Raw genomic sequence first — 57,033 nt, 5'->3', positions numbered from 1 at the left:
GTCCACCCCGGACGTCTCCCCCAGTACGCCGCCGGCGACATCGGACCCGGCCGGATACGCGAACGGACCCAGGAAACTGAAGGCCAGTACACCCGCCAGGTAGACGGCGAAGGCGAACGGCATCCACACCGCGTACCACAGGCCCTGCTGGGCGCCGGCGATGTCGGTCACCCGCAGTGACTGGGCGCCCGTGGCGGCCGAGATCAGCGCGAACATCAGCGGTAGCTCATAGGCGAGACCCTGGGCGAGGAAGCGGTAGCCACCGATCAGGGAGAACGCGGAGTTCGGCCCCCAGCCGGCCAGCCACAGTCCGGCCCAGGTCAGCACCTCCATGGCGTTGAACCACACCACTCCGACGGACAGGTCCGCGACGACGCGGCCGCCGAACGGGATGACCAACGTGGACAGTACGGCCGCCACCGGTACGGTGATCACGCCCGCCCGCCACAGCAGCCGGTCCGACGCGGGCAACCGCCGTGGCTGCGCCAGCAACGCCCGCGGCACGGCGAGAAGCGGCCGTACGGCGGTGCCGGCGGTGATCCGACGACCCGCGTTCCGGGCGTCCAGTGCCGCGTCGGCCGCCATGGCCAGCACCGCGAAGCCGAGCAGCATCGCCGGGGCGGCCGGCAGCGCCCACCACGTCCCCGGCTCAGCCACGGATCGCCTCCGGTCGGCACGCGGCCAGTTCGTCCGGATCCGGGTCGAGGCTGGCGACGATGAGCCGTGCCGTACCCAACTCGGCTCCCACCAGCAGGCGGGGAAGCAGCCTCGCCAGGGCGAGTGACGGCGGGCGTTCGGCGTCCCACCGCCCCCGCGAGCTCTCCTGCGCCACCGGGTCGAGGGGGGCGGTTGCGTCCATCCGCTGTACGTCGTCCATGACGTCGGTGAGCCACTGACGGTAGCGGGCCGGTACGTCCTCGCCGGCCGCCCGCACTGCGGGACCGGTGACACCGGCGGCTCGGGCGTCGGCCCGGGTCAGCAGGCCGACGTCTCGCGTCAGCCAGTACAGGACCCGTGACTGCCCGACCCGCCGGGCGAAGCGCTTCACCCGGGGCAGGACCGCCGAGGCGGGCGCCTCCTCCAGCAGGTCGTCGCGCAGACGCCGCGCCGTCACCGCCTCGGCGGACCAGCCGGCCACCGACAGCAGTCGGCCCAGACTGTCCAGGTGCGCCGCCGCCCGCCGCCGTGCGGCCTCCCCCACGCCCACCGGCTCGCCCCTGGCAGCCCGGAGCCACGGCCGGCTCCAGAAAGGGTCGGCCGAACTGCCGACGGGCGGCTCGTCGAGGACGGCCGCCTGGACGACGTCTCCCTGAAGCACCACACGCAGCGTCAGGCCGGCGGGCCAGTCGGCCAGAAAAGGGCCCAGCGGCACGTGCAGGCGGTCCAGCATCAGACCATCGCGGTCCTCCCCTCGCTCGGCCATGGCCAGTCCGCCCGGCATCTCCATGTCGCCATGACCGTGACCGGCGTGGTCGTCGTCGCTGTCGCCGTCCTCGAAGTCGAGTGTGCTCTCCTCCCGATCGGCCCGCACCGGTTCACCGTGCCCGTTCGGCCCCGCGCCGCAGTCGGCCGCTCGGTGGCCGGACTCGCCGTGGTCGCCCTCTGGCGCGCCGAGCCGGGCGCGGGCCGCTTCGAGCACCGCTGCCACCTCGTCGGCCGTCACCGCCCGCGCGCACATACGCGGCCGTGGCATGTCCTGCCACAACCGGTCCAGTGCCGGATCCAGCCGCGAACAGCCAGAACCCGCTACCAGCATGACGTCGGCTCCGGCCGGGGTCGACACCGACGGCCAGTCCCGCGACCTCAGGTCCTTCTCCGCGGCCAGCCGCACCGGCGTACCGCCCGGCGTGGTCACCAGCAGGACGCGTGGCCGGACGGCCGCCGCGCGGGTCAGAAAGGCGGTCAGGCCCACCGCAGGGCTCCTTCCCGCCATGCATGGACCACACCGGCGAGCAGGACGGCGAGGAAGACGAACATCTCGATGACCGCGCTGGGCCCCATCACGGAGATCACGAGCGTCCACGGGTACATGAAGACCATCTCCATGTCGAAGGCGAGGAAGAGCATCGTCACCGTGTACCAGCGCATGTGAAAGCGGCTGACCGCGTGCCCCGTCGGTTCCAGCCCCGAACCGAACGGCTGTGCGGGCAGCGGACCTTGCGAAACGCGAAGCGCCCAAGCCGCTCCGTACGCCGCCGCCACCGTCAGCAGGGCAAGGCCCAGCAGAGACAGCGCGGCAGTGGAGCCGCTCACTGGATGCCACCACCCAGGAGATCCGTCTCACAACCAGTCATCCATGCGTCGGGTCGCCCGTTGGCGGGCACGCTCCCGCCTGCACTCCGCGTCGAACACATCTGTCGCTCCGTTCCCGCCGCGCCGGAAGCGCTGTGTACCCCCCGGAGGCGAAGGCAGTCCCGGAGGGCACGAGCCGCACCGCGGCATGGACCGCGAAACGGCAGTCGGCCCGCTCAGTCACCCGGCGCCGAGTGCTACGGCCACGGTGCCCGACGTCCGCACATCGCGCGAGGCGGCGTGGTCCATCGGTGTCCACCACCACGGCCACTGCCACCACTCCACTGGGAGACGCCCGGCCCGCCGCCCCGACCGTCAGACCTTGCCACTGGGCCGCGGATACTCGCCCTGGCACGAGTTCCGAACGCCGGCGCACGGTGCGGGAAGACGGCAGTGTTCGGCGGCCGACACTGCCCGTCAGGCACCTGCCAAGGACGCGCAAGAGACGTGTAAGGTCCGTTGCGGGGTGGCGGGAAGCCTGGTCGGCGATCAGGGAACAGCTGTCTTCTTCGCGGTGTGGACGTGCTCGGTGGCTGGGTGGCTGTGCTGCCGAGCGGCACAGTTGCTGACCGAGATGGCCGGAAGTCCCGACATGCGTCCGCAGGCCCGGTCAGGGCGGACCACGACCGGCTCGGCGTTCGCTCTTGGGGCGTTGCCGCTGGCCGGCGCCTTGTATGCCGCGGCGGAGTGGGTAAGCCACTGACCCGTCTCTCTGCGGGAGGGGCGCGGCGAGTTGGTACCTGACCGGATGCACCACGCGGCGGCTGCCCTCTGCGGTAGCCCAGGGCCGCGACTGGACGCCTCCGCGCCGCGTCACCTCGGGTCTGTGCGGTTGCCGGGTGCAGCGATCCTGGCGATGCAGGGGGAGGATCGTCCTCCAGCCCTCAGATCGGCTTCTGAGCTGCCGGGCGGTCGAGCAACCGGAAGGATCGCACTACCGCGACGGCACAGGCGACCACCAGGTTGATGGCCCATCCGGCCAGACCTCTCAGCGCATCCACGACGCTTGTCCCGCTCTCGACGCCGCGCGGAGGGACCAGCCCTTTCGGGTCGTAGACGAGTGTCAGCGCGTCCCCGGGGCGGGTGGAGTGTGTGCAGCCTCGCCAGATCCGTGCTGTGGAGGGTGCTCCGTCACGGCTTGCCACCGAGCAGAGATAACGGTCCCGGGTCTTGGACGCGTCCTCACTCTCCTGGACGGATGTCACGACCACGGATCGTTCCTGCCCTCGTGCCGTCAGGACCACGCCGACGGCCGTCTGAGGCGTGTGCAGCGCGAGGCCCATGGCCAGGACCGCGACGATGCCCACCAGTGCCCGGCCGGCGCGTACCAGAAGCAGGTAGAGGACAAGGCTCAGCGCGCACACCACACCCACGTCGCCCGCGCGGAACGCGGCACTGCCGGTCCAGGCGCCGAAGAGACCGGCGCCCACGATCAGTCCCGTGCCCAGGACACCGGCGAAGAGGCCCTCTGCGATCAGCCACCAAGGCGGCAGGCCCGTGAACTCCGCCGGCCCCCAGACCTTGGACCGTACATAAGTCGCTGCCTGCGACTCGGCCGCGGACGGGTCCCGGCGCCGTCTGCTCATTCGTGGTACTCCTCACGCCCGCAACGGGCACGAGACCCGCCTCCGATTCATTGCATTATGCAAAACACGAAACGGTCTCGTCATTCCCAGCCGAGAGGGGATCCCCCGCGCCGGTTGCCGACACCGTGCGTACCGCGGCCCTGCCTGCCTACGGCACCGAGTCCGCGTTGCCCGAGGCCGGGCGCGCGATGCCCTTCGTCCGCCTCGTGACAGGCGTCCTTCCGCAAAGTACGTCGCCTCGGGTGCTTCCTGGGAAGTGCTGCCGCCCTCGCCGTTCTTCTGGAACTCTTCTCCGGCGTTCATGTTCGTGCCCGGCACCAGCACCAGCAGCGGCATCCCGTTCCGAGGGTATCCGGCCGACAGCACGCTTGTACTGCCGGCATCGGTGGCCACCTCCCGGCGGCTGTGGGCCACCTCCCATGCGTCCAACCGGGCCTCACACCACGCTCGCACTCGCTGACGATCCATCACGCGAGCGGCCCTACATGAGACCTGAGCCCGGCAGACACCGCGAGCAGCATGACCGAGCAGAGCGAAGTGACACAAGGAGAACTCGGCCTGGTTCCCGGTCCGCTGGGTGTGGGGCAGGCTGCGTCTGAGGTCGGCGTCACCCCACCCCTGGCTCGGTGAACCGGACCCGGTACAGCTTGAAGATCAGCTCGCCCATCAGCCACCGCGTCCACAGCTGACCAGCAAGCCCCAGGTCACAAGCGATGTGATCGAGGACCGCCTGTCGAACGGCGGCCTCGCGGCCGGGACAGCAGCGCCTCAGGGCCGCGACCTGCGACCGGTCCCTGCCCTCCTCGTTGTCAGCGGGGCGGCTCCCTCGTCAGGAGCGTGCCGTACGGACGGCGACTGCGGTAACGGCGGCTGCCAACGCTGCGGTAGCCGAGATACGCAGGACGCGTTGACGCCATGGTGGAGCCGGGCGCAACAGGGCGTTCCTCTCCGGTTGGCTCGAGGCGGCACCCGCACCGTGTTCACGGGCCAGCTTCATGATCTCGGCGACGTGCAGGGCCTCGCGGCCAGTGTCGGCGTCCTTGATCTGGGTCTTGCAGGAGAACCCGTCGGCGACCACGACACAGTCGTCTCCGGCGTCGCGAACGGCGGGCAGTAGTGCCTGTTCGCCGCAGTCCATGGAGATGTCGTACTTGCCGGACTCGAAGCCCCACGAGCCGGCCAGGCCGCAGCAGCCTCCCTGCAGGTTTTCCACGTCGAGCCCCATGCCCTCGAGGAGCCGCTGGTCGGGGTTCATGCCGCCGGTGGCCCGCTGATGGCAGTGGCCCCACAGGAGAGCCTTGCCTTCCAGGGCGGGCGGCTTGATCTCGTACTTCTGGAAGAACTCGGCGAAGTGGAGGGCGTTGCGGGTCAGGCGCTTGCCGTCGTCGTCGTGCGGGAGCAGTTTCGGCAGCTCGTCCTTGAAGACGGCCAGGCAGCTGGGTTCCATTCCTACGACGGGCGTGCCGGCGCGCAGTTCGGGCCTCAGGATGTTCAGCACGCGGTGGAGGTAGCGTTCGGCGGCGTCGAGGAAGCCGTAGTCGTACAAGGGGCGGCCGCAGCAGATGTGCTGTGGGGGCATGATGACGCGCCAGCCGGCTGCCTCGATGGCTTCGACGCAGGCGACGCCGACCTGGGTGTGGAAGTGGTTGTTGAAGGTGTCGGGGAAAAGGACGACGGGCCGTCCGGTCGGGTTGGTGGTGCCGCCGCGCCGGGCGAACCACTCCTGCAGTGTCATCGGCGCGAAGCTCGGCAGGGGCCGTTTGCGGTCGATGCCCGCGACCAGTTTGGCGAGCTGTCCCAGGCCGGGGGTTTGGGTGGCGATGTTGGCGATCTCGGGGATGTGGGAGGCGAGGCGGGCGGTTCGGTCGATGAAGCCGAACGCGTATGCGTAGCGCGGGCGCCACCGCCTGGCGGACTTGAAGTGGTGGTGGAGGAATTCGGCCTTGTAGGTGGGCATGTCGACGTTGACGGGGCAGTCGTTGGTGCAGCCCTTGCAGGCCAGGCAGAGGTCGAGGGCGTCCTTGACCTCGTTGGACTGCCAGCCGTCGGTGACGACGTCGCCCTTGAGCATCTCGTACAGCATGCGGGCCCGTCCGCGGGTCGTGTGCTTCTCCTCGCGGGTCACCTGGTAGCTGGGGCACATCGTTGTCTCTGCCTGCGGGACACGGCACTTGCCGATGCCGACGCAGCGCAGCGTGGCGTGCGCGAAGTCGCCGCCGTCTTCCGGGTAGGCGAACTTGAGGGGGATGCGAGGCGGGTTGTAGTCGGTGCCGAGTTTGAGGTTCTCGTCCATCCGGTAGGGGTCGATGACCTTGCCGGGGTTCATCCTGCCCTGCGGGTCCCAGATCGCCCTGAACTTCCGCATGGCCTCCAGAAGTTCGCTTCCGTACTGCTTTTCCAGCAGTTCACCGCGCTGCTGGCCGTCACCGTGCTCGCCGGACACGGACCCGCCCAGGGAGACGACCAGATCGGCGGCTTCTTCCATGAAGGAACGGTAGGTGGCGAGGCCGTCGGCGGTGCGCAGATCAAAGCTGAGCCGGCTGTGGATGCAGCCCTGGCCGAAGTGGCCGTACATGGCGCCCTCGATGTCATGTCGGTCCATGACCTCACGCAGCTTGCGCACGTATTCGCCGATGCGGTCCGGCGGGACGGCGGAGTCCTCCCAGCCGGGCCAGTGGTCCTTGCCGTCCGGTGGGAAGGCGGTCGAGCCGAGCCCCCCTTCCCTGATCGCCCACAGGTGCTCGCTGGTGCCGCCCTCCTGCGTGCTTTTCGCCAGGCGGATGCGGTCGCGGGAGTAGCCCTTGTCGTCGGCGAGCCAGTCGATGAAACCGTGGGCCTGGCCGACGGACTCCTCCTTGGTGTCGGCGCCGAACTGGACGACGAGCCAGCCTCCACCGCCCAGGCGCGGAAGTTCCTTGATGTCCTCCACGTGCATGTTCTGTTCCTGCTGGTCCCGGATGAGCTCGTCGTCCAGGGCCTCCAGGCCGATCGGCCGCCACCGCTCGATGATCTCCTCGCAGTGCTCGGCGGCGTCGGCGAGCTCGTCGTACTCCACGACGACGGTGGTGCGCTGCAGCAGGGCTGGAGTGAGCTTGAGGACGGCCCGGAGCACCGTGGCGCAGGTGGACTCGGTGCCGACCAGGGCGCGTGCGACGTTGAAGCCGCGTTCGGGCAGGAGTTCGTCGAGGTTGTAGCCGGACACCCGGCGCGGCACCTGCTTCTCGGAGTGGAACCGTGCCCGGATGGTGTCGGCGTACTCGTCGCGCAGGTCGCGCAGTGCCGCGTAGATCTCGCCCTTGCGTCCGCCCGCGGCGATGATTGCGTCGAGCCGGTCTTCCTCGTTCACGCCGACCCAGAAGCGTTCGCCGTCATAGGTGACGATCTCCAGCGCCTCCACGTTGTCGCTGGTGCGCGGTCCGGGACCGTAGAGCTGCGACTGCACCGAGTGGATACCGCAGGAGTTGTTACCGATGTTGCCTCCGATGACACACCGGGAGTGCGTGGACGGGTCGGGGCCGAAGACGAGGTTGTGCTCGCCGGTGTGGCGGTTGAGGACCTCGTTGATGACGCCGGGCTCGCAGGTGACGAGGCGTCGGTCCGCGTCGATGTCGCCGATGGCCGTGAGGTACTTGGAGTGGTCGATGACGACGGCTTCGTTGACGGTCTCGCCGGACAGGCTGGTACCGCCGCCCCGGTTGAGGACGGGGGCGCCGAAGCGGTGGCAGATCTTGTGCACCGCGACGACGTCGTCCAGGGTTCGTGGGACGACGACTCCGATCGGCACCTGCCGGAAGTTCGAGGCGTCCTGCGCGTACAGGCCCAGCGACCCGGTGTCGAAGCGGACCTCGCCGTCTACCGCCTTGCGCAGGGCGCGTTCCAGCTTGCCGACCTCGACGGTCTGCCGGCCGCGTGGCGGGCCCGCGATGGCCGGGTGGGTCCTGATCGGTACGTCGCGCGTTGCCTTCGCCATCGGGTGCGGTTCTCCTCGCCGTGGTCAGGGGGTCCGGTCAGGACGGGCGTGTGCCGTGCACGCGGTAGGGCTCCGCGTCGGCCCATTTGACGTCCAGGCCGAGTCCCGGCCGACCCGGGTCGGGGCGCAGGGCGCCGCCGTCGGGTGACAGGGTGCCGTCGAACAGCAGCCGCTCGACGCGGACGTGGTCGTGGAAGTACTCCAGGTGACGCAGCCGGCGCACGGCGCAGAAGGCGTGGGCGGAGACGGCCGGCGCGCAGTGCGCGGACAGGTCGAGGTGCCGGACGGCCGCCAGGCCGGCGACTTCCAGTACGCCGGTGATGCCGCCGCAGCGGGTGACGTCGGCCTGCAGGCAGTCCACGGCCGGCGGCTCGACGAGGTTCGCGAAGTCCTGCGCGGTGAAGGCGTACTCCCCCGCCGCGATCTCCAGACGCGCCGGGCCACGCTCGCGCAGCATCCGCAGTCCCTCCAGGTCGGCGGAGGTGACGGGTTCCTCGAACCAGCGCACGTCCCACTCGTCCTGGAACCGGTGCGCCCAGTACAGCGCCTCCTTGCGGCCGAGCGCCCCGTTGGCGTCGGTGAACACTTCCGGTCCGTCGCCGAGCGCCTTGCGTACGGCAGTCAGACGGTCCGCGTCCCGTTCCGGGTCCCGTGAGGTCTTCAGTTTCACCCGGTCGATGCCCTGTTCGGCCCAGCCGGTGAGCTGGCCGGTGAGGCGGCCCAGGGAGTAGTTGGTGAAGCCGCAGGGCGATGTCGACGGCGGACAGGGCCATGGCGCCGACTCCGGGGCGGCCGGCGTTGCGGATCTGTTCGGCCATCCGCTGCCACAACGCGGTCCGCGACGTAGTGCTCACGCCCTCGATCAACGGGGCCAGTTTCGAGCGCACGAAGTGGGCAGTCGCCACGTCGCCGTAGCTGTAACCGAGACCGGTCCTGCCGGCGGCGTGCACCCTCACCAGTACCAGCGTGGTCGAGTCCCACTCCAGGGTGCCGTCCTGTTCCTTGCCGTCCGGCCCGTCGGTGGGGACCTGGAAGGCGTGCACGTCGACCGCGTCGACTGGGCACTCCTCCCCTGCCGTGTCACCGGCCATCAGTGGCGTCCGGGAAGATGGTCGAACGCGCCGAGCAGACCGTTGATGCCATCCCCCGGACAGCCGTACACACGCCGCACGCCCCACTCCGTCAGGCGTTGCAGGACGAAGTCGGCCATCAGCGTCATCACGTGCTCCCTCGAAGGCACCTCACCGTCATCACTGGGTGACCCGCGCACTGGTGCCGTAAACAGGGCACGTCACAGCGCCACCCGGGCGGGCTCGGAAAGCGGGCCTGCCGGGGCATTCCTCGCGTCGAGGGCACCCGCTCGACGCGCCAGGGCGCTGTTGTTCCTGGCGCGTCCTGAAGCCTTCGCGCTCGGCAGGCGGCGGGTCCGGTCACGGATCACAGGTCTGCGCACCGATACACGGACCATGCGAGTGGCGAGCTGCCCGCGGCGTCGCGGGTGGCAGCGGCGGGCAGCGCACACGGCCTTCTTCGAACGTTCGTTGCCGCAGTCCTGTCTCACATGCCACTTCGTGAGGAGGCATTCGCCGACTCGCCGACTCACTGGGGAAGTCGCCCGTCGGGCCGCAAACGCCATGCTCTGCGGGACGGAGTTCAGGGAGCTCCGGGCGTGACCAGTGTGGAACCCGAAGGAACTCGTCGGCGGCTGCAAGGACGCGGGTCGATGACCGAGCACGGCTGCACCGTTCCCCCCCTCGACAGTCAGGCTCCGGAGACTCGCTGAACGTCACGACGTGTCTCGTCGGCAGCAGCCCCACGGAGATCAAGTCAGCGAGCCACGGTGTTGCCGGACGGCCGGGAGCTGTTGGCGGGCCTCGTGGCCACGGGACCCGCCGTCGTGCTCCCGGCCGTGGTGGACCGGGTGGAACCGCGAGAGGGCAGAGCGAGGATCAGCTGATGGACCTCATGGCGTTCCAGCCGCCGTTGCCGACCTGAATGCTCGGCCCGTCGACCGGGCCGTGGACCGAGGTCCCGCCCTTGTAGAACTTCAGGGTGCCGTCCGCCGCGGTGGTCCACATGTCGGCGACGCCGTCGCGGTTGGCGTCGGCGGCTCCGGCGATCAGGGGCCGCCAGCTGACGGTGTACGAATGGCCGTACTCGGTCCGATCGCTGAACGTTCCGTTGGCCTGTCCGAGGTAGATGTACAGGATGCCGTCACGGGTGTCCCGGGCGAGCAGGTCGACCCGGCCGTCCCGGTCGGCGTCGCCGGGTGCGGTCAGGCTCATGACGCCCCAGCCCCCGTTGCCGATCTGGACGGGTGCGGCCACGGACGGAGTGGTGCCGCTGACGCCCGCGTACATGTACAGCTTGTCGTTGTACGAGACGGCGAGGTCGGGCTGTCCGTCAAGGGTGGCGTCGCCGACGCCGACGACCTGGGCGTTCGTGGGCAGTCCGGTGCCGATCCTGATCGGCCTGGCAAGCGAGCCGTCGCCGCGGTTGGGGTAGACGCGCAGTTCGCTGCCGACGCGGGCGACGATGTCCTCCATGCCGTCCCCGGTCCAGTCACCGCGGTGGGTGACGGAGGCGCCCGACCATCCGCCCGTCCCGATGAGGGTGCGCGTTCCGAGACCGCCGGTGCCCGTACCGGGGTAGAGGTACAGCCTGCCGAGGTTGTCGACCGCGACGAGGTCGGGCTTGTTGTCGCCGCTCAGGTCGCCCGGAACGAGGGACGCGGTACCGGTGATCCAGGAGCGCACGTCGTCGACGCGGGTCGCGATGGCTCCCGTCCGGGTTTCCGTGGACGGCATGCCCAGGCATCCGCCCTGCCACGACCTGCTGGTGACGGCGACCAGCTCCTGTGTCCCGCCCGCCTCTCGCAGGACGGGGCCGCCTGCGTCTCCCTGGCAGATGACCGCGTCGCCGGTGGCCGTCAGAGCGACGTCGGCCGAACCGTCGCCTGCTGCCGTGAACGAGGCGGTGTGCAGCTTGTCGGGGACCCATGTCGTCTTCGTGCGGCCGAAACCGGCTGCCTGGACGCTCTCTTCGGCCACCACCGGTGTGGCGGCCAGGGCGACCGGCTTCACGCCGGCGACACCTGTCTGCAGCTTCACCAGGACCAGGTCCCGGTCGGGATGCGGGACGAGTTCGACCGCCGCCCGAGTGGCCCCGACCGTGGTCTGGGTCAGGTCGGTGCGGCCGACGGTGACGGTGGTGCTGACGGCGGGCTTGCCGGCGGCGGGCTTACCGTCCTGGTCGAAGCAGGAGGCCGCAGTCAGCACCCACCGGGGCGAGACAAGTGTGCCGGTGCAGGCGGTCTGCTCCCCGACGTTGATCTTCGCGGTGAAGCCGAGCCCGGCGGGGGCATCGGCGCCATGGAGGGCGTTCGCCGGAGCGGTCGTCAACAGTGCGGCGAGCGCCGCGGCGGCGCTCGTGGTCCACATGAGGCGTGAACGATTGGCTATCAAGTATGTTCCCCAAAGGATTAAGGATCCGGCCGTGCGGAGCGCGTCAGAACGTGTGAGAGAAACGAGGCGGTGCGATCCACCTGCTGGTTTCAGGCGGTCACACGAATTCCGGCCAGGACAGAGCGCCTACCTCCGGGGAAAATGTCTCCTGCCCGGCCGGCGGAATACGGCCGTCGAGCTTCCTCGCAGAATTCCCTTGTCCGCGAGGACCCGTACCACATCGGAAGAGACCGGAATCCCCGAGCGCAGGCGGCGGGCATTTCCTCTGCCACCTCGGTCCCCCTGCCACCGACATGGAGGTCCGCGCGAGACCGGCATGCGACCGTCGACGAAGGCGAGATGCCACGTGAAATCCCTTTCAGGCAACGCGAGGTGACGCCAAGTCCGAAAGGTAGCTCCCCCATGAAGCCCCCTGCCCCCGCCACGCTGTTCTGACAGACGAACAGAATGCGACTGAAGCCTAACCCACCGTCAGCCCTTGAAACATGTGCCGTGGATCACAGTGTGATAATTCGAGTACTTGCACCTTCTCGTCAGGTTTTCGCGGCACTGATGTGTGTCAGCCAGGAGAACTGCCGGTGAACGAGTAGGGCGTCTCGAAGTTGTTCCGCATGAAGGTGCGGATTGTCCGATGAGGGCCGGGTAGTGGGGTCGGGTGATGCCGAGCATGGCCTGCTGCGTGCCGTTGCCCTTGAGCCGCCAGTCCCGCACTGTCTTCCAGTTCCCCCCGCTTCCTGCCGGGAGGTGAGCAGCGTCTGGCCCGCGGCTGCTCGCACGAGTGCGAGTGCGAGTGTCAGGAGATCTGCCCGCGCGTGCAACCCCCGGGCAGGCAACGGGAGTAGGAGTGAGTGGAGAGGCGCCCTCCGGTCCAATCACCCCACTTCCCGTAGGAGCAACGTGTCCAGCAGCTTGAAGAAGCTCGCGGTCGCCGTCGGCGCGGCCGCCATCGTGGTCAGTACACCGGTAACCGGTGCCTGGGCTGCCGGCGAGGTGTCTGGTGACGCCTCCGGCAAGGGGCTGCGGACGCAGTCGGCCACGCAGGGGGAGCAGCACCCGGCTCGGCACGCGCAGGGCGAGGAGCAGCGGACGGTGGCCCGTACCGTCGGCTCCGGCAGCATCGACGGCAAGGAGTGGTCGGTGACACTGCAGTTCTATCCGGCGGTTCCGGAGGACTTCCCCGCCGTCGACCGGACCTCCGGCTTCGGTGACTCCCGGCCCGAGAATCCCTCGTTGCTCTGTCAGCGGGTGTTCATCGGCGGCGTCCAGGTCGACCACCAGGCTGGGCCGTGGGCGGGTTGCTCCGTCGTGGACGGCCGGGACGACTTCGTCGAGGGTGCCGGGCTGCACGGCCTGACCGGCAAGGGCACGTCCGGGACGCGGATCTTCGTCGGCAATCCTTCCTCGGGTACGGCCACGGCCCGGTTGACGCTCGACGGCGGTACGGTCCGCACCGCTGAGGTGGTGACGCTGCCGGGGACCTCGTACCGTGCGTTCGCACTGCCCATCGCCGATGGCGAGACCATCGCGTCCGTCGACACCTTCGACGGACAGGGCAACCGGCTGACCCACGAGACGTACTGGGACTGACCCGCCTGTCCCGGTCCCCGGGTGCCGCCGGCATCCGGGGACCGGACCGTACCGCCTGCCCGCCCACACACCCGCAGGGACAGACTCTTCGTGCACACCGGACCGGCCCTCGCTGCCGAAGACGATTTCACGGCCTTCGCCTCGGCCTACTGGAGCCGCCTGGTCAGGACCGCCTACATGCTGACCGGTGATTTCCATGAAGCGGAAGACCTGGTGCAAACGACGCTGATCAAGGTGTACGCGCGGTGGGGCCGGGTTCGGCGGGAGGACGCGGACGCCTATGTGCGGCGCGCGCTGGTGAACAACAACCGCAGCCGCCACCGCCGCAGACGGGTCGCCCATCTGCTCACCCCTCTGCTTCCGGACCGCCCGCAGCGGTCCCGCGAGACCGAACGCCTGGAGGAGCGCGACGTGCTGATGGAGGCTCTGGCCGAACTGCCCGAACGGCAACGAGCCGTGGTTGTCCTCCGCTACTGGGAGGACCTCGGGGCTGACGAGGTGGCACGGACGCTGGGCTGCTCGCCCGGTACGGTCAAGAGCCAGGCTTCCCGTGCGCTGGCCAAGTTGCGGGCACACCCCGCCCTGGCAGGGTACGACCGCGCGGATCTCGGAGGCGCCGCATGACGGGCCCCCGCACACCTGGCGGGCAATCAGATGCCCGAAGGGCCTCGGGCGCCTCGGGCGCTTCCGTGCCGGACCGGCTCGGCCCCCTGCACGCCGCCGATTCCGCACCGGACGTGCGGCATGCGCTGGCCCGGGCGGCCGGGCGGACAGCGCCCGGACCAGCACCTGTGCAGGCCATCCTGGACGGTGCCCGTGCCCGGAGGTCGCGCCGCACCGTCGTGACCGCGGCGGCCGGGACGCTGGTGGCCGCGGTCACGGCAGCCGTCGTCCTGCCGCTGCTGACCGGCCCGCCACAGAAGGACGGCCCTCCCTCCGCGGCCTCGTCCCCCTCCGTCCCACCGGTTCCCGACGCCTTGGAGGCCGGAGAACGCAGCCGGGTGGTCCGCTCCGGCAGCATCGACGGCAAGGAGTGGTCGGTGACGTTGACCTTCTATCCGGACGTGCCGGACGACTTTCCCTCCACGGACACCGGCGGGGGCTCCGGCCTCGGCGGCGGTCCCCGGCCGGAGGATCTCTCGCTGCTCTGTCAGCGGGTCTTCATCGGCGGCGTCCAAGTCGACCACCAGGCGGGCCGTTGGGCGGGCTGCTCCGTAGTGGACGGCGAGGCCGACTTCGTCGAGGGTGCCGGGCTGCACAGCCTGACCGGCAAGGGCACGTCCGGGACGCGGATCTTCGTCGGCAACCCTGCCTCGGGTACGGCCACGGCCCGGTTGACGCTCGACGGCGGTACGGTCCGCACCGCTGAGGTGGTGACGCTGCCGGGGACCTCGTACCGTGCGTTCGCACTGCCCATCGCCGAAGGCGAGACCATCGCGTCCGTCGACACCTTCGACGGACAGGGCAACCGGCTGACCCACGAGACGTACTGGCACTAGCAGATGGGTCCAGAAAGCGCGGACCTCACCCGCTTGTGGAAGTCTCACGGCGTGCGTGGCAAGTAGGGGCCCGGGAGGAGCGTCATTGTTCCGGACTTCCGGGCGTAGACCTGGAGGAGCTCGGTGCCTCGACGTGCCCTGGGGATGGTTACGCTGACTTCGACGGTGACCGGTCCCGCAGACGGTGATCACCTCCGACTGCCGGAGGGAGACGTCGAGCGGGAACGCACCGACGGGCCGCGTCCGAGCATGCGTCCTGCCGGGAAACTGCCCGCCTCTGCCGTCCTTCACGTTGCGGATTGATTACATCCGTCTCGTGGATGACGTCCTCTGCGCACGTCCGGCGGGCCTGCCTCGCTCATCCCCCGGCCTCGTCGGCCATCCGTCCGTCTGCCGACGCGAGCGGCGGTCTCGCGCAGCCAGATGTGGGCCGCGTCGTGGGCGTACGGGGACGAGCGGCGCGAGGAGCCGGGCGAGGCGGGCCTGGATCAGGGCGATGCGCCGGGTACCGCTGATCAGCAGCGGCATGACCTGGAAGCTGTCGACGGAGACCTCGACGCGTGGCTCGATGCCGCCCTCGGTCCGTACCTGGTCACCGTGGACGAGCTGGAGCCGTACCGGGACACCGACGGCTTCCTGCGCCTGGCCCTGACCGCCGAGGTCAACGGCGAGAGGGTCGGCGAGGACCTGCTGTCCAACATGAGCTGGACCTTCGAGGAGATGACCGCCTACGCCTCCCGCGGCACCCGCGTCGTACCGGGTGACGTCCTCGGCTCGGGCACCTGCGGCAACGGCGGCTGCCTGGCCGAACTGCGGGGCCGGCGCGGCGAGCAGTCTCCGCCGCCGCTGAAGCCCGGCGACGCCGTCACCCTGGCCGTGGAGGCCATCGGCACCCTCCTCAACACCATCGTCCCCGGCGTCGAGCCCGTCCGGCTCCCCGCCGGCCGGCGCCGGTCCCGGGAGCGGCCGTGAGCGGCCTGCGCCCCAAGAGGCTGATCGGGAGGTCGTCGTCGCCACCGATGTGACCGAGGCGCCCGGCTGCCGAAGGGCAGGACGGCTGCGACGGCGGTTTCCTCCGGACGCGGCGGGACTGCCCCGCAGAGCCGGACCGCCCGGCACCTCAGAAGCCGAGGTCGCTCAGGCCAGGGTGGCTGTCAGGGCGACGACCCAGTGGCCAGAAGTACCTGCGGTCCGACGCGGCGATCGGCAACGTGTTGATGGAGGCGTGCCGGGTGCGCATCAGCCCGTGCTCGTCGAATTCCCAGTTCTCGTTGCCGTAAGAGCGGTACCAGTTGCCGGCGTCGTCGCGGTGCTCGTAGGCGAAGCGCACCGCGATGCGGTCGTCGCCGTACGCCCACAGCTCCTTGATCAGTCGGTAGTCGAGTTCGGTGTTCCACTTCCGGGTCAGCAACGCGACGATCGCTTCCCGGCCTGTGGCGAACTCCGTACGGTTGCGCCAGCGTGAGTCCGCCGTGTAGCCCAGCGACACCCTCTGCGGATCACGGGAGTTCCACGCGTCCTCGGCGAGGCGGACCTTCCCGATCGCAGTCTCGCGCGTGAACGGCGGTGCCGGGGGACGTACGGCTTCCGTCATGGTCGCTCCTTGTTCCGGGCTCCTCGTGAGCACGGCGAATCCCACCCAACGTGAGAACGGCCGTTCTCGCTTGGTCTGTAGACTAGAGAACGATGGTTCTCGCTGCAAGGAGGAGACATGGCGGACCGCGAAGCGGCGCGGGAACAGGCACTCAAGGCTGCCGAGGAACTCTTCTACAGCCGGGGCATCCAGGCAGTGGGAATGGACGCGGTACGCAACGCCTCGGGGGTGTCACTCAAGCGCCTCTACCAGCTGTTCCCCTCCAAGGAGGCACTCGTGCTGCAGTTCCTGCAGCGGCGCGACGAACAGTGGAGGCGGGCCCTCGCCCGCCACGTCGACACCCACACCGCCCCCGACGACCGGCTGCTCGCCGTGTTCGACTGGCTGCACACATGGTTCTCCGAACCGGACTACCGCGGGTGTGCCTTCATCAACTCCTTCGGAGAGCTCGGCGGCGTCTCCTCCGAGGTCGCCGACCAGGCCCGCCATCACAAGCAGGCCTTCCGTGACTACCTCGCCGGCCTCGTCGCGGCCTCCGGCCTGCCCACGGACATGACCGACCAGCTCGCGCTCCTGGCCGAGGGCGCCATCACGACAGCCGCGATCACAGGAACGGCTGCGCCGGCCGTACACGCGCGAACCGCCGCACGCCTGCTCCTGGAGGCCCACACGCGAAACGACCGGACCGGCTCCGCCGGCTCCCGGTAGGACGGGCCCATCCGCCCACCGTCCGTCCGCAGTGCGTTGACGAGGGCGGGGTCAAATGCGCGAGTTCCGCAGCGACTGCCACACAGCGCCGGCCAGCGCCCGCGTCGACCGCGGGACCGACAGATGCTCGTGCTCGCGGTACAGGGTCCAGTTGTACTGCACGAGCGACAGCTTGTTGGAGGACAGCGATCCTGCCTGGTGGGCCCTGTACACCGCGAGCGGCTCGGCCAGGCCTCGGGCGTCAGCGCCGTCCCGCATGATCGACAGCCACAGGGCGTAGTCCTGACGCTTGCGCATCTCCGGCATCAGCCTCGTGCCGAGAACGTTGCGGTCGTACATGGCTGTGAGTGCACCGATGTGGTCCCGGACCAGCATGGCGCGGTAGTCCACGTGCTCCCGCGCACGGATCACCCGGCCGTTGGGAGCCCAGTCGGTGCTCTCACCGTCATGGTCGGCGTCCATCTTGAAGTACGAGGTGAACGTCAACGGCGCGTGGCCTTGTGCGGCGAAGGCGAGCTGCTTCTCGGTCTTCTCCGGCAGCCACATGTCGTCCGAGTCGAGGAAGGCGATGTAGTCCCCGCGGGCCCGCTCGATGGCGAGGTTGCGGGCCCGGCCCGCACCTCCCCGCTCGGGCGCGGAACGGGGCAGGACGCGCTCGTCCTGGGCGGCGAACTCGCGCAGCAGGTCCATGGAGCCGTCGGAGGACTGGTCGTCGGTGACCAGCAGCTCCAGGTCGGTGTGGGTCTGCGTGAGTACCGATCGGACGGCCGCACCGAGGGTGGCCGCCGAGTTGTACACGGGCATCACGACAGACACCAAGGACACAGCGTTTCTCCTTCACCGGATCAGGAACGACGGTTCATTGAAGCACCGCTGCCGAAGGAGCGAAGCACCCCCCGACGTGGTCCGAGGGATCGAGGTGGACGTTGACGATACCGAGAAGCCGCCCGGCAGTGATCGTTGAGCTGGGCGGCGGGCGAGCGGCGTGACCCGCCGGCACGAAGAACACCCCGGCGACATGCTGGTCGCGCACGGCGAACAGGGGGCGGATCGCCGCGCGAGGTCCGGGAGGTCACCCGGGCGCAGGCCGGCGAGGCGCTTCGCACGGCGTAACACCAGTGGCCGACCGCCGCCCCCGGGACGAGGCTGTTCTTTACTGCCCCCGCTGTGCGTCGCTGGAGGCCCGAGCCCTCATGGATCATCTCCCCCCCGGGTGCCCGACGCACGCGCCCGTCTGGAGCGGGAGGCGATCAGAGGGTTGCTGCAGGCCCAGCGCCGGCGCATCCGGTCCTACACACGGGACTACTACACCGACCACCAGGCCGCTCCCGACAGACATCCCCCACCACAGGTTCCGCCAGTGCCGCCGGCCCCGACGGGACAGGAGGTCCTCGACGCGCTCCCCGTGCCGGCCCTGTTGGTGACCCCCGTGCCCGGTGACGACGGTGAGATCGTCGACACCCTCTACACGACCCAGAACGCGGCGGCCGTCGCCTACGTGACCGAGCGGCTCCCCGAAGGCACGCTCTCATGGTGGTCGGGGCCCGTGTCGCTGTACACACGGTTTCCCTCCCTGCGCCGGACGCCGATCGTCAGGATGATCAGCCGCGCGCACCGTGACCGTGCGGCCCAGGGCCCCGAAGCCGTCGAGTGGGTGCTCGGCAGCCCTTCCGGGCCGGTAAGGCTCATCACCGAAGTCCGTGTCAGCCCCTGCGGTGGCCAGCTGCTGCCCACCTGGGAACCCGGTCACCGCAGGCACATGGCCACCGCCGCCCAGCAGCTGGTACGCACATGCTGGGCGGAGTGGAATCTCGGGGACGACGGCGTCGAGCCTTCCCTGGGATTCCGACAGGTCCTCGGGCTGGCCGACGGCGCCGCGCTGCCCACCCTGTCCGACCTCGCGGGCACCGTCACGGAGGACAGTCTGCCCGGCCTCTACCAGATGCTGTACGACGTCATCCTGCGGAAGCGGACCGCGGACTGCACACTGCGCCTGCCCGGCAGGACCAACCGGATCACCCGCATGATCGCCGAGCCCGTACGGATCGCCCCCGGGACCATGGTCTGGGGCGTCCGCGCCGTACTCACCGACGTCACCGCCGAACGCCGCCGCCGTGAGACAGCAGACCACGCCGAACGAGAAGCACGTCGTCAGCGCCAGCACGCCAAGACGCTCGGGGAGGTCGCGGAGGCCCTGCGGGAAGCGGTACTGCCGCACTTCCACGACGAGCTGGCCGCCTACGGTCTCCAGGCCGCAGCCGTCTACCGGCCGGACGCACGCGAGGCGGGAGTGGGGGGCGACTGGTACAAGGCCCGCAAACTGCCGGACGGCCGGCTCCTGGTCGCTCTCGGTGACGCCCGGGGGCACGGACTGTCCGACGTCACCCTGATGGCGAAGCTGCGCTATGCCCTTGCCGGGCTCGCCCACACAGAGCAGCCGGTCGAGCAGCTTACGTACTGGCTCAACGAGACCGCCTGCGCCGACGGCACCGAGTCCACCGCCACCGGCGTCATCGCCAGCTACCATCCCGAGCGGCAGTTGCTGCGCTGGGTAACTGCCGGACACCCCACCCCGGTGCTGGTCCGCGACGGGCGCGCCACCTCCCTGCCCGCCCCGCCCGGCGGACCGGGACTTCCCCTCGGTGTGCTGACCGGCGCGGTCTACACCGCCGACGAGATCCCGCTCCGGATCGGCGACATCGTCCTCATCTACTCGGACGGCCTCACCGAGCGCCGGGACGGTGACCCGGACCTTGACACACTGCGCTTCCTCGACGCCGCCGAGGCCTCCTTGCGGACGGCAACCCCGGGCCCGGTCCGGGAGGGGCTGCACGCCTACGCCGAGCACCTCGTCGCACGCCTTGACGGCCCGCACCGTTCGGACGACGCCACCCTCCTGGCCCTGCGCCGGATCGCGCCGCACAGCGGGTAGCGCACCGACCGGCATCGCGGTGTCGGTCGCGGCGTACACGTCGGCGCGGAGGGCTTCCGCAAGGGCTTACCGGTCCTGTTCGCACCTGGCGTGGTGGGTGGGGTGACCGGTCGAGCAGCCCGGCCAGGGCCCCTCTCAGACCGTCGACGGCGCGAGAGAGCACCGTAGTCATCCCCGGCTCACGTGCCGCCTCGACGTTCTCCTCCCGGTCGTCGACGAGAAGACATCGGTCAGCGCGGGTACCGGCCTGCTTGCCGCCATCTCACAGATGCGGCGGTCCGGCTTGGCTCGTACTCGTCTCCCTGCCGAGCGGCGACTCGTCGACCATCAGTGGTGATCCGCCGGACAGCTCGATGCTTCCCAAGGTCGTGCTCACGATGGTCACCGAGCGGGTACAGGTGGCGCCCTTGGTCGCGTTGTTCGGGCCGCTCGGCTTCATGTGTCCGTTCGCTGTCGGACTTCGGGCAGGACTCCGGCGGATCCTTGAGCGACCGCTGATCGGCCCTCTGCACCACTCGACGGGCATCCTGGGAGGGTCCGGGTACGCGGCTCTGGTGTCACTGCTTACTCGTCGGCTCGAGCCTCGACAGGGAATGGTGATGAACGCGATCGCCACGGCACTCCTGGCCCTCGCAACCTGGATCGCGGCGGGTACTGTCGGCGCACTCAGGTGACTGCCGTCAGCCCTGGGCCCTGCGCGAGTATGGGGGTGCTGTGACCCTCATGGCTTCCGGACGCGGGCGTCCGGAGTGTTCTGGGCCAGGCGGGCGGCCAGGGTGGCTGCGAAGTCCTCGGCGCGGGCCAGCTGGACCCGCAGTTTCTCCACCTGTTCGGCGGCGGTCTGCTGGTACGTGCGGACGCGCTCCAGCAGGGCCTCGTGCTCGTCGGTGTCGAGAACGCCGTCGCCGTCCAGACGGTCGGTGGCGTCCAGCAGGTCGCGCATCTGCTCCAGGGTGAAACCGAGCGGCTTCATCCGGCGGATGACCATGAGCCGGGCGACGTCGGTCTCGGTGTAGAGGCGGAAGCCCCCCTGGGAGCGGGCGGAAGGGATGACCAGACCGGTCTCCTCGTAGTGCCGGATGGTGCGCAGGGACAGCTCCGTCCGCGCGGCGACCTCGCCGATCTGCATGTGCTTGTCGTCCAACGCCGTTCTCCTGGCTCTTCCCGTCGTGGCGGGCCGCTTCCCGTGTGACCCCGCCCGACCCCTACTCTAACGTTAGGGTAGAGTTGTCGTCGGTGAGGGCGGCCCGTCCGTCCTGCCTCTGCCGTTTCCGGGGCCGACGACGCCCCCGGCGAAGACTCGATTCTTGCAGGAGTGAGCGTGCGCGAGCCCATGACGCCCATCGCCGCCGCCTGCCCGCCGTGACCCTTCGCCCGCGGATGTGAGCCGCCCGGCTGCGCGTGTGCGCCGCCCCGCTCTCGTCCCTCCCCCTTCCGACTCACCCGCCCGCTCTGCGGGCCGTCCGCGGGGTGCCGGCCCGGCCCCTGCTCACCCTTCCCGCGCGCCCCGGCCTGCCGCCGGCGTGCGCCCGAGCACGACAGGTACGCATCTCCTTGTCTTCTGCTGCTGTGACTCCTGCGGCGCGCCTGCGTGGCCTGCGCCCCGACTGGCTGAACAACCCGAAGGTCTGGCGCACCGAGGTCCTGGCCGGCCTGGTCGTCGCCCTGGCCCTGATCCCTGAGGCGATCTCCTTCTCGATCATCGCCGGTGTCGACCCTGCGGTCGGCTTGTTCGCCTCGTTCACCATGGCCGTGACGATCTCCATCGTCGGTGGACGCCGCGCGATGATCTCCGCCGCCACCGGCGCGGTCGCGCTCGTCATCGCGCCCGTCAACCGCGAGCACGGCCTCGGCTACCTGGTCGCGACCGTCATCCTGGCAGGCGTCTTCCAGATCGTCCTGGGCGCGGTGGGCGTGGCCAAGCTCATGCGGTTCGTGCCGCGCTCGGTGATGACCGGCTTCGTCAACGCCCTCGCCATCATGATCTTCATGGCGCAGGTGCCGGAGATGCACGACGTGCCCTGGCCGGTGTACCCGCTGCTCCTCGGTGGTCTGGCGCTGATGGTGCTCTTCCCGAAGGTCACCAAGGTCGTCCCGGCGCCCCTGGTGTCCATCGTGATCCTCACCGTGATCACCGTGGCAGCCGGGATCGCGGTGCCGACCGTGGGCGACAAGGGCGAGCTGCCGTCCTCGCTGCCGGTGCCGGGCCTGCCGGACGTGCCCTTCACCCTGGACACTCTGACGACCATCGCCCCCTATGCCCTCGCCATGGCGCTGGTCGGCCTGATGGAGTCGCTGATGACCGCGAAGCTGGTCGACGACATCACCGACACCCACTCCTCCAAGACCCGCGAGTCCATCGGGCAGGGCATCGCCAACGTCGTCACCGGCTTCTTCGGCGGCATGGGCGGCTGCGCCATGATCGGCCAGACCATGATCAATGTGAAGGTCTCCGGCGCCCGTACCCGCGTCTCCACGTTCCTGGCGGGCTCGTTCCTGATGGTGCTGTGCATCGCCTTCGGGCCCATCGTCTCGGACATTCCCATGGCCGCCCTGGTCGCCGTCATGGTCATGGTCGCCTTCGGCACCTTCGACTGGCACTCCATCGCGCCCAAGACCCTCAAGCGGATGCCCACCGGTGAGATCGCCGTGATGGTCATCACCGTGATCGTCGTGGTCGCCACCGACAACCTCGCCATCGGTGTCGTGGTCGGCTCCCTCACCGCCATGGTCATCTTCGCCAGGCGCGTCGCGCATCTCGCCCAGGTCACCGCCGTAACCGACCCCGACGGCGGCACGGTCGTCTACCGGGTCACCGGCGAGCTGTTCTTCGCCTCCTCCAACGACCTCGTCGGCCAGTTCGACTACGCGGGCGACCCGGAGAAGGTCGTCATCGACCTCTCCTCCGCCCACATCTGGGACGCCTCCTCCGTCGCCGCACTCGACGCCATCGAGACCAAGTACGCCCAGCGCGGCAAGACGGTGGAGATCACCGGCCTCAACGACCCCAGCGCCGACCTCCACGGCAAGCTCACCGGAGAACTCGCCGGCAGCCACTGACCCCGGCACCGCACGAACAGAGCAGGGGCCCCGGCCCGGGCGGCGGAAGGTGTCAGTGGACCGGAAAGCCGAACGAGTATCCCTGCTCCCTGAGCCAGGGGAGGACCCTGCGCAGGGCTTCGACCGTCTGGGCGCGGTCGCCCCCGGCGTCGTGGAAGAGGATCGTCGGCCCGTTGCGCAGCTCGCGCTGGACGGTGGCGACGATGGCGTCCGTGCCGGGCCGCTCGAAGTCCTTGGTGTCCACGTTCCAGCCCAGTGGACGCATGCCCCGGGACGCGGCCAGCTTGCGGCTGTGGGGGGTGAAGGCACCGCCGGGGGCCCTGTAGTACATCGGCCGTACGCCGCCGGACGCCTCGGTGATCATGCGCTCGGCGTCGAGGATCTCCTTGGACTGGTACTCCTCGGACTTCTTGTCCATGGCGGTGTCGTGCGACACCGAGTGGTCGCACAGCCGGTGCCCGGCCGCGACGACGTCCTTCACGAGGTCCGGGTGGGCCTGGGCCTGCGTGCCCGTCACGCAGAACGTGGCCTTGACCCCGTACTCACGCAGCACGGCGAGCACTTGCGGCGTCCAGGTGGGGTCGGGCCCGTCGTCGACGGTGATGTTGACGCCCCGCGCTCCCTCGTCGGAGGCGTGCGCGATGGCCGGGTCGACCGGCTCGATGTCACTGTCCGGCGTGGCCGGCGCGGTCGCCTTCGGTGCCGCCGCGCCCACGGGTCCGGCCTGCGCGGTCCACACCGAGGCGCCGACCGCGAGGACCGTCACTCCGAGGGCCGCCCCGGCCACTTTGCCGTACCAGGCCCGTCCGCCACCGTGCCGCGCCATGTCCGTCCCGCCTTCGCGTAGTTCCTCGCCGTCCCCCGGTCCCGTCGGGACCACCTGGCAGGACGGAGGACCGCGGCCGTGGGATGCGTCCGTTACCGATCACGGACAATTCCGGGGGAGTTCACGGACAACCGAGCGGCTCAAGGGGCGATGGCGGGCGCGGCGGTGGGACAAGGAGCCGCCGCGGGTACCCCGCCGTTCGGACACCCGAGGAGCCGTGTGCCATACTCAGCGCCGCTCGTAGCAATATCGGACCGGGGGCCGCATGCACGCACTGTCACTGCAAGCCCCCTATCTGGACACGGACGCGGACCAGCTCTGTTTCTCACTGGACCTGGGCGAGCGGCCGGCGCTCGCCGAACGCGAAGCGCTCGTGGGGGGACTGACCGTACGCATGCGGTTGCTCGGCGCGTCGCACCAGGTGTTCGCCGGGCCCGTGCGGGAGACCGTGGCGTGCCTGCCGGGTGCCGCCCGGGGGCTGCCGGCCGGACTCACCCGGCAACTGGCGGGCTGGACCTACGACTTCAGCGCCTCCACGGCGCGCCTCGACCCTGACGAGTTCAGCGCGCGGGTGGCGCAGGTCCTCGGCCGGGCGGCGGACGCGGAGCACAGCCTGTGCGGGACCTTCCCGGGTTCGCCGGAGGCGGTGACGGCGGTGGTCGTCGAGGCGACCGACGAGGCGTCACCTCCCGCGCTGGCCTGGCGCACCTGGCACACGTACCCGCAGAACGGGCAGATCGTATCGACGCGCACTCGACTGGAGGCCCGATGAACAGCGCCCGACTCGTCCGCGCAGCGGTGGCGGCCGCTCTGCTCACCGTTTCGCTCGCGGCCTGCTCCAGCGACGGGGACGACGGGGTTCCCCGCTCCTGGATCCGCGACCAGTACACCTCCAACGGGTCCCGGTGGCTCGACAAGGACAGTGGCCCCACTCGGGTCGCCGACGCGATCGACGACCAGCGCGAGGCGCTCGACCGGTCTTCCGGGGGCGGCATGCAGTTCCTGCGCTACGGGGACGACATGGTGACCGTCTCGCCGTACCGGGGCGGCAGCATGATCGAGATCGAGGACTACCGCAACGGTTACCGCCGCCACCAGCAGCACCTCGTCAATTGGCCCAACCCGAACAGTCAGAGTTACCGCGGCGGCGGTCCGGGCGAAGGCAAGTGAGCCCCGTGCCGGCCGGCCAGCACCACCTCCTCGCTTCGACGACGCTCTCCAGAAAGGCATCCCAGTGACCGAGATCTTCGAGTCGGCCGGTCAGGCCCTGCTCTACGGAGTCGTGGGCCTGGTCGTGATGGCCGTCGGCTTCGTCGCCCTGGACCTTGTCACGCCCGGCAAGCTCTTCCACGTGGTGTGGCGGGACCGCAATCGCGGGGCGGCCGTGCTGCTGGGCAGCCAGTCCGTAGCGGTGGGCCTGGTCGTCATGGAGGCCATCCGGGCCAGCGAGTCGGAGGAGGGGCTGGGCCAGGGCCTGTTCAGCACGCTCCTCTACGGCTTGGCCGGCGTGCTGGTGATGACACTGGTCGGCATCGTGATCGGCAAGCTCGCGCCGGGCCAGATGGGCGCGGTCGCCCTGGAGGACATCGGGGACCGCCCGCACCCCGCCGCCTGGGTGCAGGCCGGCATGTACCTGGGCACCGCCTTCATGGTCGGCGCGGCCCTCTCCTAGAACGGCTCCCATGAGTTCCACCACCCTGGACGACCGCGGCACCACTGCCACCTCCCGCCCCCCGGGGACTCCTTCGCCCCGGGGGGCGCGGTTCCTTCTGCTGCTCGCCGTCTTCCTCTGTGCCGCCTGCGGCCTCGTCTACGAACTGGCACTGACCGCGCTGGGCAGCTATCTGGTCGGCAACTCGGTGCTCCAGACCTCCGTGGTCATCTCCGTGATGGTCTTCGCCATGGGTGTGGGCTCGCTGGCGGCCAAACCGCTGCGGCGTCGCGCGGTCGTCGCGTTCGCGGTGCTGGAAGGCGCCCTGGCACTGATCGGCGGCCTGTCCGTCCTGGGCCTGTACGCGGCCTTCGCCTGGCTGCAGCTCTACATGCCCGCGATGATCGTGGTGTCCCTGGTGATCGGCATTCTGATCGGCGCCGAGATCCCGCTCCTGATGACCCTCCTGCAGCGGATCCGCCGGCAGGACGCGAGCAGTGCCGTCGCCGACATGTTCGCCGTCGACTACATCGGTGCCCTCGTCGGCGGCCTGTGCTTCCCGCTGCTCCTGCTGCCGGCCTTCGGCCAGCTGAAGGGCGCTCTGGTGGTCGGCTCGGTCAACGCGGTCGCCGGCGTCATCGTCGTGGTGTTCATCTTCCGCCGCGAGATCCGCCGCATGGTGAAGGCCGGTCTGCTGGCGGGCGTCGCCGCGGTGCTGGCCGTGCTCTGCACGACGTACGTGTTCGCGGACGACCTGGAGATCACCGCGCGTCAGCACATGTACGCCGACCCCATCGTGCACGCCGAGACCACCCAGTACCAGGACATCGTCATCACCCGGTCCACCGCCTTCACCGGGGACCCCGACATCCGGCTGTTCCTGAACGGCGATCTCCAGTTCAGCTCCGTCGACGAGTACCGCTACCACGAGTCCCTCGTCCACCCCGCGCTGTCGGGCCGTCGCTCCAACGTGCTGATCATGGGTGGCGGTGACGGGCTCGCGCTGCGCGAGGTGCTGCGGTACGAGGACGTCCGGCACGTCACCCTCGTCGAACTCGACCCTGCCATGACCCGGTTGGCGCGGGACTACGGGCCGCTGCGCGCGCTCAACCGGGACGCGCTGGACGACCCGCGGACCGAAGTGGTGAACGCCGACGCCTTCAACTGGCTGCGCGGTGCCCGGCAGCAGTACGACGCGGTCGTCATCGACTTCCCCGACCCTGATTCAGCATCGCTGGCCAAGCTGTACTCGGTCGAGTTCTATCATCTGCTCGGCCGGGTCCTGACGCCGCAGGCCAAGGTGATGGTGCAGAGCGGATCGCCGTTCTTCGCGCCCAAGACGTACTGGTCGATCGCGAAGACGATCGAGGAGGCGGGGTACTCGACCACGGAGTTCCAGGTCGATGTGCCGAGCTTCGGCAACTGGGGCTTCGTGCTCGCCGCCCGCGACAGCGAAGCACCTGAGCTGCGGCTCGCCGCGGACGCTCCCGAGCTGCGGTACCTGGACGACGCGGTGCTCGAAGCGGCGACCGTGTTCCCCGTCGACCGCCGCCGCACCGACGTACGGCCGAGCACCCTGATGGACCCCGCGGTGCTCGAATACGTCCTGGACGAGTGGCGCAATTACTGAGTCCCGCCGACCGGCCGGGCCGGGGCCGCCAGGCGGAAGCCCACGCCGATCGCCACGAGGTCCGGCTCGTAGGCGCCGTGCCGGCGGGCGCACCGGGCCAGGTCCCGGTCGTGGCGGAACGCGCCGCCCCGGGTGATGTGCCGGTCGAAGGCCCAGTCCTCGGTGCCCGGCACATCGGCGGGGGCGCCGGGGTAGGGCGCGTAGGGGGTCGAGGTCCACTCGTCGGCGTTGCCCGCCATGTCGAGCACGCCGAAGGGGCTGGCTCCGCCGGGGAACGAGCCGACCGGCGTCGTGGTGCCGATGCCGAGGTCCACGAGATTGGCCAGACCGGTGCGGTACTCCTCGCCCCACGGGAACTCCCGGTCGTCGTCGCCCCGCGCGGCGCGCTCCCACTCGTCCTCCGTGGGCAGTCGCACGCCGAGGCCGATGCGGTTCCCGAGCCACCGGCAGTAGGCGGTCGCCGCCTCATAGGGGATCCCGATGACGGGGTGGTCCACCGGCGTCGCCGGGACCGGCCGGCCGGAGGCCGCCGCGAAGGGTGCCCACTGGCCGACGGTGACGGGCGTGCGGGCGATCCGGAAGGCCGGAACGTGGATCTCCGCACGCGGGACTTCCTTCTTGTACCAGTCCACCGGCACTCCGGTGTCCGCGTAACGGCGGGCCACCGCCGCCACTTCGTCGCCCGGCGTACCCCGACACAGCGTTCCGGCCGGGACCTCGACCCAGTCCACCTGCTCCACCCGCACGGCTCCTCCCCCGCTTGAACGGACCACTCCCATGATCGCCTCGGTGGCGGTGGCGGGCTTCGGCCGATGGTCCCGTCCCGACCGCGACCTCGGAACGAGGACCTCGTCCACCGCAGGCCGTGCGGGTCCCGGCCCAGCAGGCCTTGTGCCGCTCGCTACGTCCCTGCCGCGAAGGGGTCGCCGTGCCCCGGAAGCTGCCCTTCCGGCGGCACGTACCGCAGTCGGCCGTTCTCGTCCGCCACCAGGGCGAAACAGGCTTCCTCCAGCAGAGCGGCGGACTTGCCGGTGTAACGTCGGTTGACAGCGAATCCGATCGGAGTGAGGGCCATCAGTGCGGCCCAGGCCGCGCAGGCGATGCCGACCGCGGTGGCACCCGAGCCGAGCACGAAGCCGATGGGCACAGCCAGCGGAAGGGCGGCGACACCCGAGAGCAGAAGCAACTGCTTGTTGCCGTACATGGCGGTGATGTCGAACGTGATGCGGGCCTTGAGAAGCTCGACCGCCTCGGGCACGAGAGGTGGCAGCGTTCCCCCGTCGATCGCCTCCGGGTACAGCTCCCAGTTCCGCGCAGCTCGCGCGCGGGCTCGCGGGCTGGGGTCGGGCACGATCAGCATCACGTACCCGTTGCCCTGTGGCCCGCCGCCCTGCCGTATGTCCGCGTACGCGTATCCGAACTGCTGGGCGACGTAGGCGAGGCGGGTCAACTTCTTCGTCGTCGCGATGAAGGGGGCGACCTCGACCGGCCCCCCTGCCGCCATCTGCCGCAGCATCTTGCGCGCAAGCCGTCTGCTCACCGGCCCCCCTCCGTCACTCGCCCATCCTCCACAGTCGTCGACAACGCCGTCAAGAAACCCGAGTACTGGCTCCACGATCGGGATGCGCTGGACGACGCGGAAGGCTGCCCTCACGCCGTTCCGCAGCGCTCGCGCAGGAGCTCGACGCCGTCGCCTTCCAGGTCGTCGAGATGGGCCGCGCGTCCGGTCATGGCCATCGTCAGGGCCAGGGTGCTGCCGGACACGACTGCCCCGGATCCGGTCTCGAACGGGCCGTCGTTCGCGACGAGTCGCAGGCCGGTGATACGTCCCTTGGCAACGACGACCTGATCCGACCCCCGGTAGTACTCGGCGACCCGTGTGACCGCCCGGGTCGGGTAGTCGCGCCGCATGCCCAGGGGACGCCGGATGTCCTCCGCATGCACGATCGTCTCGCCGAGCATGGCCACGGCGGGCAGAGGCGGCTTGGTCCTGCTGGGGACGACATGCCGGAACCGGTCCAGTGTTTCGGCGGGGGTCGCACCGAGCTGTTCGGCCAGCCGCATCGCCACCTGCTTGTCGAAGTCGAACCCGCAGCTGATCACGCCCGCCAGCCAGCGCACGGCATTGAGGCTCGCCCCCGCGGTCAGGTGCGCCAGGACCTCACGCACCGTCAACCCGGCACACAGCGACGGGGTCGTCCACCGGTCGTCGGGCAAGTCGGCAAGGTCGGCTGCCAAAGCCGCTCGCTCCGTACGGATCAATGACCAGACCTCGGTTTTCGGGTCGCGGTCTGCTGCCAGTTCCGAACCAGTCATGCGAGCGAGTCTCCTGTCACCAGTCGTGCTCCGGATCACACCTGGTCCACAAGACGTGCTCGTCCGGCAGGTGTTCGGACAACAGACTTTCCCACTGGAGGAAACTCATCGCCCACCGCGCCTTGGAGCTCAGGTCAGTGCGGTGGCATGCTTCCAGGCGTGATCAAGAGAAGCGAGTCCGTCCCCCGCCGGTGAGCGAGACCGTCCGGGCCTGGACCGGGACCGGCCTCGCGCCTGTCGCCGTCGGGCTCGCCTTGCTCGCCCGCCGAGGCCGGCCGCCTGTCGAACGCCTTCGGCTCCCTGGCGGTGCGTGCCCTGGATCGCCTGCCGGACGGTGCCGAAGCGCTGATCTGGCTCGCGGAACGGGTGACCGCCTACGGCTACTTCGCCGCGGAGGTCGCGCGGGTGACCGTGCTCCACGAGGTCGTCACCCGGGACGGGAACGGCGCCGAGGTCCTGGACCACACGGGCCGGATCCTCCACACCATGACGTACTGCGAGGGCATGGGCACCTCCCTGGGCCGACGACCCCACACTCTCAAGGTACGGCTCGCGGACTCCGCGGCCTCTTCTTGGTCCGGGCGCGGATCCGGCCGCACCGCGCTCAGGGCTTCTCGCCGCGCGTGTACGGGCCGAGTATGTCCCGGAACACGGTGTCGCCCGGAGGCTCGAACTCCTTGGTGTCCGCGCCGCGTTCGACGAACGGCGTGCAGATGGCAGAGGTGCGGGCGACCATGCGGTGGGTGCCGAGCAGGCGGCCGGTGCGGGCCTCCAGGACCCGTAGCTCGTACCGGCCTTCGTAATGGGAGATCTCCCGCCGTCCCGCTCCGGCCGCGGGCGAGTCGTACCGGCACACCTTGAGGAGTTTGCCCAGCCCTTCGTACCGGGCGCAGGCGACGAGTTGCACCCGCTCCGGCAGCGGTGCGAACGGATCGGTGCGGTCGCGGCCCCGGCCCTCGAACTGGTGCAGCAGTCCGTTGACATGGACGACCACAGGGCGCGGTCCGGACGCCGACACGCGTGCTGCCCGGGGCACCGGCCGGCTCCCCTCCTCCTGGCACAGTCCGTCGAACGAGAAGAGGTTGAGGCGTGTCTCCACCGGGCGTTCCGGCACCGGAGTGACCGGCCGCCCGGAGGACCCCGGGGCGACGGAGAAGGCCGGGGTCGCGACGGGCCCCCCGGTGTCACGGTCACTGCCCGCCGGCCGTCCCAGCAACCCAATCAGGACCGCGACCCCTGCCAGGGCGACCACCCCGGCCCCGTAGCGCGCCCGTCCAGCCATCCCGCCCGCCCCTTCCGGCGTCACCGCCCGCCGATTCTCCCGCCCGGTGCGCTCCGGGCGGCGGAGGACGAGGACAGGGGGAACCACCGTAGCCCTTCGGCACCGACCGCGTGCAGGACCGGGCGGACGGCCTATGCGGTTCGTCCCGGGCGCGGACACCCCGCCGTACTCCTCGGCGAGTTGCCGGGTTCCCCGAGATCAGCGGGAAGGTCCGGGGCCGGCCAGGGGATCTCGGTGGAGGCCAGGTAGGAGAGGCCGCGCTCGCGCCAGAGTCCGCCGTGGCGGGCGAGGACTTCACGGTGGCTTTCCCAGTCCGGGCCGCTACCGGTCCACGCGGTGTGGGCGAGGGAGGCCAGGCGCGGAAGCAACAGGGTGGTCAGGTCGTCGAAGCCCTGGATCGACTCGCCGAAGACCGTGGCCGTGATCCCCGCGATCCGCTCCTCGGGGATCGCGTACGCGGCGGGGTCCCAGGCGGCGGTGTGGCGCACGTCGCGGGGCCGGTACGCGGGGAAGCCCAGGCGGGCCGCGGTGCCCGCCTGTTCGGGCGGGACGATGTCCGGTGCGTACCGGCGGTCGAGGTAGAGGTGGGACTGGGGGGAGAGCAGGACGCGTCCGCCGCCGTCCAGGACTCGGGCGAGGTCGTGGTCGGTGGGTGCGAAGAACCTCTTGAGGGCCGCGACGACGGCCAGGGTGTAGCCGGCCGCGAGCAGGTCGGGGCGGAGGTCCAGTTCCTCCTGGGTGTCGGGCAGGTCCATCATGGGCACGTCCACCCAGAACTGGGCGACGTCCTCCGGTGTCACGCCCGCGCGTGACGCCTCCTGCCAGGCCAGCGGGCGCTTGCCGGCCGCCCGTACCAGGGCGCGCAGTTCCCGTACGGCGAGGGCGAAGCTGTCCTCGGTCATGCCCAGCGCCTCGTCGCCGCCGATGTGCACGTAGGGTCCGTCGGTCAGCCGGCAGACCTCAGTGAGGACGGAGGCGACCAGTGAGTGGGTCGCGGGGTCCGCGAGGTCGAGCGGCGGGACGTAGGGGAAGCGGCCCTCGAGCCCTTCGGGCGCGGGCGCGGCGGGCAGTCCGGGCACGGCTTCGCGCAGGGCGGCGCAGTGGCCGGGCAGGTCTATCTCCGGGATGACGGTGACGAAGCGCTCGGCCGCGTAGTCCTGGAGGGCGCGGTAGTCCTCGGCGGAGTAGAACCGCCGGGCCGGGCCGTCCGGCGGTGTGGCCGCCGCCCTGGTGCCGGTCCGGTCGGGCGGGGGCAGGCGCCAGCCCTCGTTGTCGGTCAGGTGCAGGTGCAGGACGTTCAGTTTGTAGAGCGCGGCGAGGTCGACGATCCGGCGGAGCTCGGCCGGCGTGAGGTAGCAGCGCGCCGGGTCGACCATGAGGCCGCGCCACGCGTACCGCGGTGCGTCCGCCAGTTCCCCGCACGGGACGCGGGCCGAAGTGACGGCGATGAGCTGCAGCGCGGTGGTGGCGGCGCGGAAGACCCCCTCGGGAGTGGCCGCCCGGCAGGTGATGCCGTTCTCGGTGACCGTGAGGCGGTAGGACTCGTCGCCGGGCGGCGTGGTGCCGCGCGGCGAGAGGCCGACGGGCGGCGGCGGGGCCGGCTCGGCGGTGTCCAGGACGAGTTCGAGGGTGCGGGCGGCGGTGCCGGCCTCCTCCGGGGACAGCAGGCGTTCGCCGAGGTGCGGAGCGAGGAGCGCGCGGACCGTGCGGGCGACGGCGGTGAGCCGGTGGCCGGCGGCGACGCGCCAGGGTCCGGAACGGTCCAGTTCCCCGCCGGTGTCGGCTTCCGGCCGCACCGCGGCCCCCGGAACGACTGCGTCCATGTTTTCTCCTCCACGCCTCTCGTGCGGTGAGTGGGACGGCCCTCCCGGACGGCAGCGGCGGTCACCGGCCGGTGCGGCACCGTCCGCGCCGGACCCTCGGCCCCGGCGCCCGGTCAGGTGGGCGGGGGCCGCGGGACGGCGGCCGTTCCGGAGGGTTCCTGTCCGGTGCGTCTTCCTGCCGGAGCGGCATCGCCTGTACGCTAACACGAAAACCGATCGATGAACGCTTTTCATGGAGTCCGGCCCCGCCCTCGCGCGCCCCCCTGGCTCCGAGGCGGAAGGAACCCCGTATGACACCCACGACCGGGCCCGGTCTCGTGCTGCCGCGCGGCTTTCTCATGGGAGCCGCCACCTCCGCCCACCAGGTCGAGGGGAACAACGTCTCCAGCGACTGGTGGGCCATGGAGAACCGGTCCGACAGCTCCGTCGCCGAGCTCAGCGGTGACGCGGCCGACAGCTTCCACCGCTGGCCGCAGGACATGGACCTGCTGAGCGGACTCGGTTTCAACGCCTACCGGTTCGGCATCGAGTGGGCACGCGTGGAGCCGGAGCGCGGGCGGATCTCCCGCGCCGCCGTGGCGCACTACCGGGCCATGGTGCGCGGCGCCCTGGAACGCGGGCTGACACCGGTCGTGACACTGCACCACTTCACTTCGCCGCGCTGGTTCAGCGAGCTCGGCGGCTGGTCCTCGCCCGAGTCGGCCGAACTCTTCGCCGCGTACGCCGCGGTGGCCGCCGAGGTGCTGTCGGCCGGCGTGCGCCATGTGGCCACGATCAACGAGCCGAACATGGTCGCCCTGATGCACACGCTGCTGCGCACCGCGGACCGTACGCCGGCCAGGGGCGGTGACCACTCGGGGGCGGTCGCCTTCGACCCCGGCTCACTGGAACCGGACGCCGTCGTCACCCGTGCGCTGGTCCGCGCGCACCGGGCGGCGTTCTCCGCGCTCAAGGCCGCCGATCCGGACCTGCGGGTGGGGTGGACGGTCGCCAACCAGGTCTACCAGGCGGAGCCGGGCGCCGAGGAGATCGCCGCCGCGTACGCCGGCCCGCGGGAGAACGTCTTCCTGGAGGCCGCCCGTGAGGACGACTGGATCGGCGTACAGGCGTACACCCGGCACCGGATCGGTCCGGACGGTCCGCTGCCCGTGCCGCCGGGCGCCGCGAAGACGCTGACCGGCTGGGAGGTGTACCCCGAGGCCCTGGGGGAGGCGGTACGGCACACCGCCTCCGTCGTCGGTCCCGGTGTGCCCATCCTGGTCACCGAGAACGGCATCGCCACCGACGACGACGCGTTGCGCGTCTCCTACACCAGCAGGGCGCTGGCGAGCCTGGCCGCCGCCCTGCGCGACGGCGTGGACGTCCGCGGCTATCTGCACTGGAGCGCCCTGGACAACTACGAGTGGGGCTCCTACCGGCCGAGGTTCGGACTCATCGCCGTCGATCCGCGGACCTTCGCACGCCGGCCCAAGGATTCGGCCCGCTGGCTGGGCTCGGTGGCCCGCTCGGGGCGCCTGCCGGACACCCCCGCCGCGGCGGCCGGCGTCGCCCACGCGGGTTAGGCTGACCGGCATGGCGAAACGGGGCCCGTACGAGAAGGGCGAGGCGAAGCGCGGCGAGATCCTGCACGCGGCGCTGGAGATCTTCGCGGCCGAGGGATACCGGGGGACCTCGCTGCGCAAGGTGGCCGCCCGGTGCAATCTCAGCCTCCCCGGGCTGATGCACTACTTCGACTCCAAGGAGGACCTGCTCACCCAGGTGCTGCGCATGCGCGACGAGACCGCCCGCCGGCGGCAGGACGAGCGCACCAGCCCCGAGAGCTACCGGGAGATCATTCGTGAGGGTGCCCGGACCCCCGGTCTGGTGGAGCTGTTCGTGTCCATGGCGGCGGCCGCCAGCGACACGGAGCACCCGGCGCACGCGCACTTCGCCGAGCGCTACCCGGTGCTGCGGGAACGGGTGGCCGGGTACGTGCGCAAGCGGATGGACGAAGGCTCCATGACGACCGTCGTTCCGCCCGAACGGCTGGCGGTGCTGCTGCTGGCGGTGGCCGACGGCATCCAGTTGCAGTGGCTCATCGACCGGTCCACCGACATGGAGCAGCCGATCGACGACGTGATGCGTCTGCTCGCCCGGGACCGGGAGGACTGAGCGCGGCCGGCGGGTGCGGGAAGGGCGTGGTGGCGTGGCCCGGTCCGGGTTCCCCCCACGCCCTCCGGTACCGCCGGGCCCGTGTCAGGCTCGGCCGGCACGGGCCGAGGCCTCCCGGACCGCCTCGGTCCACGGCAGCCATCGCGGGTCCGGGCCGGCCGACGGCTCCCAGGACATGGCCGTGCAGACGTAGCCGACCGCCAGGCGGTTCTCGGGATGCGCCATGCCCAGCCGTCCGCCCGCTCCGGCATGGCCGAAGGGGCCCTCGCCGAGGAGCGGTTCACCGGGGCGGGGCAGCTCGAAGCCGAGGCCGAAGCGGGACCTGTCCGGTCCGTCGAACCGGTGCAGCGGACCCGGCGGCGGAAGGTGATCGGTGTGCGGAGCCCGGGCCCGGCCGACCGTGGCCGCGGACAACAGCCGTACGCCGTCGACCTCGCCGACGAGCGCCGCGTAGAGCCGCGACAGCGACCGGGCGTCACCGATGCCGCCCGCCGCGGGGATCTCGGCTGCCCTCCCCCGGCGTGTGTCGAACGCCGCGACGGCAACGGCCAGTTCACGGGCCGAGGCGCTGAGGAACCGGGCCGTCCGGTCGTCGGGCGTGAGGCCGAGGCGGCCGATCGCCGCGTCGATCTGCTCGGCGCCCGGCGCGGGCCGGAGGGCGGACTGCCGCACGAACCGGCGCTCGGCCGACCGCGGCAGGCCCATCCAAAGGTCCAGCCCCAGTGGTCCGGCCACCTCACGGGCGAAGTAGGTTCCGATGCCCGCGCCCGCCACCCGGCGGACCACCTCGCCGACCAGGTGGCCATGGGTGAGGGCGTGGTAGTGGTACGCCGTTCCGGGCTCCCACAGCGGCCGCATCGCCGCCAGGCCGCGGACGCGGGCGTTCCAGTCGAGCAGACCCGGCAGTCCGGTGCCCGCCGGGTCGTCGGTGAAGGCGGGCAGTCCCGCGCGGTGGGCGAGCAGGTCGGCCACGGTGGTGTGCGCCTTGCCCGCCGCGCGGAACTCCGGCCAGTAGCGGGCGACGGGCGCCGCCAGGTCGAGCCGGCCGCGCTGGGCGAGGAGATGGGCGCAGGTGGCCGTCATCGCTTTGGAGACGGACATCAGCACGGTGACCGAGTCCGGGCCGAAGGGCCGTCCGGCCGTGGCCGCCGTGGACCGGGTCCACAGGTCGACCACCGGCCGGCCCGCGTGGTGGACGGCCAGTTGAGCGGCACCGGGGTCGTCCGCCTGTGCGTGGGCGAAGGCTTCGCGCACCGCCTCCCACCCCGGCCGCACGCTGCCGTGCACCGCCGCTTCGGCGGTCACCGGGAGGTGCCGCGCGAAGCGGCGTCGGCCTCGGCGGCCAGGTCCGCCACGTCCTCGGGCGTCACCGGGCTCTGCGGGAACTCGGAGATCACGTCGAGCGGCACGCCGGCGAGGAAGCGCCGCATCACGGGGTCGTCCATGGCGCCCGGTCCGGCGTCGCCGCCCCGCGCACGTGCGAACCGTCGTGCCAGCAGCGGTCCGCCCACGGGATGGCGCAGCCACTCCGCGAGCGAGTTGCGCCCGGTCAGCCACAGCCGTGAGGGATCCCCGTCCAGCACCACCTCGGCCCACTGCCGTACGTCGCGTGACGAGGAGCCGACGTCGATGCGGTGGACACCGCCCTCGACCCGCCAGCCGCCCTCGCGTGCGCTGTAGTGGGCCAGGTCGGCGCGAGCCAGTTCCACCACGGCCTCCCGGCTCTCCCCCGGGGCCAGGGTCACCGAGGCGAAGCCGCGCAGTTCCCTCGGGGGCCTGGCGACCTCGGAGTCCGCCGGTCCCGCGCTGTAGACCTGGACCACCTCCCGGCCGGTCCGGTCACCGGTGTTGGTGACGGTCACCGTCACGGTGACCGCCGCACCGTCCTCACTCACGTCCACGCGCAGGCCGGAGTAGGCGAACGTCGTGTAGGACAGCCCGTGGCCGAACGGGAAGGCGACCTCACGGCCGGCGGCGTCGTAGCCGCGGTATCCGGCGAACACGCCCTCGCCGTAGCGGACCCGGCCCTCCTCTCCGGGGAAGGACAGGTGGCTGGGGCAGTCCGCCAGGCGCAGCGGGATCGTCTCGGCCAGCTTCCCGGACGGATTGACCTCACCGAACAGCACCCGGGCCAGGGCGCCCCCGCCGGCCTGGCCGAGCAGCCAGCCCTCGACCACGGCGGGAACCGTCTCGTGCCAGGGCGACGTACGCACCACTCCGCCGTTGGACAGCACCACGCACACGCGGTCGTTGACGGCGCGGACGCGCTCCAGCAGGCGCAGTTGGCCGGCGGGCAGGTCGATGTGGGTGCGGTCGAAGCCCTCCGACTCGTCCTGTGCGGCCAGGCCGGCGAAGAGCACCACGGTGTCGCTCCCGGCTGCCAGCCGTACCGCTTCGTCGGCTGCCGCTCCGCCCGTGTCCTCGTCGCCGGAGAGGGCATAGCCCGGGGCGAACTCCACGCGGACGCCGTCGGCGAGCCGCCGCAGGCACTCCAAGGGCGTGTCGAGGCGGGTGGGCGTCACCTGGGAGCTGCCGGCGCCCTGGTAGCGGGGGGTGCGGGCCAGCTCGCCGATGACGGCCACGGTGCCCGAGGAGCGGTCGAGGGGCAGCAGCCCGGCGTCGTTCTTCAGCAGCACCACGCACCGGTCGGCGGCCTCACCGGCCAGCCGGTGGTGTTCCTCGGCGGAGAACCCGCCGTCCGCCGGCGCGCTGTCGGCCCGCTTCCCGTCCGCGGCCCGCCGGGCGAAGCGGACCAGGCGGTCGACCGCCTGGTCCAGCACTGCCTCGTCGAGGTCGCCGTCGTCCACCGCGGCGGCGACGTCCCGGTCGGTGCGTCCGCCGGTGCCCGGCATCTGGAGGTCGAGGCCGGCGCGCAGCGCGGCGACCCGGTCACGGACCGCGCCCCAGTCGGACATCACGATGCCGTCGAAGCCCCACTCGGTGCGCAGGATGTCGGTGAGCAGCCGCGCGTTCTCCGACAACGGCACACCGTTGACCGCGTTGTACGAGGCCATGACGGACCACGGACGGTCACGGCGCACGATGCGTTCGAAGGCGCGCAGGTAGATCTCGCGCAGGGGGCGCTCGTCCACGTCGGCGCTCACGCGCATGCGGTCGGTCTCCTGGTTGTTGGCCGCGTAGTGCTTGAGCGCCGCGCCGACACCCGCCTCCTGCAGCCCGCGGACCATGGCGCCGCCGAGCTCGGCGGTGAGCAGCGGGTCTTCCGAGAAGTACTCGAAGTTGCGTCCGCACAGCGGCGACCGCTTGATGTTGATTCCCGGTCCGAGCACCACGTGCACGCCATGCGCGGACGCCTCGGCGGCGATCGCGCCGGCGACGCGGTGGACGAGCTGGGGGTCCCAGCCGCTGCCCAGGGCCACGGCCGGCGGGAAGCAGGTCGCGGGTGCGGCGCTGTGCAGGTCGAACTGGCCGCCGTCGCCGCTCTCCTTAGGTAGCCGCAGACCGTGGGGGCCGTCGGACAGGGTGACGGCGGGGACGCCGGCCGCGGCGAGCCCCGTCGTGACGAAGTCGCCCGCGCCGCTGGTCAGGGAGGCCTTGTCGGCCGTGGAGAGGGACGGCGTGGACGGGTACCGCTCGGTCGCATGCGCGCCGGTCGGGATCTGCTGGGTCATACGCGCACCTATTCGGCTTCGGTGATACAGGCGAGTACGGGTGAACCGGGAGTCCGGTCGGGAGAGGCGCAAAAAACGTAAGTTGATCGGTTTTTACTGTCAAGGGTTGTCTACTTGCCGGTAGCCGGGCGGCGCGGGCGCCGGGAAGCGGTGCCGCGCGGCCTATTGACGACCAGAAACCGATCACCGTACGGTTTTCGCACCTTCCCTCACCGCCGAACAGAGGAACCGCCATGCCCCCCTCCAGCCCGCCGGCCGGCGCACCCCCCGGAAGACGCACGACACAGCGCGCGGCCACCGTCACCGCGGCCCTGACCGCACTGGTCTGCACCGCCACGGGCGCCTCCGCGGCACCCGCACCGCCGCCGGCGGCCGGGCAGAACACCGCCGAGGTGCGCTACGTGGCGCTCGGCGACTCCTTCAGCTCCGGACTCGGAATCCCCGAACCGACCGACCCGGCCTGCGGACGCTCCTCGGCCAACTACCCCACCCTGGTCGCCCGGGCGACGGAGGCCGCCTCCTTCACCGACGTGACCTGCGCGGGCGCCGCCACCAGCCACCTGACGGCACCTCAGGACTCCGTCCCGCCGCAGCTCGACGCCCTGCGCCCCGACACCACGCTGGTGACGCTGGGCATCGGCGGCAACGACCTCGACCTGACCGGGGTCATCACGCGGTGCGTACTCCTGGGCTACCTGGCCCCGCAGGGCGCACCGTGCAAGCAGAGCTACACACTCTGGGGATCCGACGAGATCGGCTCCCGCATCGAGGCCGTCGCACCACGCCTCGACGCCGTCCTCGAAGAGATCCACGCCCGCTCCCCGCAGGCCCGGGTCCTCCTGGTCGGGTACCCGGCGATCTTCCCGGACGACGGCTCCGCGTGCCGGGAGACGGTCGCGCTCGCCGAGGGCGACTTCCCCTGGCTCCGGGACAGGACGAAGCAGCTCAACACCGTGCTGGCACGGCAGGCCTCGCTGCACGGCGCCGGTTTCGCCGACGCCTACGGTCCCTCGGTCGGACACGATGTGTGCAGGCCGGCGGGCGTGCGCTGGATCGAACCGGAGGAGACCGCGGCGGCGGCCGGATTCCACCCCAACGCCGCCGGGCACCGGAGTACGGCCGATGCCGTTCTCGCCGCCCTCACCGGCTGACGCCGGCTCAGGACCCGCCCTCCTCGGGCCGGAGTCCGACGCGGACCAGGTAGTCACGGACCAGGTCCTCCATGTCCACGGCTTCCGGTTCCAGCAGCCACTGGGTCTGCAAGCCGTCCATCAGCGCCAGCAGTTGCCGGGCGACGACCGCCGGTTCGGGGGTCGTCGGCGGATCACCCGGCGCCCTCAGCGCCTCGACGAGGACGGTCAGTTCCTCCCGCAGGACCCGGTAGCGCTCGCGGAAGTAGTGGTGGGCCGGGTGCCCCGGATCGGTGGCCTCGGCGGACAGCTTGGCGTAGAGCGCCACGAGGCCCGGGGTCGAGGCGTTGCGGGCGACCAGACCGACCAGTGCGCGCAGCCGCTCGGCCGGGTCGGGTTCGGGTGCGCCGGGATGGGTGATGCCGGGAAACACCGACTGCGCGTCGGTCCGGTCGCGGCGGCCCAGCACCGCGGTCAGCAGCGACTCCTTGCCGGGGAAGTGGTGCAGGACGCCGGCGTGGGTCAGCCCCGCGTGGGCGGCGATGTCCCGCAGCGACACGGCGTTGAAGCCCGACCGGGAGAACAGTTCGGTGGCGGAGTCCAGGACGCGGGCCCGCGTCCGCTCGCCCTTGGAGAGGCGCCGCGGGGCGTCCTCGGGTCGTGCGCTCACTTCAGCGGGCTCCTGCCGTCGGCTCCGGTGCGTCACGGGAGTGCCCCGGCAGCCCCGCTTCGCTCCCGGAAGTTACCAGCCGGCCGCCCCGGCCGACCGCCTTCCGCCGACAGAAACCTACCAAGTGGTTAGTTCTGCGGCTAAGCTCACCGCCCATCTCGTCCGGGACGTCCCTCCCCGGCTCTCCACACGGAGCGATCCTCATGACCAGAAGCAACCGAACCGGGGCCGCGGCCGCTTGTCTGGCGGCGACCCTCGCCGTCGCGGGATGCAGCGGCGCCGGCACCACGGGCAGTGGTTCGTCGACGCTGAACATCGCGACCATGACGTTCCCGCAGAGCCTCGACCCCGCCCAGGCCGTCGGCAGCGCCCTGCCGTTCTTCCAGGCGACGTACGACACCCTCGTCAAGCGCGAGCCGGACGGTGAGTTCCGGCCCATGCTCGCCACCGCCTGGAAGTACAACGCGGACCGCACGGAACTCGCCCTCACCCTGCGCGAGGACGTGAAGTTCGCCGACGGCACCGCCTTCGACGCGGCGGCCGTCAAAGCGAACATGGAGCGTTTCAAGAAGGGCGGCGGGGCCGACGCCAAGTGGCTGAAGGACCTGGAGGCGGTGGAGGTGAAGGACGCCTCCCACGCCACGCTCAAGCTGAAGCAGCCCAATCCCGCCATGCTCTTCTACCTGAGCGACGCGGCCGGCCTGATGGCCAACCCGGCCGCGTTCGGCAAGGGCGACAGCCTCAAGACGACCCCCGACGGCACCGGCCCCTACCGCCTGGACAAGGCGAAGACCACGATCGGCACCAAGTGGGTCTACCAGCGCAACCCCGACTACTGGGGCGAGGAGCTGCCGTACGAGACGCTGACGATGAGCTTCTTCGACAACGAGACGGCGATCGTCAACGGCCTGAAGACCGGCCAGGTGAACGCCGCCCTCCTGCAGAGCGCCGACCAGCAGATCAGCATCGAGTCCGACCCGCGGATGAAGACGACGAAGCAGGAGTTCGACTTCCAGGGACTGCTGCTCTTCGACCGGGGCGGAGCACTGACGCCCGCGCTCAAGGACGCCCGCGTCCGCCAGGCGCTCAACCTCGCCGTCGACCGCGAGACGATGCTCCGGGCCATCCGCCAGAACCGCGGCGAGATCACCTCGCAGGTCTTCGGCCCCGACACCCGCGGTTACGCGGAGGAACTCGACACGTACTACGCCCACGACCCCGACCGGGCCAGGGAACTGCTGCGGGCGGCGGGCCACGCCGACGGGTTCACGCTGAAGCTTCCCCGGATCTCCGCCATCGTCAACGACGCGCTCGCCGCCTCGCTGACCGCCGACTTCGAGGCCGTCGGGGTGAAGCTGGTCTGGGACGACCTCGACGGTGCCTCGGCCGTGCGGAAGGTGTTCACCGACCGCGCGTACTCCGGCATGGTCATGAACATCGGCCAGTCCTCGTCGGACTGGGTCGTGGTCGACGAACTCGTCAACCCGGGCGCCTTCAACATGTTCGGCACCACCGACGCCACCGTGCGGGAACTGGTCGCGCGCGTCCAGTCCGGCACCGCCGAACAGGCCGGGACCGCCGTGCGTTCCCTCAACGAGCACCTGGTGAAGCAGGGGTGGTTCGTGCCCTTCTACCGGATGAGCTACCTGCACGTCTCGGACGGCACGGTGACCGTCCACCCGCAGTCCGGCATGGCCGTCCCGTCGATCTACAACTACTCCCCCGCCAAGTGACCCGCCCCGGCGCCCGTCACGGATACCGAGTGCCATGCTGACCTTCATCGCCCGCCGGACCGCGTCCGGTGCCCTGCTCCTGGTCGTCATCTCGCTGCTCACCTACGTGCTGCTGTCGATCCCCGACACCGACATCGGCCGGCAGCTCCTCGGCCAGGGCGCCGACCAGGCCTCCGTCGACGCCAAGAACGCCGCCCTGGGTCTGGACCGGCCGGTACTGGAGCAGTACGCGGACTGGCTCGCCCACGCCGTGCGCGGCGACCTCGGCATCTCGTGGTTCACCAGTGAGGACGTCACCACGGCGGTCTGGGGCCGGCTGCCGGTCACCGCCAGCCTGATGGTCGGCGTCACGCTCGTCACCACGACGGTGTCCTTCCTGCTCGGCGTCTGGGCGGGAGTGCGGCGCGGCGCCGTCGACCGCTTCGTCCAGGTGCTGGGTGTCGTGGGCTACGCGCTGCCCGGCTTCCTGGTCACCCTCGTCCTCGTGCTGGTCTTCGCGGTCCGGCTGAACTGGTTCCCGGCCATCGGCTACGTCCCGTTCGCCGAATCGCCCGGCGGCTGGCTGTCCACCATCACCCTCCCGGTGCTGTCCCTCTCGGTGGCTTCCGTGGCCGGCGTCTCCCAGCAGGTGCGCGGCGCGGTGATCGACGTCCTGCGCCAGGACTACGTCCGTACGCTGCGCGCCCGCGGCCTGCCCGCGTCCCGCATCGTCTTCCGGCACGTCCTGCGCAACGCCTCCGCCCCGGCCCTGTCGGTACTCGGCATGCAGTTCGTGGGACTGCTGGGCGGCGCGGTCGTCGTGGAGCAGATATTCGGTCTGCCCGGCATCGGCAGCATGACCGTCACCTACACCACCCGCGGCGACATCCCCGTGATCATGGCGCTGGTCATGCTCACCGTGGTCGGAGTCGTCCTGATCAACCTTCTGGTCGACATCGCGATCGGCTGGCTCAACCCGAAGGCGAGGGCCGCATGAGCGAGAACCTTCCGGCCGGACCGCCCGCGACCGCCACGGACTGTACCGGCGGCGAGGCGCGGGCGACGGGCCGCGGGGCGACGCCCGGTCGCCGCGTCCTGCGGCGGCTGTCGCGCAACCCGCTCGGCGCCGGGTCGGCCGCCGTGCTCCTGCTGCTCGTCGCCGCGGTCCTGCTGGCGCCGTGGCTGGCGCCCCAGGACCCCTCGGCCGCGTCCCTCGGCAACGCCTTCGCCGGCCCCGGCGGCGCCCATCCGCTGGGCACGGACTCCGCGGGCCGCGACATCCTCTCCCGCATCCTGTACGGCGGGCGCAACACCCTCGGCGGAGCGCTGATCGCCCTCGGCATCGCCCTCGCCCTCGGCGTGCCGGCCGGTCTGTACGCGGGCTACCGCGGGGGCAGGTTCGACTCCGCCGCCAACTGGACGGTCGACCTGGTCATGGCGCTGCCCGCCATGGTGGTGCTCCTGGCCTCCCGCGCCATTCTCGGCCCCAACGTGTGGGCCCTGATGGTCGTGCTGGGTGTGCTCGCGGCACCGAGCTTCCACCGTCTGGTGCGCGGAGTCGTCGCGGGCGTGCGCAAGGAGCTCTACATCGATGCGGCCAGGGTCTCCGGGCTGTCCGACGCCCGTATCGTGTCCCGGCACGTGCTGATCGTGGTCCGCGGCCCGGTCATCATCCAGGTGGCCCTCGTCGCCGGTGTCGCGATCGGCCTCCAGGCCGGTCTGGAGTTCCTCGGCGTCGGCAGCGGCTCGTCGGCCACCTGGGGCGCCATGCTCAACGAGGCGTTCCAGAACGTCCAGCGCGCGCCCCTGCTGATGCTGTGGCCGGGGCTCGCCCTGGGCCTGACCAACGGCGCCCTCGTCCTGTTCGCGTCGGCCCTGCGCGACGGGCTGGAGGACCACTCCGGGCAGCCGTCCGCCCGGCCCCGGCCCGTACGCCGCACACCGGCCACGCCGGGCGCGCCGAACCGTACCGTGGAACGCTCCCCGGACGACCGGGCCGAACTGCTGTCGGTGCGCGGCCTCACCGTCGCCTACGCGCAGCCGGACGGTGCCGACAAGCAGGTCGTGCACGGAGTCGACCTGGACGTGCGTGCCGGGGAGATCGTGGGGCTCGTCGGGGAGTCCGGCTCCGGCAAGACCCAGACGGCCTTCGCCGTGCTGGGCATCCTGCCCGACGGCGGACGGATCGCGGGCGGCAGCGTCCTCGTCGGCGGAGCCGAGCTGGTCGGACTGCCCGAACGCGAGCGCCGCGCCCTGCGCGGCCGCACCGCCGCCTACGTCCCGCAGGAGCCGATGAGCAACCTCGATCCCGCGTTCACCGTCGGCAGCCAGCTCATGGAACCCATGCGTCATCTTCTCGGGCTCTCGCGCAGGGACGCGGCCCTGCGTGCCCTGGAACTGCTGCGCCTGGTGGAGATCCCCGACCCCGAGCGCACACTGCGGCTGTACCCGCACCAGATCTCCGGTGGCATGGCCCAGCGAGTGCTCATCGCCGGCGCGATGTCCTGCGATCCCGGACTCCTCATCGCCGACGAACCCACCACGGCACTCGACGTACGGGTCCAGGCGGACATCCTGGACCTGCTGCGCAGGCTGCAGCGGGACCGCGGGCTCGGCGTCCTCCTGGTCACCCACGACCTGGGAGTGGTGGCCGACCTGTGCGACCGCGTCGCCGTGATGAACGGCGGCCGGATCGTGGAGACCGGCACCGCCGAGCAGGTCCTCCACTCCCCCGTGGACGCCTACACCCGGACCCTGCTCGACGCCGTCCTCGACGACGCCCCGGCACGGGACCGCCGACAGCCCCGAAAGGCGAGGAGCACAGCCGTATGACCGCAGCAGAGACCGCCGCTACCGTCCCCGCGGCGCCCCTCCTCCGCATACGGGACCTGCGTGTCTCGTACCCCGGACGGAGCCGGCGTGCCCCGCACACCGAGGTGCTCAGGGGCGTGTCCCTCGACGTCCGGCCGGGCGAGACCCTCGGCCTGGTCGGGGAATCCGGGTCGGGCAAGACCACCATCGGCCGCGCCGTCCTCGGCCTGGCGCCGGTGCGGTCCGGCACGATCACCTTCGACGGGGAACCCGTCCACACGGCCGGCCGCTCCCGCCGCCGCGCGCTGAGCCGGGACCTCCAGGTCGTCTTCCAGGATCCGTACACCTCCCTGAACCCCTCGCTCACCGTCGGGGACACCCTGGCCGAACCCCTGATCGCGCACGGGACGAGTCCGCACGAGGCCCGGGACCGTGTCCGCGGCCTGCTCGACCGGGTCCACCTGCCCGCTGACGCCGCCCACCGGCTGCCCCGCGAGTTCTCCGGGGGCCAGCGGCAGCGCGTCGCCATCGCCCGTGCCCTGGCCCTGCGCCCCCGGCTCGTCATCTGCGACGAGCCGGTCTCCGCCCTCGACCTGACGACCCGAAGGGCCGTGCTCGACCTGCTGCTGGACATCCAGGAGGAGACGGGCACGGCGTACCTCTTCGTCACGCACGACCTGTCCGTGGTCCGCTTCATGAGCCACCGGGTGGCGGTGATCCATCGCGGCGAGATCGTGGAGACGGGCGGCGCCACCGACGTCACCGGTGCGCCGCGGCACGCCTACACGCGGGCACTGATGCTGTCGGCCCCGGTGGCGAACGTCGCGGCGCAGCGCCGGCGCCGGGAGGCGGCGAAACGTCTCGCCGGGTGAGGCGGCGCGCGAGCGCCGCGGCGAGCGTCCGGCTGTCCGGCCGCCGGTTCAGGTCACGAGAAGGCGCAGGCCGAGCTCCGCGGCGTCGAGGGCGACGACGTCGCGGTTGCGCTCGGCCCACCGGCCGGAGGAAAGGTCGTCGCGGAGGCCGTCCACCGCCCGCTGCTCCGCCTCCGGCCCGACCCGGGCCCACACGGACACCGCGCGGCGTACCTGTTCGTCGAGGTACGCCTCGGGCCGGCGCCAGTGGGCCTCGAAGAAGCCGTCGGCGCAGTCCCAGGGCACGAGCACCGGTTCCGCACGGCCGTCGATCGCGCGGGCCAGGTCGGCCAGTGAGGGCCAGTCGGCGAGGAGGGCGCCGAACTCGGGCAGGTAGTCGCGGGTGAGCCAGAAGCGGTCGCGCCAGCCGGTGCTGCCGGCGTCATAGGTGAACACCACCACCCGGCGGGCCACGCGGCGCATCTCCCGCAGACCGGCGACCGGGTCCGGCCAGTGGTGGACGGTGCTGACCGCCATCGCCGCGTCGAACGACTGGTCCTCGAAGGGCAGGCGCTCGGCGGCGGCGGCCACGCAGGGCGCCGAGCCCGCCGGGCGCTGCGCGCGCATGACGGCCGACGGTTCCACCGCTGTCACCTCACGGTCCGGCGGCTCGTAGGAGCCGGTGCCCGCCCCGACGTTCAGTACGGTCCGCGCGTCCCCGAGCGCGTCCCAGATCCTCTCGGCGATCCGCGGTTCGGTGCGCCGCGTCGCCGGGTACGCGGATCCGATGACGTCGTACAACTGCGCGCCGAACACTTTCAGTTGTTCCTCCGGTGTCGTGTTCATCCCCATGGCCCGTGCCTCCAGTTCCCTGTCGATGGCCGTCACGGCGGCAGCGGCCTGATCGCGCCGGTCCAGCAGCAGACCGCGCAGACGGCGCAGGTGCGCCACCGCGTCGGTGGCGGGGTCGTCGACCAGGTCCGCGATCTCGCGCAGTCCGAATCCCAGTCGCCGGTAGGCGAGCACCTGCCGCAGTCTCTCCACGTCGTCCGCCGCGTAGGCCCGGTATCCGGAGGCGGTGCGCGCGGACGGCCGTACGAGGCCGATCTCGTCGTAATGGTGCAGCGTGCGGACGCTGACGCCGGCCAGTCCGGCCACGCGTCCCACGGTCAGGTGCGCTTCCATGCCGGGGACTATGCGGCATGACGCCACGTGAGGGTCAAGCACCCGAGGCCGGATTGGGCTGCGGCCGGCGCAGATCGGTCCGGTTTTCCGGCGTCCCAATGGACCGGGACACCGGACCGTTGTCTTCCTACGGTGGAGCCGTTCCTGTCCGAGCCCGCACGTCTTCGGCGTACGGGCACGAAGCGAGGTGACACCGTTGCTCCGACGCCGAGTCGGGGGCCCGTCGGGCCCCGTCGTCAGCGCCCTGTGCCTGGGCGCACTGCCCTTCGGCACCACCGTGGACGAGAAGACGTCCTTCGCCATTCTCGACCGGTTCACCGAGGCCGGCGGCGATCTCGTCGACACCGCCGACAACTACGCGTTCTGGGTTCCCGGCGGGAGCGGGGACGAGAGCGAGAGCACCGTCGGCCGATGGCTGGCGAGCCGCCGCATGCACGACAAGGTCGTGATCTCCACCAAGGCGGGGGCCCGGCCGACCGTGCCCGGCAGCGGCCTGGAGACGGCCGAGGGGTTGTCGGCACCGGTGCTGCGCAAGGCCGCGGAAGACAGCCTGCGCCGCCTGGGCACCGATCGCCTCGACCTGTACTGGACGCACATCGAGGACCGGTCCGTCTCCCTGGAGGAGACGCTCGGGGCGCTCGATGAACTGGTCGGCGGCGGCAAGGTGTCGGTGCTCGGCTGCTCCAACCACGCCACCTGGCGGACCGAGCGGGCCCGCGCGATCTCCCGGACCAACGGCTGGACCGCGTACACCTGCGTCCAGCAGCGCTACTCCTACCTCCAGCCGCGCTTCGACGTCGGACTGCCGGAGAGCGGGCACGTCCATGTGACCGCCGAGCTCCTCGACTACGTGCGCAGTGAGCCGGACCTGACGCTGATGGCATACTCGTCGCTGCTCTCGGGCGCGTACACACGGCCCGACAAGTCCTTGCCTGCCGCCTACGACCACCCCGGAACCGGGCAGCGCCTGGCCGTTCTGCGGGAGGTGGCCGCCGAGCTGGGGGTCACGGCCAACCAGGTGGTACTGGCCTGGCTGCTCGGGGGTGACTCGCCGGTGATCCCGATCGTGGGGGTGAGCTCCGTCGCGCAACTGGACGAAGTGCTGGGCGCGGTGGAGCTGGAGCTGCCCGGGGAGAGCAGGGCGCGGCTCGACCACGCCGCGACGGGCTGAGGGGCCGCGCGCCGCCGCTCAGCGCGGGCGCCCCCCGGCCCTCCCCGCCTCGGCCCGACCGCCGGTGTGCCGGGCCGCGTCGACGGCCTGTGCCAGGCGTCGCACGGCGCCGGGCACGGCCCGGTCGGCGAGATTGCCGTAGCCGAGGACCAGCGTCGGGCCGGCGGCGTCCCCGGTCCGCACCACGCGGTAGTCGTCGAGGTCCGCGAGCCGCACGTCGCGCCGTGCGGCCTCCTCGACGACGGCGGGCGCCGGGCAGCCCGACAGGGACAGCAGCAGATGGAAGCCGGCCGCGGCGCCGGACACCCGGAACCCGGGCAGCGACTCGGTGAGTTCGCGCAGGAGGTGGTCGCGGCGGCGTTTGTAGCGCAGCCGGGAGGCCCGCAGGTGGCGGTCGTAGGCTCCGCGGTCCAGGAACCGGGCGAACGCCTCCTGGTCGATGACGGGCGGTGGCATGCCTGAGACGTGGTCCGCGGCCAGGGCGTCGGCCCAGCGCGGCGGCGCTGCCGCCCAGCCGATCCGCAGGGCCGGCGAGAGCGTCTTGCTGAGCGACCCCATCAGCACGACGTGCTCCGGAGCCATGCCCTGGAGGGCGCCCACGGGGTGGCGGTCGTAGCGGAACTCGGCGTCGTAGTCGTCCTCCAGTACCAGGCCGTCGACCTCGCGGGCCCAGGCGACCAGATCGGCTCGGCGGGCGGGGGCGAGGACCACGCCGGTCGGGAACTGGTGGGCGGGAGCGAGGATCACCGACCGGACCTGCGGCGTGCGCCGCAGCAGGTCCACCCGCAGGCCGTGCCCGTCCACGGGAACGGGGACGGGCACCAGACCCGCCGCCCCGGCCGTGGCGCCCAGCCGCGACCAGCCGGGGTCTTCCACGGCCACATGGGTGTGACCGTCGGCCCGCAGGGCGCGGCACAGCCTGAGCACCGCGTCCAGGGTGCCGGCGCAGACCACGAGCTGCCGGGCGTCCAGCGACGCGCCGCGGCCCCGTACGAGGTACGCGGCCAGTCGTTGCCGGAGCCGGGCGAGACCGGCCGCGTCGGGGTAGCCGAGCTCGCCCCATGTGAGTGCGCCGGTGGCCTCCCGCACGGCGTCCGCCCACCGTCCGCGGGGAAACGCCCGCAGGTCGGGCACGCCGGGCAGCATGTCGAACTCCGGCTCCCACCGCGTGCCGGCATCGGTGGGGCTCGTCGCCGGTGCGGTCACGGCCTGTGCCCGGACCCTGGTGGCCGAGCCGCTGCGTGCCTCCAGGTACCCCTCGGCGACGAGCTGTGCGTACGCCTCCGTCACGACCCACCGCGAACAGCCCAGGTCTGCCGCGAGGGACCTGCTCGGCGGCAGGACGCTGCCGGAGGCGATCCGCCCGCCGGTCACCGCCGCCCGCAGCGCACGGGCCAGCCGGACGTGCATCGGGCCCTCGGCGGGACGGCCGAGTTCGAGGAAGGTACCCCAGGCCGAGTCCGTCCGATCGTCTGCCACGGCGGTCGATGCTACCGACCGGCCCGCGCAGGTCGAGCGGCGGGCGCGGCGCTCGGCATGGGCGGAACACTGCCTCCACCGTGTGGGACCCGGTCTGCGAAACTGAGCGGATGAACGTCAGACTCGCCGAAGCACAAGACGTCCCGGGTTTCCTCGCGTTGGCGGGGCAGGTCGAGCACTGGTTCGGTCCGATGGTCGGTGAGGCGGGCTTCCACGCGGCGGTGCGGGACCACATCCGCCGGTCGGAGGCGCTCGTGGCCGGCCCCGCCGGTTCGCCCCTGCTCGGCGCCATGCTGTTCGGCCCGACGGCACCGGCCTACCACGTGCACTGGCTCGTCGTGTCCGAGCAGGCGCGCGGCACGGGCGTCGGCCGCGCGCTCATGGCAGACGCGATGCGCCGGTGGGTGCGCGGCCCCGGCACGGTCGAGGTGGTCACCTTCGGCAGCGACCACCCCGGAGCACAGGTGAGCGGCGCGCGCGTCTTCTACGAGCGTCTCGGCTTCGTCCCCGGCGAGGCCGCCGACCCGGGGCCCGAGGGCGGTTCACGGCAGGTCTTCCGCCGCACGGTCGCCTGAGGCACCGAGCAGGTACGGGCGGCGCGCCGCGACCACCGCGGAAGTGAACGGTGTGGTGAGTACTTCGGTGGCCCGCAGCGCTGGATGAGCGAGATAGAACAGGCGGAGCTCGTCCACTTCGCCACGGAAGCGGGGCGGCCAGTGGGACGAGGGCGTGAAGTCGTCCAGGATCAGGAGGCCCCCCGGAGCGAGCAGTCCGACGACGCCCTCGGGGTCGTCGAGCTTGCCTCCGCCGTCGCAGAAGAAGACGTCGAAGGGGGCGTGCCGTTCGAGCAGCCGCCAGTCCCCGGTGAGAACGCTGACGCGGTCGTCGTCCGCGAAGACACCGGCCGCCCGACGCGCCGGCTCCTCGTCACGCTCGACGGTGACCAGTCGGGCACCGGCGCCCAGGCCACTGTGCAGCCAGGCGGTCCCCACTCCGAAGCCGGTGCCGCTCTCGGCGACGACACCGTGCGGCTTCGCGGCAGCAGCCAGGCCGAGCAGTTCGCCTTCTTCCGGGATGCAGCTCTGCTCGAACCCCGCCTCGGCAGCGGCACGCCGCGCTGCTGCCACGCGGGGCGGAACCGCACGTCCTTGCGTCATCAGGATCTCCGGCGCCGGCTCGGCAGACAGCGTTCGCGCAGGCGGGTGAAGGCGGTGGGGGTGGGGCGCCGGGGAAGGAAATCCTTGATCTGCTCGGCGCATGCCCGTGGGGTCGCCGTGCCGGTGTCGCATTCCATGTCGTAATCGCCGTGCGCGTGCACCAGGTCGTACTGGAGCTCCGCGAGACCCGTGGGCCGGTCGCCCCGGGCCAGCTCGCGGCGGACCAGTTCGTCGAGCGGGCAGCGGACACCGACGAACAGGACGTCCTGGGGGCGTAGCACGGTGAGGCAGTCGAGCAGGCGCCACGGCTCACTGAGGACGTGGTCGACCACGATGTTGTTGCCCACCTCGGCCATGGCCGCGATCGAGCGGTGAAAGCCCTGCCTGGTGCGCCGCAGGGCGGCGTCGAGCTCCTCGGGGCCGAGGGCTCGCTTGGTGCGCATCGAGTTGAAGCTGTCCACTGCGAGGTGGAAGTAGACACCGTCGTCCAGGACGTCGAGCAGTTCCCGGGCGATGCTCGACTTCCCGGAGCTGGAAGTGCCGTTGAGGAAGATGACCTGTCCGGACGCCATGCGCCTCACGATCTCATGGTGGCGCGCGGCGGTTCAGGCGGCCGGTCCGGAAACCGCCGGGAGGACCTTCTCGGCGATGTCGATGAGCACGCCGTCCTCCGGGGGGACTCCGGATGTGCTCCAGACGGTGATGTCGAAGCAGCCTCCCCGGTCCTTCCGGTCGAGGGCCACCGACAGGGTCCTGGCCAGGGGCCCTTGTTCCACCGGACCGCTCGATCCGCCGCTTCCGAGGTCGAGGGTGATCTTCATGGTGTGGTCCGAGGAGAGGACCGCGGGCCGGCCGATGACCTCGAGCGCCTCGTGGTCCTTCTCGCCGCCGATCTCCAGCAGCCTCACGTACTGGGCGATCGACAGGTCGTTGTAGGTGGCCGAGACGTTGACGGTGTACGTGTCGAAGGTGACCTCTGCCTCCGGCCGGGCGACCTTTCCGTCCGTCAGGGGCGCGGTGCCGCTGCTGCCGGACGCCGCGGTCGCGATCTCCGAGGGGATTCCGAGGAGCGGGGCCAGGCCGGGCCGATTGAGCGCCTCGCACAGTTCGTCACCGGTCACGGCCTCGGGCGTCTCCCGGTAGGCCTTCGGCAGTTCCTCGTCCGCACTCGGACACGAGACGGCCCGGGACGTGCCGTCGTCGGAGGAGGGCAGCATCCTGGGGCCCGCCCACAGCGCGCCCCCGAGCGCCGCGAACAGGGCCACGGCCAGGACGGCCTGGCCCCACGCATTGGGTTCCTTCTCGGCGACTGCGGGGGCGGGACGCGCCACGGGTGCGGCCTGCCCCTGCGGCTGGGTCCGGTCCGGAGCACCGGCCGGGACCTGGACGGCGGGATCGGCCGTCGTGCCGTCCGCCCGGGACGCCGGGCCCGGTCCCCGGCGTGCGCGCAGCGCGCGGACCACCCGGCGGACGCGTACCGCGGTGAACACGAGGAACACCACCGCGAGACCGGCGAGCACCCGCTCGTCGTCGCGGAAGGCGAGATACATGAGGCGTACGCCGAGAACTGCCCCGACCACGATGAGCAGCGGCTCGCGGACCCAGAAGGGCAGAAGACGCAGAAGGAAACCCAGCACCTGGTGATATGACCAGGTCAAGATCGCGCCCGCTATGACGGAAGCCACAGTTCCGGAAACGGGTGTGATCTCGGTGAACGAGAGGATCAGTCAGTGGCGAATGCCGACGAGCCCCTCGGACAGCCGCCAGACGCGCTGCGCGTCCTCCGTACTGCGCAGGCGGCTGTAGGGCTTGTGCTCCGCCGGAGGGCCACCCATCTGTCCGGGCCCGCCGGGACCGTAGAACGCACCGCCCGTGGCGTCCGGAGAGGTGGCGGCATGGAGCGCGGGCAGCTGTGCCGTACGCACCGTTCCGACGACGATGCCGCGGGCGGACAGGGCACGGATCAGGCGTACGCCCGCCGTGTCCTTGGCGCGGCCGACCTCGGGGCGGGCGGCGAGGAGGCTCGTCGGTGCGACTCCCGGGTGGGAGAGGTTGCTCGTGATGCCCCAGCCCGCCGCTCTGCTGCGCCGGTCGAGTTCGAGTCCGAAGAGACCGAGGGCGATCTTCGACTGGCTGTAGGCGCGCATGCCGTTGTAGGAACGCTCCCAGTTCAGGTCGTCCCAGTTGATGGCGCCCCGCCTCGCCGCGACGCTGATCTGGGAGGTCACACGCGCCTTGCCGGCGCGCAGCAGCGGCAGCAGGTGGTTGACCAGGGCGAAGTGGCCCAGATGGTTGGTGCCGAATTGCAGTTCGAAGCCGTCGGACGTCGTCCGCCGGTCGGGCGGGGTCATGACGCCGGCGTTGTTGACGAGGATGTGAACGGGGCGGCCCTCGACCAGGAGGTTCCTGCCCAGTTCCTCGACGGAGGCGAGGGAGGAGAGGTCCAGGGCGTGCAGCGACACCTTCGCGCCGGGGGCCCGCTCGCGGATCCTGGCTGCCGCTCCCTCGCCCTTGCTCGGATTGCGGACCGGCATGACGACCTCCGCGCCGGCTGCGGCCAGGCGCATCGCGATGCCGAGCCCGATCCCGTCACTCGCACCGGTGACGACGGCGCGCTTCCCGGTCAGGTCGGGAACGGTGATGTCGAAGTCCTGGCGTGTCATGGGCGCACTCCCTGACGGTGTCGAACGGTGGCGTCGTTCCCAGGGTGATCCCGGCGGCCGGGGCTATCCAGGGACTGTCGATCCCCTGACAGGGGTGGCCGGGCGCGCTGCCGGAGAGGGGGATCGAAGATCCGTGGATAAGCGCGCATGCGCGCGCTAGAAAGGGATCAGTACGAGAGGGAGAAAACGTATGGAGATCGACCGGGCCGGGCTCGCGGCGTTCCTGCGACGCCGCCGGGAGCTTCTGCAGCCCGAGGACGTCGGCCTCCCGCGCGGCAGGCGGCGCAGAACCAGCGGGCTGCGCCGCGAGGAGGTCGCCGAGCTCTGCCACATGTCGACCGACTACTACTCCCGGCTGGAACGCGAGCGCGGTCCGCAGCCGTCCGAACCGATGATCGCCTCGATCGCGCAGGGGCTGCACCTCTCCCTCGACGAGCGGGACCATCTGTTCCGTCTCGCCGGGCACGCCCCGCCCGTCCGGGGCACCGGCACCTTCAGCGAGCACATCGGCCCTGGGCTGCTGCGCGTGCTCGACCGGCTGGGCGACACGCCCGCGGAGATCGTCACCGAACTCGGTGAGACGCTGCGCCAGACCCCGCTGGGCGTCGCCCTCACCGGGGACACGACCCGCCACACCGGCCCGGCGCGCAGCGTCGGCTACCGCTGGTTCACCGACCCGGGCACCCGCGAGCTGTACGCGCCGGCGGATCACGCGTTCCTCTCGCGGATGTTCACGTCGGGCCTGCGCGAAGTGGTCACGCTTCGGGGCCCCGGATCCAGAGCCGCCCGTTACGCCGAGCTGCTCCTCGACCAGAGCGCCGAGTTCCGCGGCCTGTGGGACCGGCACGAGGTCGGTGTCCGCCCCAGGCACGTGAAACGCTTCGTCCACCCGGAGGCCGGCACCCTGGAACTGAACTGCCAGACCCTCCTCGACCCGGAGCAGTCACACCGCCTGGTCGTCTACACCGCGGCCCCGGGCAGCGAGAGCCACGACCGGCTGCGCCTCCTCGCGGTGATCGGCCCGCCGGCCCTGCGCTGACCCGCTGCGGCGGAAGGACCGGGACACTCGTGGCAATGCGCCCGCACGCACGAACGGAACCCGAACGTACGTGCAGTTACCTGTGAGTTCCGCACGCCGGACAGGTGACAGCTGTGACTGTCCCCGGCGAGGCGGCCCGTGACAGCGTCTTACCCGGCACCGACCCGGTGGAGGGAGAAGGCGTGAACAAGGGCTACGCCGTTTACTGCGACGCAGACCCGCACTTCTACGACGCGCCGCACCGTGCCACTCCCGGCACGGCGACCGCCGGCACCCGGTACGCGGTGGCCGGCCTGCCGGTGCCGCCGGGATGGCGGCGCACCGAGATCGGCGACTGGCTCGCACTGCGCCCCGTGGACGCCGAACTGCCGGCGCAGGGCTGGAAGCTCCATGTGTCCGCCTGCCTGGACAACGCCGAGTCCGTGCTGGCGCGAGTACGGGAGTACTGCCTCGACCGCGGCATCGCGTTCAAGTTCGTGCCGAGCCGCTACCTGCTGCACCAGCGCAACGCCAAGTACGCGGACCGGTCGGGCAGCGGGAAGTTCGTCACGGTGTACCCGGCGGACGAAAAACGGTTCGAGCGGGTCGTGGGCGAGCTGGCCGCCTTGCTGGACGGCGAGGCCGGGCCGCACATCCTCAGCGACCTGAGGATCGGCCGGGGGCCGGTGCACGTGCGCTACGGCAGCTTCACCCGCCGCGACTGCTACGACGATCAGGGAGAACTGCGGCCGGCCATCGCCGATCCCTCCGGTGAGCTGGTGCCCGACGTCCGCGGACCGGTGTTCCGCGTGCCCGACTGGGTGCGTGTCCCCGCCTTCCTGAAACCGCACCTCGACGCGCGGGCGACGGCCACGATGGCCGGCGTCCCGTACACCGTCGAGTCGGCGATCCACTTCTCGAACGGCGGTGGTGTCTACCGGGCCCGGGACACCCGCACCGGCGAGGCAGTCGTCCTGAAGGAGGCCCGTCCGTACGCCGGGCTGGCGGCGGACGGCGCGGACGCGGTGGCACGACTGGACCGCGAGCAGCGGGCGCTCGAGCGGTTGTCGGGGCTGGACTGCACGCCCGAGGTGCGGGACCGATTCGCCGTGGGCGAGCACCATTTCCTGGTTCTGGAGTACCTGGACGGCAAGCCTCTCAACACCTTCTTCGCCCGGCGCCATCCGCTCATCGAGGCGGACCCGGACGACCGGCGGCTGGCCGAGTACACCGAGTGGGCACTCGACGTGCACGCCCAGGTGGAGCGGGCCGTCTCGCACGTGCATGCCCGGGGCGTCGTCTTCAACGACCTGCACCTGTTCAACATCATGGTCCGCGACGACGGACGGGTGGCCCTGCTCGACTTCGAAGCCGCGCACCACGTCGACGAGCCGGGCCGCCAGACGGTCGCCCACCCCGGGTTCGTGGCTCCTCCGGGCCGGCGGGGCACCGCCGTGGACCGGTACGCGCTGGCCTGTCTGCGCCTGGCCCTCTTCCTGCCCCTCACGAGCCTGCTGGCCCTGGACCGGCGGAAGGCGGAGCACCTCGCGGATCTGGTCGCGCGGCAGTTCCCCGTGGAGCGCGCGTTCCTGGACGCGGCGGTCGACGAGATCACCGGCGCGTCCGGCGCGTCGCCGGCCGCCCGCCTTACGGGGCGTCGGTTCGTCCCCGTGCCGCCCGGTGACTGGCCCCACAGCCGGGACTCGATGACGGCGGCCATCCGCGCGTCGGCCACGCCCGCGCGCGACGACCGTCTCCACCCGGGGGACGTCGCCCAGTTCGCCACCGCGGGCGGCGGGCTCTCGTTCGGTCACGGAGCGGCCGGCGTGTTGTACGCCCTGGCCGAGAGCGGGGCGGAGCGCGACGAGAACGCGGAGCAGTGGCTGCTCGACCGGACGAAGGAGCCGCCCTCGGGGATGTCGCTCGGCTTCCACGACGGGATCGCCGGCACCGCATGGGTCCTGGACCGTCTCGGCCACCGGGCGAGGTCGCTGGAGCTCGCACGGCTCCTGGTCGAGCAGTCGCCCGACCGTCTCTCCACCGACCTGCACAGCGGGACGGCCGGGATCGGACTGGCGCTGGACTCCCTGGCCGACCGCACCGGCGACACCGCCCTGCGCGACGCGGCGACGCGGTGCGTAGAACTCAGCGCCCGCCGCCCGGCGGACGACGCACCGGGCCGCCGGAGCCGGGCCGGGCTGCTGTACGGCGCGACGGGCAGCGCCCTGCTGTTCCTGCGCCGGTACGAGCGCACGGGCGACGCCGGCCTGCTCGATCTCGCGCGCGACGCTCTGCGCCGGGACCTCTCGCACTGCGTGCGCGGCGCGGGAGGAGCCCTCCAGGTGGACGAGGGCTGGCGCACCATGCCGTATCTCGGCGCCGGGAGCGTGGGCATCGGCATGGTGCTCGACGACTACCTCGCGCACCGCGCCGACGAGCGGTTCGAGCGGGCGCGGGACGAGATCGTCCGCGCGGCGCAGGCCATGTTCTACGCCCAGCCGGGACTGTACCGGGGGGTGGCGGGCATGGTGCTTTTCCTGGGGCGCACGACCGCCACCGGACCAGGGACCGGCCCCGCGGCGGTCCGGCGGCAGGTCGACGCGCTGGCCTGGCACGCCATGTCATACCGCGACCACCTCGCCTTCCCCGGCGAGCAGATGATGCGCCTGTCCATGGACCTGTCCACCGGCACGGCCGGGTGTCTGCTGGCCGTCGCCTCCGTCCACGGCGACCGGCCCGCCGGTCTGCCGTTCCTCCCACCGCCGCGGGACCAGCGGCGCCCATGAGCCGGCCCCGCCGGGGCCGTGGAGAGAACACCCGTTGTCGTACGGAAGGAAGAGCACATGAACCTGTTCGAGCTGCAGTCGCTGGAGACCCCGAAGGAAGAGGCCATGGGCGACGTGGAGACCGGCAGCCGCGCGAGCCTGCTGCTCTGCGGCGACAGCAGCCTCAGCGTGACGACGTGTAACTGACGTCGTCCGGACCAGCTGACACGGTGGGCGCGGCACGCCGCGCTCACCGTGTCGCGCCTCGTGCGGCGCCGACCAGGAGAGGGGCAGACCGGTGGGAAGCGCTCCGGTACCGGGCCGTTCGCGTCCGGAGGACGAGTCGCCCGGCACCGATCCGGGACGCGTGCCGGAGCTGCTGGTACTGGGATGCTCGGTGGCCGCGGCCGCCGCCGCC

General features: G+C 71.5%; 49 protein-coding genes and 3 pseudogenes (2 of these 52 cut by a window edge). 24 read left to right on the top strand and 28 right to left on the bottom strand.

Annotation, left to right across the window (positions count from 1 at the left end; all coding sequences use genetic code 11):
- The 8 genes and pseudogenes from AMK11_RS16915 to AMK11_RS38535 all read right to left on the bottom strand — a co-directional run.
- A protein-coding gene (locus tag AMK11_RS16915) for an NADH-quinone oxidoreductase subunit H (protein WP_443333926.1) crosses the window boundary here: on the bottom strand, positions 1-657 show its 5' portion. The gene continues 273 nt to the left of window position 1, outside the view; 657 of the gene's 930 nt are visible here — the first part of the coding sequence; its start codon is at positions 655-657; its stop codon lies beyond the left edge, outside the window.
- The gene (locus AMK11_RS16910) at positions 650-1,912 is read right to left on the bottom strand and encodes a hypothetical protein (RefSeq protein WP_073727850.1); all 1,263 of its coding nucleotides are present in this window, start codon (positions 1,910-1,912) and stop codon (positions 650-652) included. Before AMK11_RS16910 ends, AMK11_RS16915 begins: the two co-directional genes overlap by 8 nt.
- Positions 1,903-2,253, bottom strand: coding sequence for an NADH-quinone oxidoreductase subunit A (locus AMK11_RS16905; protein WP_073727848.1), 351 nt, complete (start codon positions 2,251-2,253; stop codon positions 1,903-1,905). The genes AMK11_RS16910 and AMK11_RS16905 overlap by 10 nt, the downstream gene beginning before the upstream one ends.
- Positions 2,254-3,176: 923 nt before the next feature.
- The gene (locus AMK11_RS16895; protein WP_073727844.1) at positions 3,177-3,878 is read right to left on the bottom strand and encodes a hypothetical protein; all 702 of its coding nucleotides are present in this window, start codon (positions 3,876-3,878) and stop codon (positions 3,177-3,179) included.
- Between the two features lie 829 nt (positions 3,879-4,707).
- Positions 4,708-7,848 carry an FAD-binding and (Fe-S)-binding domain-containing protein gene (locus AMK11_RS16885; protein WP_073727842.1) on the bottom strand — a complete coding sequence of 1,047 codons (3,141 nt, stop codon included), beginning with the start codon at positions 7,846-7,848 and terminating at the stop codon, positions 4,708-4,710.
- Between the two features lie 37 nt (positions 7,849-7,885).
- Positions 7,886-8,939 (bottom strand): annotated as a pseudogene (locus AMK11_RS16880) (enolase C-terminal domain-like protein).
- The gene (locus tag AMK11_RS38970; protein WP_274535675.1) at positions 8,939-9,067 is read right to left on the bottom strand and encodes a hypothetical protein; all 129 of its coding nucleotides are present in this window, start codon (positions 9,065-9,067) and stop codon (positions 8,939-8,941) included. Before AMK11_RS38970 ends, AMK11_RS16880 begins: the two are co-directional and overlap by 1 nt.
- Before the next feature lie 730 nt (positions 9,068-9,797).
- A complete protein-coding gene (locus AMK11_RS38535; RefSeq protein WP_079187481.1) occupies positions 9,798-11,288 on the bottom strand; it encodes an FG-GAP-like repeat-containing protein in 1,491 nt (496 codons plus the stop codon).
- A 921-nt stretch (positions 11,289-12,209) separates the two neighbouring features.
- Here AMK11_RS38535 and AMK11_RS16865 point away from each other — a divergent pair.
- The 3 genes from AMK11_RS16865 to AMK11_RS16855 all read left to right on the top strand — a co-directional run bounded on the left by AMK11_RS16865 (position 12,210) and on the right by AMK11_RS16855 (position 14,398).
- Positions 12,210-12,899 carry a hypothetical protein gene (locus AMK11_RS16865; RefSeq protein ID WP_073727841.1) on the top strand — a complete coding sequence of 230 codons (690 nt, stop codon included), beginning with the start codon at positions 12,210-12,212 and terminating at the stop codon, positions 12,897-12,899.
- A 90-nt stretch (positions 12,900-12,989) separates the two neighbouring features.
- On the top strand, positions 12,990-13,523 hold the full coding sequence (locus tag AMK11_RS16860; protein WP_073727839.1) for a SigE family RNA polymerase sigma factor: 534 nt from the start codon (positions 12,990-12,992) through the stop codon (positions 13,521-13,523).
- Between the two features lie 167 nt (positions 13,524-13,690).
- Positions 13,691-14,398 carry a hypothetical protein gene (locus tag AMK11_RS16855; RefSeq protein WP_073727837.1) on the top strand — a complete coding sequence of 236 codons (708 nt, stop codon included), beginning with the start codon at positions 13,691-13,693 and terminating at the stop codon, positions 14,396-14,398.
- Positions 14,399-14,685: 287 nt separating this feature from the next.
- Here AMK11_RS16855 and AMK11_RS38525 read toward each other — a convergent pair.
- Positions 14,686-14,971, bottom strand: a pseudogene (locus AMK11_RS38525) (hypothetical protein); the annotation flags it as partial.
- Positions 14,972-14,974: 3 nt separating this feature from the next.
- Between AMK11_RS38525 and AMK11_RS16850 the strand changes: the two are divergent.
- Positions 14,975-15,370, top strand: a pseudogene (locus AMK11_RS16850) (fumarylacetoacetate hydrolase family protein); the annotation flags it as partial.
- 148 nt (positions 15,371-15,518) lie between these two features.
- Here AMK11_RS16850 and AMK11_RS16845 read toward each other — a convergent pair.
- Positions 15,519-15,992, bottom strand: a complete 474-nt coding sequence (locus AMK11_RS16845; RefSeq protein ID WP_073727835.1) for a nuclear transport factor 2 family protein — start codon at positions 15,990-15,992, stop codon at positions 15,519-15,521.
- Between the two features lie 117 nt (positions 15,993-16,109).
- Here AMK11_RS16845 and AMK11_RS16840 point away from each other — a divergent pair, with 117 nt between their 5' ends.
- Positions 16,110-16,700, top strand: coding sequence for a TetR/AcrR family transcriptional regulator (locus tag AMK11_RS16840; RefSeq protein WP_073727833.1), 591 nt, complete (start codon positions 16,110-16,112; stop codon positions 16,698-16,700).
- A gap of 51 nt (positions 16,701-16,751) precedes the next feature.
- On the opposite strand, the gene AMK11_RS16835 is transcribed toward AMK11_RS16840, so the two are convergent.
- Positions 16,752-17,525 (bottom strand): glycosyltransferase family 2 protein, encoded by a 774-nt coding sequence (locus AMK11_RS16835; protein WP_073727831.1) that lies wholly within the window; start codon positions 17,523-17,525, stop codon positions 16,752-16,754.
- 388 nt (positions 17,526-17,913) lie between these two features.
- Between AMK11_RS16835 and AMK11_RS16830 the strand changes: the two genes are divergently transcribed.
- A complete protein-coding gene (locus AMK11_RS16830; protein ID WP_073727829.1) occupies positions 17,914-19,632 on the top strand; it encodes a PP2C family protein-serine/threonine phosphatase in 1,719 nt (572 codons plus the stop codon).
- Between the two features lie 721 nt (positions 19,633-20,353).
- Here the strand turns inward: AMK11_RS16830 and AMK11_RS16820 are convergent.
- Complete coding sequence (locus AMK11_RS16820) at positions 20,354-20,776, bottom strand: MerR family transcriptional regulator (protein ID WP_198941382.1); 423 nt, start codon at positions 20,774-20,776, stop codon at positions 20,354-20,356.
- A gap of 410 nt (positions 20,777-21,186) precedes the next feature.
- Here AMK11_RS16820 and AMK11_RS16815 point away from each other — a divergent pair, with 410 nt between their 5' ends.
- Complete coding sequence (locus tag AMK11_RS16815) at positions 21,187-22,692, top strand: SulP family inorganic anion transporter (protein ID WP_073727825.1); 1,506 nt, start codon at positions 21,187-21,189, stop codon at positions 22,690-22,692.
- Between the two features lie 52 nt (positions 22,693-22,744).
- On the opposite strand, the gene AMK11_RS16810 is transcribed toward AMK11_RS16815, so the two are convergent.
- Complete coding sequence (locus tag AMK11_RS16810; protein WP_073727823.1) at positions 22,745-23,518, bottom strand: polysaccharide deacetylase family protein; 774 nt, start codon at positions 23,516-23,518, stop codon at positions 22,745-22,747.
- 265 nt (positions 23,519-23,783) lie between these two features.
- On the opposite strand from AMK11_RS16810, the gene AMK11_RS16805 reads away from it, so the two are divergent.
- From AMK11_RS16805 to AMK11_RS16790, 4 genes are all read left to right on the top strand, one after another.
- Positions 23,784-24,290, top strand: a complete 507-nt coding sequence (locus AMK11_RS16805) for a DUF2617 family protein (protein ID WP_073727821.1) — start codon at positions 23,784-23,786, stop codon at positions 24,288-24,290.
- Positions 24,287-24,688, top strand: a complete 402-nt coding sequence (locus AMK11_RS16800; protein WP_073727819.1) for a DUF4247 domain-containing protein — start codon at positions 24,287-24,289, stop codon at positions 24,686-24,688. Before AMK11_RS16805 ends, AMK11_RS16800 begins: the two co-directional genes overlap by 4 nt.
- Before the next feature lie 64 nt (positions 24,689-24,752).
- Positions 24,753-25,190 (top strand): DUF350 domain-containing protein, encoded by a 438-nt coding sequence (locus tag AMK11_RS16795; RefSeq protein ID WP_073727817.1) that lies wholly within the window; start codon positions 24,753-24,755, stop codon positions 25,188-25,190.
- Between the two features lie 10 nt (positions 25,191-25,200).
- Entirely contained in the window at positions 25,201-26,799 is a 1,599-nt protein-coding gene (locus tag AMK11_RS16790; RefSeq protein WP_073727815.1) for a polyamine aminopropyltransferase, read from the top strand.
- Here the strand turns inward: AMK11_RS16790 and AMK11_RS16785 are convergent.
- The 6 genes from AMK11_RS16785 to AMK11_RS16765 all read right to left on the bottom strand — a co-directional run bounded on the left by AMK11_RS16785 (position 26,793) and on the right by AMK11_RS16765 (position 32,220).
- Positions 26,793-27,578, bottom strand: a complete 786-nt coding sequence (locus AMK11_RS16785) for a formylglycine-generating enzyme family protein (RefSeq protein WP_073727987.1) — start codon at positions 27,576-27,578, stop codon at positions 26,793-26,795. The genes AMK11_RS16790 and AMK11_RS16785 overlap by 7 nt on opposite strands.
- Positions 27,579-27,700: 122 nt before the next feature.
- Complete coding sequence (locus tag AMK11_RS16780) at positions 27,701-28,339, bottom strand: hypothetical protein (protein ID WP_143194584.1); 639 nt, start codon at positions 28,337-28,339, stop codon at positions 27,701-27,703.
- A 110-nt stretch (positions 28,340-28,449) separates the two neighbouring features.
- Positions 28,450-29,115 (bottom strand): maleylpyruvate isomerase family mycothiol-dependent enzyme, encoded by a 666-nt coding sequence (locus AMK11_RS16775; RefSeq protein WP_073727811.1) that lies wholly within the window; start codon positions 29,113-29,115, stop codon positions 28,450-28,452.
- A gap of 380 nt (positions 29,116-29,495) precedes the next feature.
- The gene (locus AMK11_RS38965; RefSeq protein WP_274535671.1) at positions 29,496-29,621 is read right to left on the bottom strand and encodes a hypothetical protein; all 126 of its coding nucleotides are present in this window, start codon (positions 29,619-29,621) and stop codon (positions 29,496-29,498) included.
- Between the two features lie 98 nt (positions 29,622-29,719).
- Positions 29,720-30,214, bottom strand: coding sequence for a hypothetical protein (locus tag AMK11_RS16770; protein WP_241846996.1), 495 nt, complete (start codon positions 30,212-30,214; stop codon positions 29,720-29,722).
- 314 nt (positions 30,215-30,528) lie between these two features.
- Positions 30,529-32,220 carry a family 20 glycosylhydrolase gene (locus tag AMK11_RS16765; RefSeq protein ID WP_073727808.1) on the bottom strand — a complete coding sequence of 564 codons (1,692 nt, stop codon included), beginning with the start codon at positions 32,218-32,220 and terminating at the stop codon, positions 30,529-30,531.
- A gap of 290 nt (positions 32,221-32,510) precedes the next feature.
- On the opposite strand from AMK11_RS16765, the gene AMK11_RS16760 reads away from it, so the two are divergent.
- Both AMK11_RS16760 and AMK11_RS16755 read left to right on the top strand, forming a co-directional pair.
- Positions 32,511-33,782, top strand: a complete 1,272-nt coding sequence (locus AMK11_RS16760) for a glycoside hydrolase family 1 protein (RefSeq protein ID WP_073727806.1) — start codon at positions 32,511-32,513, stop codon at positions 33,780-33,782.
- A 10-nt stretch (positions 33,783-33,792) separates the two neighbouring features.
- Entirely contained in the window at positions 33,793-34,371 is a 579-nt protein-coding gene (locus AMK11_RS16755; protein WP_073727804.1) for a TetR/AcrR family transcriptional regulator, read from the top strand.
- An 84-nt stretch (positions 34,372-34,455) separates the two neighbouring features.
- On the opposite strand, the gene AMK11_RS16750 is transcribed toward AMK11_RS16755, so the two are convergent.
- Entirely contained in the window at positions 34,456-35,676 is a 1,221-nt protein-coding gene (locus AMK11_RS16750; protein ID WP_241846995.1) for a serine hydrolase domain-containing protein, read from the bottom strand.
- Positions 35,673-38,003 (bottom strand): glycoside hydrolase family 3 C-terminal domain-containing protein, encoded by a 2,331-nt coding sequence (locus AMK11_RS16745; RefSeq protein ID WP_073727802.1) that lies wholly within the window; start codon positions 38,001-38,003, stop codon positions 35,673-35,675. Before AMK11_RS16745 ends, AMK11_RS16750 begins: the two co-directional genes overlap by 4 nt.
- A 233-nt stretch (positions 38,004-38,236) precedes the next feature.
- On the opposite strand from AMK11_RS16745, the gene AMK11_RS16740 reads away from it, so the two are divergent.
- Complete coding sequence (locus AMK11_RS16740) at positions 38,237-39,154, top strand: SGNH/GDSL hydrolase family protein (RefSeq protein ID WP_073727800.1); 918 nt, start codon at positions 38,237-38,239, stop codon at positions 39,152-39,154.
- Positions 39,155-39,161: 7 nt separating this feature from the next.
- On the opposite strand, the gene AMK11_RS16735 is transcribed toward AMK11_RS16740, so the two are convergent.
- Positions 39,162-39,803 carry a TetR/AcrR family transcriptional regulator gene (locus AMK11_RS16735; RefSeq protein ID WP_073727798.1) on the bottom strand — a complete coding sequence of 214 codons (642 nt, stop codon included), beginning with the start codon at positions 39,801-39,803 and terminating at the stop codon, positions 39,162-39,164.
- 203 nt (positions 39,804-40,006) lie between these two features.
- Here AMK11_RS16735 and AMK11_RS16730 point away from each other — a divergent pair, with 203 nt between their 5' ends.
- From AMK11_RS16730 to AMK11_RS16715, 4 genes are read left to right on the top strand one after another with little or no spacing between them, the layout of a single operon-like run.
- Complete coding sequence (locus AMK11_RS16730) at positions 40,007-41,536, top strand: ABC transporter substrate-binding protein (protein ID WP_073727796.1); 1,530 nt, start codon at positions 40,007-40,009, stop codon at positions 41,534-41,536.
- Positions 41,537-41,570: 34 nt separating this feature from the next.
- Positions 41,571-42,512: an ABC transporter permease gene (locus AMK11_RS16725; protein ID WP_073727794.1), complete on the top strand. Its 942-nt coding sequence runs from the start codon at positions 41,571-41,573 to the stop codon at positions 42,510-42,512.
- Complete coding sequence (locus AMK11_RS16720; protein WP_073727792.1) at positions 42,509-44,347, top strand: dipeptide/oligopeptide/nickel ABC transporter permease/ATP-binding protein; 1,839 nt, start codon at positions 42,509-42,511, stop codon at positions 44,345-44,347. Before AMK11_RS16725 ends, AMK11_RS16720 begins: the two co-directional genes overlap by 4 nt.
- Positions 44,344-45,198, top strand: a complete 855-nt coding sequence (locus tag AMK11_RS16715; RefSeq protein ID WP_073727790.1) for an ABC transporter ATP-binding protein — start codon at positions 44,344-44,346, stop codon at positions 45,196-45,198. Before AMK11_RS16720 ends, AMK11_RS16715 begins: the two co-directional genes overlap by 4 nt.
- Before the next feature lie 48 nt (positions 45,199-45,246).
- Here the strand turns inward: AMK11_RS16715 and AMK11_RS16710 are convergent, their stop codons facing one another.
- Positions 45,247-46,362, bottom strand: a complete 1,116-nt coding sequence (locus AMK11_RS16710; protein ID WP_073727788.1) for a MerR family transcriptional regulator — start codon at positions 46,360-46,362, stop codon at positions 45,247-45,249.
- A gap of 196 nt (positions 46,363-46,558) precedes the next feature.
- Between AMK11_RS16710 and AMK11_RS16705 the strand changes: the two genes are divergently transcribed.
- Positions 46,559-47,533 (top strand): aldo/keto reductase, encoded by a 975-nt coding sequence (locus AMK11_RS16705; RefSeq protein WP_073727786.1) that lies wholly within the window; start codon positions 46,559-46,561, stop codon positions 47,531-47,533.
- A gap of 18 nt (positions 47,534-47,551) precedes the next feature.
- Here the strand turns inward: AMK11_RS16705 and pdxR are convergent, their stop codons facing one another.
- Positions 47,552-49,012 (bottom strand): MocR-like pyridoxine biosynthesis transcription factor PdxR, encoded by a 1,461-nt coding sequence (pdxR, locus tag AMK11_RS16700; RefSeq protein ID WP_073727784.1) that lies wholly within the window; start codon positions 49,010-49,012, stop codon positions 47,552-47,554.
- Between the two features lie 110 nt (positions 49,013-49,122).
- Between pdxR and AMK11_RS16695 the strand changes: the two genes are divergently transcribed.
- The gene (locus AMK11_RS16695; protein WP_073727782.1) at positions 49,123-49,587 is read left to right on the top strand and encodes a GNAT family N-acetyltransferase; all 465 of its coding nucleotides are present in this window, start codon (positions 49,123-49,125) and stop codon (positions 49,585-49,587) included.
- Here AMK11_RS16695 and AMK11_RS16690 read toward each other — a convergent pair.
- The 4 genes from AMK11_RS16690 to AMK11_RS16675 form a co-directional block, all read right to left on the bottom strand.
- The gene (locus tag AMK11_RS16690) at positions 49,555-50,169 is read right to left on the bottom strand and encodes an O-methyltransferase (protein ID WP_073727780.1); all 615 of its coding nucleotides are present in this window, start codon (positions 50,167-50,169) and stop codon (positions 49,555-49,557) included. The two genes, AMK11_RS16695 and AMK11_RS16690, sit on opposite strands and share 33 nt — an antisense overlap.
- Positions 50,169-50,741 (bottom strand): chloramphenicol phosphotransferase CPT family protein, encoded by a 573-nt coding sequence (locus AMK11_RS16685; protein ID WP_073727778.1) that lies wholly within the window; start codon positions 50,739-50,741, stop codon positions 50,169-50,171. Before AMK11_RS16685 ends, AMK11_RS16690 begins: the two co-directional genes overlap by 1 nt.
- Positions 50,742-50,774: 33 nt before the next feature.
- Entirely contained in the window at positions 50,775-51,806 is a 1,032-nt protein-coding gene (locus AMK11_RS16680) for a DUF6215 domain-containing protein (RefSeq protein ID WP_073727776.1), read from the bottom strand.
- Positions 51,807-51,896: 90 nt separating this feature from the next.
- Positions 51,897-52,832: an SDR family oxidoreductase gene (locus AMK11_RS16675; RefSeq protein ID WP_073727774.1), complete on the bottom strand. Its 936-nt coding sequence runs from the start codon at positions 52,830-52,832 to the stop codon at positions 51,897-51,899.
- 190 nt (positions 52,833-53,022) lie between these two features.
- Here AMK11_RS16675 and AMK11_RS16670 point away from each other — a divergent pair, with 190 nt between their 5' ends.
- The 4 genes from AMK11_RS16670 to AMK11_RS16655 form a co-directional block, all read left to right on the top strand.
- Positions 53,023-53,871 (top strand): helix-turn-helix transcriptional regulator, encoded by an 849-nt coding sequence (locus AMK11_RS16670; RefSeq protein WP_073727772.1) that lies wholly within the window; start codon positions 53,023-53,025, stop codon positions 53,869-53,871.
- A gap of 182 nt (positions 53,872-54,053) precedes the next feature.
- Complete coding sequence (gene lanKC / locus AMK11_RS16665) at positions 54,054-56,636, top strand: class III lanthionine synthetase LanKC (protein WP_073727770.1); 2,583 nt, start codon at positions 54,054-54,056, stop codon at positions 56,634-56,636.
- Positions 56,637-56,693: 57 nt separating this feature from the next.
- The gene (gene ramS, locus AMK11_RS16660) at positions 56,694-56,822 is read left to right on the top strand and encodes a mycelium formation morphogenetic lantipeptide SapB (RefSeq protein WP_018849360.1); all 129 of its coding nucleotides are present in this window, start codon (positions 56,694-56,696) and stop codon (positions 56,820-56,822) included.
- Positions 56,823-56,913: 91 nt separating this feature from the next.
- Positions 56,914-57,033, top strand: the beginning of a protein-coding gene (locus AMK11_RS16655) for an ABC transporter transmembrane domain-containing protein (RefSeq protein WP_073727768.1). The gene runs 1,662 nt beyond the window's last position; only the first 120 of its 1,782 coding nucleotides appear in the window; it begins with the start codon at positions 56,914-56,916; the stop codon falls past the right edge of the window.

Source organism: Streptomyces sp. CB02414 (assembly GCF_001905385.1).
Taxonomy (GTDB): Bacteria; Actinomycetota; Actinomycetes; order Streptomycetales; family Streptomycetaceae; genus Streptomyces.
This window is presented reverse-complemented; position numbering and strand designations above follow the sequence as displayed.

Coding starts and splice junctions, on each gene's coding strand:
- AMK11_RS16895 (WP_073727844.1), bottom strand. CDS start 3,878: ATGAGCAGACGGCGCCGGGACCCGTCCGCGGCCGAGTCGCAGGCAGCG.
- AMK11_RS16885 (WP_073727842.1), bottom strand. CDS start 7,848: ATGGCGAAGGCAACGCGCGACGTACCGATCAGGACCCACCCGGCCATC.
- AMK11_RS38970 (WP_274535675.1), bottom strand. CDS start 9,067: ATGACGCTGATGGCCGACTTCGTCCTGCAACGCCTGACGGAGTGGGGC.
- AMK11_RS38535 (WP_079187481.1), bottom strand. CDS start 11,288: ATGTGGACCACGAGCGCCGCCGCGGCGCTCGCCGCACTGTTGACGACC.
- AMK11_RS16845 (WP_073727835.1), bottom strand. CDS start 15,992: ATGACGGAAGCCGTACGTCCCCCGGCACCGCCGTTCACGCGCGAGACT.
- AMK11_RS16840 (WP_073727833.1), top strand. CDS start 16,110: ATGGCGGACCGCGAAGCGGCGCGGGAACAGGCACTCAAGGCTGCCGAG.
- AMK11_RS16810 (WP_073727823.1), bottom strand. CDS start 23,518: ATGGCGCGGCACGGTGGCGGACGGGCCTGGTACGGCAAAGTGGCCGGG.
- AMK11_RS16805 (WP_073727821.1), top strand. CDS start 23,784: ATGCACGCACTGTCACTGCAAGCCCCCTATCTGGACACGGACGCGGAC.
- AMK11_RS16800 (WP_073727819.1), top strand. CDS start 24,287: ATGAACAGCGCCCGACTCGTCCGCGCAGCGGTGGCGGCCGCTCTGCTC.
- AMK11_RS16790 (WP_073727815.1), top strand. CDS start 25,201: ATGAGTTCCACCACCCTGGACGACCGCGGCACCACTGCCACCTCCCGC.
- AMK11_RS16785 (WP_073727987.1), bottom strand. CDS start 27,578: ATGGGAGTGGTCCGTTCAAGCGGGGGAGGAGCCGTGCGGGTGGAGCAG.
- AMK11_RS16775 (WP_073727811.1), bottom strand. CDS start 29,115: ATGACTGGTTCGGAACTGGCAGCAGACCGCGACCCGAAAACCGAGGTC.
- AMK11_RS38965 (WP_274535671.1), bottom strand. CDS start 29,621: ATGCCCTCGCAGTACGTCATGGTGTGGAGGATCCGGCCCGTGTGGTCC.
- AMK11_RS16765 (WP_073727808.1), bottom strand. CDS start 32,220: ATGGACGCAGTCGTTCCGGGGGCCGCGGTGCGGCCGGAAGCCGACACC.
- AMK11_RS16760 (WP_073727806.1), top strand. CDS start 32,511: ATGACACCCACGACCGGGCCCGGTCTCGTGCTGCCGCGCGGCTTTCTC.
- AMK11_RS16755 (WP_073727804.1), top strand. CDS start 33,793: ATGGCGAAACGGGGCCCGTACGAGAAGGGCGAGGCGAAGCGCGGCGAG.
- AMK11_RS16745 (WP_073727802.1), bottom strand. CDS start 38,003: ATGACCCAGCAGATCCCGACCGGCGCGCATGCGACCGAGCGGTACCCG.
- AMK11_RS16740 (WP_073727800.1), top strand. CDS start 38,237: ATGCCCCCCTCCAGCCCGCCGGCCGGCGCACCCCCCGGAAGACGCACG.
- AMK11_RS16730 (WP_073727796.1), top strand. CDS start 40,007: ATGACCAGAAGCAACCGAACCGGGGCCGCGGCCGCTTGTCTGGCGGCG.
- AMK11_RS16725 (WP_073727794.1), top strand. CDS start 41,571: ATGCTGACCTTCATCGCCCGCCGGACCGCGTCCGGTGCCCTGCTCCTG.
- AMK11_RS16720 (WP_073727792.1), top strand. CDS start 42,509: ATGAGCGAGAACCTTCCGGCCGGACCGCCCGCGACCGCCACGGACTGT.
- AMK11_RS16715 (WP_073727790.1), top strand. CDS start 44,344: ATGACCGCAGCAGAGACCGCCGCTACCGTCCCCGCGGCGCCCCTCCTC.
- AMK11_RS16710 (WP_073727788.1), bottom strand. CDS start 46,362: ATGGAAGCGCACCTGACCGTGGGACGCGTGGCCGGACTGGCCGGCGTC.
- AMK11_RS16695 (WP_073727782.1), top strand. CDS start 49,123: ATGAACGTCAGACTCGCCGAAGCACAAGACGTCCCGGGTTTCCTCGCG.
- AMK11_RS16690 (WP_073727780.1), bottom strand. CDS start 50,169: ATGACGCAAGGACGTGCGGTTCCGCCCCGCGTGGCAGCAGCGCGGCGT.
- AMK11_RS16685 (WP_073727778.1), bottom strand. CDS start 50,741: ATGGCGTCCGGACAGGTCATCTTCCTCAACGGCACTTCCAGCTCCGGG.
- AMK11_RS16675 (WP_073727774.1), bottom strand. CDS start 52,832: ATGACACGCCAGGACTTCGACATCACCGTTCCCGACCTGACCGGGAAG.
- AMK11_RS16670 (WP_073727772.1), top strand. CDS start 53,023: ATGGAGATCGACCGGGCCGGGCTCGCGGCGTTCCTGCGACGCCGCCGG.
- ramS (WP_018849360.1), top strand. CDS start 56,694: ATGAACCTGTTCGAGCTGCAGTCGCTGGAGACCCCGAAGGAAGAGGCC.